We start from the raw sequence: 56,107 nt of genomic DNA on the forward strand, positions 1-56,107 counted from the left end.
CGCCCGCTTCCACGGCGGCCTGCACCTGCTCGGCTTCGACACCGGCCAGATCTCGGCGCGCAAGACGCTGCGCTGACCCGTTCCTCTCCGCGAGACGCCGCTTCAGTACGCGTCACATCGCGGGAGGCGTGCACAGGTGGCGTCTCGCGGCAGGTGTCGGCTCCTCCGACGATGACGACCGACGGGGGGCGTGCGGGATCACCGACGGGTCGGCCGCGTCGAGCGGCTCCCGATCGATCGGATCGCAGGTCTCCGGGGCCCGACCGGTGCCGCAGGAACGGATGACCGCGGCGGCTCCTGCCCGGCCTGCGGCCGACGATGCGCCGCCCGGCCCTCCCCGAGCGAGCACTCGGCCTCCTTCTCCGGCGGAGTGTGCCGCCGCGCGCCGCGGGACGCCTCCCCCGCGCGACGGATCCCCCTCCGTGTTCCGTGGACAGTCACTGGACACCGCATCCGTCCTCCCCCGGAGGCCGAGGGGTCGGAGTAGGCCTGAGGGGCAAGGGAGAACCGCTCTCCAGATCGTGACGACGAATCCGGCCGGACCCGGCCACGAAGAGGTGTACGAGACGATGAGAAATCCCACCACCACATCCCCACGAGGCCGGCTGCTGGTCGCTGGTGCCGCCTGCGGCGCTCTGGCTTTCGGATCGCTCGCAAGCGCTCCGGCCGCCCTCGCCGCTCCCGCCCCGGCCGTCTCGGTCGCGGCCGTCTCGGCCTCGGCCGCCGCCTGGCCCGTCGTGGCTCAGGGCGAGAACAGCGCCAATGTCCGCACCGTCCAGCATCTGCTGAACGCCGCCGGCCGCTCGGTCGACGCGGACGGAGTCTTCGGTGCCGGCACCGCAGCCGCGGTCTCCGCGTTCCAGAGCGACCGGGGCCTCTCGGCCGACGGCATCGTCGGCGAGCAGACCTGGACGGCGCTGATCACGACCGTCTCCTCCGGCGACTCCGGCGAGGCGGTGACCGCTCTCCAGGTGCAGCTGAACAAGACCGGCGCCGGGCTCACCGTCGACGGCGAGTTCGGAGCCGCGACCCGCGCCGCCGTGGAGGGCTTCCAGTCCGCGGCCGGCCTGACCGTCGACGGCGTCGTCGGCCCGCAGACCTGGCAGTCGCTGACCGGCTCCGGCTCCGGCTCGACGCCCGACCCGGGGCAGCCGGGCGAGACGTTCGCCACCCTGAACGACGAGCAGCTCTCCAACGTCCGCACGATCATCGCCGAGGGGAGGACCGCCGGTGTCCCCGAGTACGGCTGGGTGATCGCGATCGCGACGGCGATGCAGGAATCGCGCCTGCGCAACCTCTCCGGCGGAGACCGCGACTCCGTCGGACTCTTCCAGCAGCGCCCGTCCTACGGCTGGGGCACCGCGGCCGAGCTGGTCGACCCCGTCTACGCGTCGCGCGCCTTCTACGGAGCCGCGAACAGTCCCACCAGCAACGCCGGCCTCCTCGACGTCGCCGGCTGGGAGTCGCTGCCGGTGACGGAGGCCGCGCAGGCCGTCCAGCAGTCCGGCGTGCCGGACGCCTACGCGCAGTGGGAGACCCTGGCCCGCGAGGCCGTCGAGAGCGAGGGATGAGGATCATGACCACCATCGACACGACCACCGTCGACACCGACACCACCGTCCGACCGCGGAGCGCCCGCTCCCGCGTCCTCGCGCTGATCACCGCGCTCCTGCTCGCCGTCGGCGTCACCGTCGGCGGGGCGACGAGCGCTCAGGCGGCCGACTGGCCCGTGCTCTCCTCGGGATCCAGCGGCGACGACGTGACCACCGCGCAGTACCTGCTCCGCGGCTCCGGCCAGTCGCTCGCCGTGGACGGTGCCTTCGGCTCCGGCACTGCGAGTGCCGTGAACGCCTTCCAGTCCGCGAAGGGCCTCGCCGCCGACGGCGTGATCGGCGAGGCGACCTGGGGAGCACTCGCGGTGACCGTCCGCAGCGGCTCCACCGGCGACGCGGTCAGTGCGGCGCAGACCCAGCTGAACGCGAACGGCGCCTCCCTCGCCGTCGACGGCGTCTTCGGTGCCGGGACCGAATCCGCAGTGACCGGCTTCCAGAGCGGAGCAGGCCTGACGGCCGACGGCATCGTCGGACCTGCCACCTGGAAGGCCCTCATCGCCGGGACCGGCGGCGGCGGAGGCACGACTCCTCCGCCCAGCGGCGACGCGGCGGCCACCGCCCAGGCCATCCTCGACAACCCGGGGATCGAGCTCTACGAGCTGGGCGCCGACTCAGGCGCGGACCCGGAGTCCACCTCGCTCGTCAACATCCGCGACACGGCGGCAGGGAAGCCCGCACGGACCAGCTCCGGCGGGGACGCGGGAGTCACCGAGGTGGCCCTGGACCCGGCCATGCTGAACGGCCTGCTCCGCCTCAACACGGAGTACGGCTTCGACCTCCGCGTCACCTCCCTCGCCGGTGAGGACCACACGGCGTCGTCGCGCCACTACACCGGCCACGCGGTCGACATCGACCGGATCGACGGCGTGACCGTCCTCAACGGAGCGGACCACCAGGCCGTGCAGGACGCCTGCACCGCCCTGGGCGCGACGCTCACGCTCGGCCCGGGCAAGCCCGGCCACGACAACCACGTGCACTGCGAGTGGTGACCGGAGCGGCACGGTGAGGAGGGCGGGCGTCCACGAGGGTGCCCGCCCTCCCCCCGTCCGCGGACGGGCGTACGCTCGACGGATGAGCGCCTACGTCTCCGTCCTCGACCTGTTCAGCGTGGGGATCGGCCCGTCCAGCTCGCACACCGTCGGACCGATGCGCGCCGCCCTCGCCCTCGCCGAGCGGATCCGCGACGCCGGGCTCCTCGGCCGCGTGAGCCGGGTGGGATGCACCCTCTACGGCTCGCTCGGCTCCACCGGGATCGGCCACGGCACCCCCGACGCGGTGGTCGCCGGTCTCGCCGGCCTGGACCCCGAGACGTGCGACCCGGCGCTGGTGCGCGGGGCATGGCAGCGCCTCGACGCGGAGGGGACGATCCTGCTGGCCGGCGAGCAGCGCCTCGCGATGACGCGCGACGACGTCGTCTTCGAGCCGCGCACGAGGCTGCCGGAGCACCCGAACGCCCTCACCTTCAGCGTCTGGGTCGGCGACGACGCGCTGCCGGTGTGGGAGGAGACCTACTACTCGATCGGCGGCGGCTTCATCCGGCGCGCGGGCGAGCGTGCCGAGCTGGCTGCGCTGGCCCCGCACCCCTACCCCTTCGTCTCCGGGCTCGACCTGCTGGCGACCTGCGATCGGACCCGCTCCGGCATCGCCGAGATCGCCGCCGCGAACGAGCGCGCTCTGCACCCCGGGGTCGACATCGACGCCCGCCTCGACGCGATCTGGGACGCCATGGCCGCCTGCGTCGAGCACGGCCTGGCGACCGACGGCGTGCTGCCGGGCGGCCTGGGCGTCCGCCGCCGCGCCTCGGTGCTCCGCGAGCGGCTCGAGGCCTTCGAGGAGGATCCGCTCGACCGCGCCCGCGCGACCTCGGTGGAGTGGCTCCACGCCTTCGCCCTCGCGGTGAACGAGGAGAACGCCGCAGGCGGGCGCGTCGTGACGGCTCCGACGAACGGAGCGGCGGGCATCATCCCCGCCGTCGGGCACTACTACCTCCGCTTCGTCCCGGGCGCCGACCGCGCTGGGCTGCGCCGCTTCCTCCTCACCGCCACCGCGATCGGCTCGCTCTGCAAGACGAACGCCTCGATCTCCGGTGCGGAGGCGGGCTGCCAGGGCGAGGTCGGCTCGGCCTGCGCGATGGCCGCCGGAGCGCTCTGCGCGGTGCTCGGCGGCAGTCCGCGCCAGGTCGAGAACGCGGCCGAGATCGCGATGGAGCACCACCTCGGACTGACCTGCGACCCGGTCGGCGGGCTCGTGCAGATCCCCTGCATCGAGCGGAACGCGATCGCCTCCTCCACCGCCGTGAGCGCGGCCCGCCTCGCGCTGCACGGCGACGGCGACCACCGCGTCTCGCTCGACGCGGTCATCGAGACGATGCGCCAGACCGGCATCGACATGTCGTCGAAGTACAAGGAGACGAGCGAGGGCGGCCTCGCGGTCAACGTCATCGAGTGCTGAGCGCCCGGCGGCGACCGTGACCGTGCGTGACGCACGGGGGCGCGCCTGTCGGCGGTCGCGCCTACCGTGGGGCGGATGAGCACCTCCTCCGCCCCGTACCTCGCCCGGCCGATCGTCTCGACCCAGTGGCTCGCCGACCAGCTCGGCCGCGAGCACCTCGTCGTCGTCGACGCCAGCGTGCTGCTCGTGCCCGGCTTCGACGGGCGGCCCGGCTACCTCAGCGGCGACGAGCAGTACCTCCTCGAGGGGCATGTCCCCGGCGCCGTGTTCGGCGACCTGCTCGAGCAGCTGTCGGATCCGGCGGCTCCCCTGCCCTTCACCCGGCTCGACCCGGAGCGCTTCGCCGCCGCGACCGCCGCGCTCGGCATCGACGACGACTCGGTGGTCGTCGTGTACGACTCCGCGGTCGGCCAGTGGGCATCGCGCGTGTGGTGGCTGCTGCGCTCGGCCGGGCACGACGCCGTCGCGGTGCTCGACGGCGGGCTCCCGGCCTGGCGGCGGGAGGAGCGCCCGATCGAGACGGGGCATGTCGAGCCCGCCGTGAGCGATGGCATCAGCGTGCGCGAGGAGCGGCCGCTCTGGATCGACAAGGCCGGCGTCGAGAGCGTCGTGCGCGGCGAGGCTCCCGGGGCGCTGGTCTGCGCGGTCCCGCCGAAGGAGTTCACCGGGGAGGAGGGGCGCCGCCCCCGCCTCGGACACCTGCCTGGCTCGCGGAGCGTCCCCGCCGGGCGGCTCGTCGACCGGGCCGACAACACGCTCCTGCCGCCGGAGCGGCTGCGGTCGCTGTTCGGAGACGCTCTCCAGGCCGAGCGGATCGTCCTCTACTGCGGGGGCGGGATCGCCGCGACGGCCGATGCACTCGCACTGGCGGTGCTCGGAGTCCACACGGCGGTCGTCTACGACGGCTCGCTCAACGAGTGGGCCGCCGACCCCGCGGCGCCACTGGTGGTCACGGCCGCGTGAGCAGCTCCTCCGGGAGGCGGGTCGTCGGAAGGGCGCAGACGAAGGCCTCGCAGGAGTAGGCGGTCGGCAGCCCCTCCCGCGAGATCCGCCCCTCGAACAGCTCGAAGCCCGCGTCCGCCCAGTCCCGAGCGCCCTCGTCGGACACGCCGACCAGCACGCCGATCCCGGCGGACCGCGCGCCCTGCACCGCCTCCGCCGCGCCGGGGCCCACGACGACCAGCTGCCGCACCGGGCGAGCCAGCCGCGAAGCGAGCCCGAGCACGGCGCCGAAGCCCATCGGCTGCCGGACCGCGCCCGGAGCGATCGAGGCGACGACCGCCTCGGCCGCCTCCCGGTAGCGCTGCGATCCGGTGAGCAGGTACAGCTCGTGCGCCGCGTCCGCCGTCGCCGACAGGCCGGAGGGGTAGGCGCCCTCGGAGGGATCGGCCGCGAGCAGGAGTCCCCGCGCGGTCAGCGCCGGGTCTCCTCCCCCGGGCAGCGCGAACGGCAGCGGGCCGTCGGCCGCGTCGAGCGCGCCGTCGATCAGGGTGCGCGCGACGACCGCGTAGCGCGGACGGCCCTCCGCCACGGCGAGCTCGAGGAGCCCGCCGGCCAGCATCCCGAGGTCCTCCAGCGCCGGGCGGGCCGCGGAGACGGCACCGTCGAGGGAGGCGCGCACCGCGACGCGGCCGTCGACGAGGTGCCGCTGCAGCACCGCGTCCGCCGCGCGCCGGGCGGCGTCGAGCCACTCCTCCCGTCCGAGCACGCGTCCGGCGCGGGCGAGCGCGCGGATCGCCAGGCCGTTCCAGCCGGTGACGACCTTCTCGTCGAGAGCGGGAGGCGCGAGGCGGGACCGGTCCTCGGCGAGGTAGTAGCCGCCCTCCGAGCGCTGACCGTCGACGATGCTCTCCGAGTCCTGCGCCGACGCGAAGCCGCCGCCCGGCCGCTCGAGAGTGGTCAGGAGGAACGCGGCGACCCCCTCCGCGATTCCGGTCAGCTCCTCCACCCGGGCGCCGTCGTGCCCGAGCAGGACGGCCGCGACGTCGAGCAGCTGCGCGTTGTCGTACAGCATCCGCTCGTAGTGCGGATCGCTCCAGTCGGCCTGCGTCGCGTAGCGGAAGAAGCCCCCGTCGCGGTCGCGGAGAGGGGACGCGGCCAGCGCGAGCAGCGTGCGCTCGGCGAGCGCCGCTCCCGAGGGCCGCGAGGCCAGGAACCCGAGCACGGGGGCGACCGGGAACTTCGGGGCGCCGCCGAAGCCGCCGTGCACCTGGTCCTCCTCGTCCGCGAGTGCGCGGACGGCGCCGTCGAGCTCGGCGTCGCCGGGCAGTGCGGCATCGGCGGGCAGCGCCGCGGTCGCCTCGCGCAGGGCCGCGGCCAGGCCGCCCGCCGTCGCCTGCACCTCGTCGCGCCGCAGCCGCCACGCCTCCGAGACCGCGTCGAGGACGTCGGAGAAGGCGGGCACGCCGCCGACGGCGCGCGGCGGGAAGTAGGTGCCGGCGAAGAAGGTCTCGCCGGCGGGGGTGGCGAAGGCCGTCAGCGGCCAGCCGAGCTGCCGGGTGAACGCGCTCGCGGCCGTCAGGTAGGCCGTGTCGACGTCCGGATGCTCCTCGCGGTCGACCTTCACCGCGACGAAGTCCGCGTTCAGCCGAGCGGCGAGCACCGGATCCGAGAACGACTCCCGCGCCATCACGTGGCACCAGTGGCAGGTGGAGTAGCCGATCGACACCATCACCGGGACGTCGCGGCGCACCGCCTCGGCGAACGCCTCCTCGCCCCAGGGGAACCAGTCGACCGGATTGTCCGCGTGCGAGCGGAGGTAGGGGCTGACACTGGAGCGCAGACGATCGGCCATGCGCCCCACGCTAGACGTGGGCGGAGCCTCCGGTCAGGGGGTTGCCGCGGGACGGAGGGTCAGGAGGTCCGCGGAGCGCCGACGTCCGCGGGTCTCCCCCGCCGCCGGCCCGCCCGGCCGCTCAGCGCTCGAAGAACCAGCCCGACGGCCGCTCCGTGCCGCGCACGACCGTGCCGCCTCCGCCGCTCCCGCCGCGACGGCCCACCGCCAGGTAGGCGAGGCTGCCGATGAACGGCGCGATCACGATGAACGCCACCCAGGAGACCTTCGCGACCTTCGAGAGCCTCGGGTTCGACAGCACGCCCCGGATCGCGAAGAGCAGCAGCACGATGTTCAGCACGACCAGCAGGGACTGCGGATTCATCGGGGTGCTCCACGGGATCGTGCGCCGCGGTCGACCAGCGCCGGAGCGCCCGACCGGGCAGGGTGGCCCGCGATGATTCACGAGACAGGGCATTGTCGCACGCGGCGTAGGATGGAGGGCTCATGTCAGACGTGCTCAGCATCCGCTACCCGCCCGAACTCCCCGTGTCGGCGCGGCGCGACGACATCGCCGCCGCGATCCGCGACCACCAGGTGGTCATCGTCGCCGGCGCGACCGGATCGGGCAAGACGACCCAGCTGCCGAAGATCTGCCTAGAGCTCGGCCGCGAGAGCATCGCGCACACGCAGCCCCGGCGCATCGCCGCGCGCACCATCGCCGAGCGCATCGCGGAGGAGCTCGACGACGAGGTCGGCGGGCTGGTCGGCTACCAGGTCCGGTTCACCGACAAGGCGTCCGCCTCGACGCGGATCAAGCTGATGACCGACGGCATCCTGCTCAACGAGATGAACCACGACCGGATGCTCAGCCGGTACGACACGATCATCATCGACGAGGCTCACGAGCGCAGCCTCAACATCGACTTCCTCCTGGGCTACCTGCACCGCCTGCTGCCGCAGCGCCCCGACCTGAAGGTGATCATCACCTCGGCGACGATCGACCCGCAGAGCTTCGCGGCCCACTTCTCCGACGCCGGCGGGGAGCCCGCGCCGATCATCGAGGTCTCCGGCCGCACCTACCCGGTCGAGATCCGCTACCGCCCGCTGGTCGCCGAGGAGCCGGAGGAGGACGACGACACCGACGTCCCCGACGCGACGAGCGGCAGCCGCGACCTGATGACCGGCATCGCCGACGCCCTGGCCGAGCTGGCGCGCGAGGATCCGGGCGACGTCCTGGTGTTCCTCTCGGGCGAGAACGAGATCCGCGACGCCGAGGACGCCATCCGCGGTCGGAACCTGCCGGGCACCGAGGTGCTCCCCCTCTACGGGCGCCTGTCGGCGGCCGATCAGCACCGCGTCTTCGAGAAGGGGCGCACCCCCGGCGTCCGCCGCCGCGTCGTGCTCGCGACCAACGTGGCGGAGACGAGCCTCACCGTCCCCGGGATCCGCTACGTGATCGACGGCGGCACGGCCCGCATCTCGCGCTACAGCGCGCGCTCGAAGGTGCAGCGGCTGCCGATCGAGGCGGTGTCGCAGGCCTCCGCGAACCAGCGCTCCGGCCGCTCGGGACGCACCAGCGCGGGCATCGCGATCCGCCTCTACTCCGAGGAGGACTACCTCCGCCGCCCCGAGTACACCGATCCCGAGATCCTGCGCACGGGCCTGGCCGCGGTCATCCTGCAGATGATCTCGCTCGGACTGGGCGACATCGCCTCGTTCCCGTTCCTCACTCCGCCCGACTCCCGCGGCATCAAGGACGGCCTCGACCTGCTCACGGAGCTCGGCGCCCTCCGCGTCCCCGGCTCCCCCTCCGCCGCCTCCGCCGCGCCGCGAGACGCCGCTCCGGTGCGCGGCACGCCGCCGAACGCGCACTCGAGCGGCGTCCCGCGCAAGGGGGCGGAGGCCGCGCCGCAGCTCACGCGCATCGGGCGCGACCTCGCGCGGCTCCCCATCGATCCGCGCTTCGGCCGGATGGTGATCGAGTCGCGCCGCCACGGCGTCAGCCGCGAGGTGATGGCGATCGTCGCGGGCCTCACGATCCAGGACGTCCGCGAGCGCCCTCTCGAGCGCCGCGCGCAGGCCGACCAGCAGCACGCGCGCTTCGTCGATCCCACCAGCGACTTCCTCACCCTGCTGAACCTCTGGAACTACGTCGAGGAGAAGCAGGAGGAGCTCTCCTCGAGCGCCTTCCGGCGCCTGTGCAAGGCCGAGTACCTCAACTACCTGCGCGTGCGCGAGTGGCAGGACGTGTTCCGCCAGCTGCGCCAGCTCGCGCGCCCCCTCAAGCTCGAGCTGGGCGAGCCGAAGGTCGACCCCGACGGGATCCACCGGAGCCTCCTGGCCGGCCTGCTCTCGCACCTGGGCATCAAGGACACCACCTCGCAGCAGGCGCAGCGCGCGGCGAAGAGCCGCGAGCGCCAGAACGTGCAGTACATCGGCGCCCGCAACGCGAAGTTCTCGATCTTCCCCGGCAGCGCCCTGGCCAAGAAGCTCCCCGACGCGGTGATGAGCGCCGAGCTGGTCGAGACCAGCCGCCTCTTCGCCCGCTCGAACGCCGCGATCGATCCGGCCTGGGCCGAGGCGATCGCGGGCGACCTCGTCAAGCGGCAGTTCAGCGAGCCGCACTGGGAGAAGTCGCAGGGCGCGGCCGTGGCCTACGAGAAGGTCACGCTCTACGGCGTGCCGATCATCGCCCGCCGCCGCGTCCAGTTCTCGCGGATCGACGCCTCGTACGCCCGCGAGCTGTTCATCCGGCACGCCCTCGTCGAGGGCGAGTGGGAGTCGCGCCACGCCTTCGACCGCAAGAACCGCGCCCTGCGGGCCGAGCTCGAGCGGCTGGAGGAGCGCACGCGCCGCCGCGACCTGCTCGTCGACGACGAGGCCGTGTTCGACTTCTACGACCGCCGACTCCCCCGCGACATCACCTCGGTGCGCTCGTTCGACTCCTGGTGGCGGACGACCCAGCACGACGAGCCCGACCTGCTGACGATGACGCAGGAGACGCTCCTCCCCGAGGACGCGGAGCAGATCGACGAGACCGCGTTCCCCACGCAGTGGCGCCAGGCCGACCAGCGCTTCCGCCTCTCGTACCGGTTCGAGCCGGGGACGGAGGAGGACGGAGTGACGGTGCACGTGCCGCTCGCGCTCCTGCCCCGCGTGACGCCCCTCGGCTTCGACTGGCTGGTGCCGGGACTCCGGGCCGAGCTGGTCACCGCGATGATCAAGGCGCTGCCCAAGCACCTGCGCCGGAACGTGGTGCCCGCGAACGACTGGGCGCGCAAGCTCACCGCGTCCCTGCCGCACGACGTGCCGAACCCGCCGACGGAGTCGTTCGCGGCGACCCTGGCCGGAGCGATCCGCCGCGAGGCCGGCGTGGTGGTGCAGCCCGAGGACTTCGACCTCGAGCGCATCCCCTCGCACCTGCGGGTCACCTTCGCCGTCGCCGACGAGCGGGGGCGCACGGTCGCCGCCGGCAAGGAGCTCGCCCCGCTGGCCGAGCGCCTGCGCGGTCGGGTCCGCGACGAGGTCGCCCGCGTGGTCGAGGCCCGGGTCCCCGACGCGCTCGAGCGCCGGGGCCTGAGGACCTGGGACATGCCGGAGCTGCCCCGCGTCACCGACACCCGGCAGGGCGGGAACACCATCCGCGCCTACCCCGCCCTGATCGACGACGGCGACTCGGTCTCGATCCGCCTGCTCGCCACGGCCGAGGACCAGGCGCGCGAGCACCCGCGAGGCGTCCGCCGCCTCCTCCTGCTCGCGACGCCGAGCCCCGTCGCCTACGTGCAGCAGCACCTCACCTCGAACGAGAAGCTCGTGCTCGCGCAGAGCCCGTACCAGAACACGACCGCGCTCTTCACCGACTGCCTGCTCGCCTGCGTCGACGCGGTCCTCTGGCGGATGAAGCCCGACGGGATGCTCTTCCTCCGCGCCGAGTTCGACGCCGTGCGCGACCGGGTCTCCGCGAGTGTCATGGACGCGATGTTCGAGACCGTGAAGACGGTCACGACGATCCTCACCACCGCCCGGGGCGTCGAGAAGGCGCTCAAGGCCTCGACGAGCATGGCGCTCCTGCCCGCCCTCACGGATGCGCGGGAGCAGCTCTCGGGCCTGGTCTACCCGGGCTTCGTCTCGGCGACCGGAGTGGAGCGGCTGCGGCACCTCCCGCGCTACCTCGGCGGGATCACCGAGCGCTTCGGAAAGATCGCCGAGAACGTCGGGCGCGACCGCGTCTGGCTGAACGAGGTGCAGGCGGCCCAGGAGCTCTACCGCTCGGCAGGCGGCGTCGTGCCGCTGCCCGCGCACGCCCCGGAGCGGATCGCGCGCGCCCGCTGGATGATCGAGGAGCTGCGGGTGAGCTTCTTCGCGCAGTCGCTCGGCACCGCCGAGAGCGTGTCGCTGCAGCGGATCCGCAAGGTGCTGGCCGGCTGACGCGCCCCTCCGCCGAGGGAACCGCGACCCGTCGAGGGACCCTCGGGCAGCGGTCTCCCTCGACGAACCGCAGTCCCCTCCGGAGCGCTAGTGTCGTCCGGTGGGCAGCTACACCGATCTCCTGAAGACCCCCGGGGTGGGGCGCATCATCCTCGCGCAGCTGACCGCGCGCTTCCCGTTCGGGATGCTCTCGCTGGCGTTCCTCCTGCACGTGGAGCGGGTGCACCACTCCTACGCCGCCGCCGGCCTGGTGCTCGGCTCGATGTCGATCGGGCAGGCCATCGCCGGGCCGCTGACCAGCCGCCTGATGGGGCGGCTCGGGATGCGCCGCGTGTTGACGATCACCCTCGTGGTCTGCGCGGGCGCGATCATCGCGATGGCCGTGCTCCCGCTCGAGGTGTGGCAGTTCGTCGTGATCGGGTTCGTCGCCGGCCTGAGCATGCCGCCGGTGCAGCCGGCCGTGCGGACCATCTACCCCAAGATGGTCACCAGCTCGCAGCTGACCCCGCTCTTCTCGCTCGACGCCTCCGCGCAGGAGATCATCTGGGTGCTCGGCCCGGTGCTGGCGACGCTCGTGTCGATCCAGGTGTCGACGGTCGCGGGCATCCTGACCGCCGCCGCGTTCCTGATCGGCGGCGGGATCTGGTTCATCGCCTCGCCCGAGGTGGGCCGCGTCCGCATCCCGCGCTCGAAGCGCCGCCTCGGCGTGGTGCTCACGAAGCCCCCGGTGCTGCTGGCCACGGTCGTCGGCTTCCTCCTGATCGGCGCCTGCTCGGCGGTCGAGGCGGGCGTCGTCGCGGTGTTCGGCGAGGGCGGAGTCGAGTCGGGCGTCGTGCTCGCCGTGTTCGCGGCGGGCTCCCTGGTCGGCGGCCTCGCCCTCGGCCACATCCCGATCAGCCGGTGGGCGACCGCGCGGCGGATGCTGATCGTCACGGTCGGCATGGGTCTGGCGGCGGTCTCGACCGACTTCTGGTGGCTGTGCGTCACGCTGTTCCTCGCCGGCATCGGCATCGCCCCCGCTCTCGCGGCTCTGTTCGCGATCACCGCCTCGAGCGTGCGCTTCTCGGACACGGCGGAGGCCTACGGCTGGGTCGGCACCGGTCAGCTGATCGGCGCGGCGCTGGGCTCCGCGATCGCCGGCGTGCAGATCGACCAGGCCGGGCCGACCGCCGCCATCGTCGTCGCCGCTGCCTTCGCCCTGGTCGGCTTCCTGGTGCCCCTGCTCGGCCGCCGGTACCACCCGGATCTCCGCGGGCGCGACGCCAGCCCGCTGCCCGACACCGAGCCGGTCACGCTGCCCTCCTAGGCCGCCACCCCGGTTGTCCGGCGCCTGTCGGACACCCTAGGGTGAAGGCCCACGACGACGAGGGGACGGCATGGGACTGCGGGAGGACGCGGAGGAGCTGGTGCGCGAGCACCGGCGCGCCGCCGCCCGGACCGACCTCCTCGACCCCTGGTCCGATCCGGAGACCCCGGAGTGGTGCACGGAGCTCGCCGCCGCGCTCTGGCAGGGGTCCTTCCGCCCGAGTCCCGTCTACTTCCGCCGCGAGGAGTCCTCGCACGCCTGGCGCGGCCCGCACTCGACCCGCCTGCACCACCTCGGCTACGGGTGGCAGCTCACCGCGCACCGCGAGCAGCACGGGGTCGTCGCCTCCGAGACGGCGGTGGTCCTCGAGACGGGCTCCCTCTGGCGCGGACTCGGCATCGGCCGGCGCCCCGTGCGCGCGCTCCGCGGCCGGCTCGGCGTCGAGGGCCTGCAGGCGGGCCACGACGTGCACTTCGCCGCGCGCGGCATCGACGAGCGCAGCGACGCGGAGCGCGCCGAGCGGCGCCTCCTCTTCGGGGTGGCCGGTCTCGCGGCGCTGATCGAGGACGACGTGCACGTGGGACCGCACGGCGAGCTCGACTGGAGCGTCTGAGGCGCGTGCCAGCATGGGAGGCATGAGCGTCCCCCTGATCCCCCTCAACGACGGCCGCGCGATCCCCCAGCTCGGGCTCGGCGTCTACAAGATCGGCGACGAGGAGGCGGCCCGCACGGTCGCCGTCGCCCTGGAGGCCGGCTACCGGCACGTCGACACCGCCACCCTCTACGGCAACGAGCGCGGAGTCGGCGAGGGGATCCGCGCGAGCGGCCTCCCCCGCGAGCAGGTCTTCGTGACGACCAAGGTCTGGAACGACGACCACGGCTTCGACGAGACGATCGCCGCCTTCGACCGGAGCCTCGAGCTGCTCGGCACCGACTACGTCGACCTCTACCTCGTGCACTGGCCGATCCCCTCGCGCGACCGCTACGTCGACACCTACCGCGCCCTCGAGCGCCTGCAGAGCGAGGGGCGGGCCCGCTCGATCGGCGTCTCGAACTTCGCCGAGGAGCACGTGCAGCGCCTGCTCGACGAGACGGGAGTGGTGCCGGCGATCAACCAGGTCGAGCTGCACCCGCGGCTGCCCCAGGAGGAGCTGCGCACCTTCGACGCCGCCCACGGGATCGTCACCGAGGCGTGGTCGCCGCTGGCCCGCGGGCGCCTCCTCGACGAGCCGGCCCTGGCCCGCGTCGCCGCGAAGCACGGCGTCTCGCCGGCGCAGGCGGTGCTGCGCTGGCACGTGCAGCTCGGCGTCGTCGTGATCCCGAAGTCGGTGACGCCGGAGCGGATCCGCGAGAACCTGGACGTCTTCGGCTTCGCCCTGGACGACGAGGACCTCGCCGCGATCGCCGGGCTCGCGACCGGTGAGCGCACCGGCCGCGACCCGCGCTTCGACTGAGGCTCCGGCGATGACGGCGGGCAGGGTCCTGCTCCTGCACGGCCTGGGCGGCTCGGGCCGCACCTGGTGGCGGCTGAGCCGCGAGCTGACCGCGGCGGGCTGGAGCGTCTCCGCTCCCGACCTGCGCGGACACGGCGACGGGCCGCGCGGCGGCTCCGCCCGCCACGACGCCTACGCCGACGACGCCCTCGCGCGGGGACCGTTCGACCTCGTCGTCGGGCACTCGCTCGGCGGAGCGGTCGCGGTGCGCGCCGCCGCCCGCGAGTCCGGCTGGGCGGGGCGCCTGGCGCTGCTGGACCCGGTGCTCCGGCTCGCCCCGGAGCAGCGGGCCGCCGTCCGCGCGGGCGAGCTCGCCGGTCTCGCGGTCTCGGCCGAGGAGCTCGCTGTCGCGCAGCCGCTCTGGGACGAGCGGGACCGGGCCGAGAAGCTCGCCGCGGTGCGGGCCGCCGACCCGTCCGCGGTGGCGGCGACGATCGACGACAACGATCCGTGGGACCTGCTGGCGGACCTGCCGGGCCTCCGCCCGCCGGTCCTCGTGCTGGCCGGCGATCCGCAGGTCGAGACGCTGCTCCCTCCCTCCCTCGCCGCCCTGGTGCTGCGTGCGAATCCGCGCATCCGGTACGCGGTCGTGGCGGGCGCAGGTCACAGCCCCCACCGCGACCGTCCGGAGGAGACGCTCGCGATGCTCCGCGAGTGGGCCGAGAGCCCGGCGACGGCCTGACCGACCCGCCGGCCCGGTCCGTGTTTCGTCCGGATGAAATCTGGCAGGGGGGACTGGGCCGCACCGTTTCCTGTGAATACCCTCGCAGAGGACGCGATCCCCTCCCAGTCTTCGGGAGGTGCGCGTCGGGGCCGCCGACGCGGCGGCCCGTTCTCGAGGAGAGGGAGCCCCAGTGGCGCGAACCACCACGAACACCTCGAGCGGCCGCCGACGCCGCTCGCTGATCGGCTCGAGCGCGATGATCGGAGCGGGCGCCCTCGTCGCCGGCTTCGCCTTCGCGCCGACGGCGAGCGCCGTCGAGCCGGTCGACTTCGCCGACACCGTCACGGTCGACGGCATCATGACCCACCTGGAGGCGCTTCAGGCGATCGCGGACGCCAACGGCGGCACCCGCGCGATCGGCACTCCGGGCTACGAGCTGAGCGGCGCGTACGTCGAGAAGGTCCTCGCGGACGCCGGCTACACGACGCAGCGCCAGGACTTCACCACCGCGACGCAGACGATCGACGCGTTCACGCTGACCACCGGCACCGGCGCCGTCGGCACGCCGATGGAGTTCACTCCGTCGACGCCCGAGGGCGGCGTGACCGGCGAGCTCATCGCCCCCGTCGATCCGCTCGGCTGCACCACGGACGCCTGGGCCGGCCTCGACGCCACCGGGAAGGTCGCGCTCGTCAGCCGCGGCTCCTGCAGCTTCCTCGAGAAGTCGGTCGGCGCCGGTGCCGCCGGCGCCGCCGCGATCATCATCTACGACAACGCGCCGAGCGACGCCCTCAACGGGACGTTCGGCGGACAGGACGCGGCCGCCGTCCCCGGCGTCGGCGTCACGCAGGCCGAGGGGCAGGCGCTGCTGGCGTCGCTCCCCGCGAGCGTCTCGGTCCTCATCGACCAGACGACGACCGAGGTGGAGACCTTCAACATCGTCACGGAGACCCCGGGCGGCGACCACGACAACGTGGTCATGCTCGGCGCGCACCTCGACAGCGTGCCCGCCGGCCCCGGCATCAACGACAACGGCTCCGGATCCGCGACGCTGCTCGAGACGGCCGTGCAGCTGGCCGCCGCGGGCGACACGACCAACGCGGTCCGCTTCGCCTGGTGGGGCGCCGAGGAGGTGGGCCTGGTCGGCTCCTACACCTACGTCGACTCCCTGACGGAGGAGGACGCCTCGAAGATCGCGACCTACATGAACTTCGACATGGTCGCCTCGCCGAACTACGTGATCTCCGTCTACGACGCGGACCAGTCCACCTACGAGGCCCCCGTGGACGTGCCCGCCGGCTCGATCGCGACCGAGAAGGCGTTCACCGACTACTTCGACTCGATCGACCAGCCCTGGATCGACACCGCGTTCGACGGACGCAGCGACTACGACGGCTTCATCTCGGTCGGCATCCCGTCCTCGGGCGTCTTCACCGGCGCCGACGACGTCAAGACGGAGGAGGAGGTCGCGCTGTTCGGCGGCACCGCCGGCATCACGCACGACCCGAACTACCACTCCGCCGCCGACGACATCGACAACATCAACCAGGAGGCGCTCGGCATCACGTCGAAGGCCATCGCCTTCGTGACCGCCTCGTTCGCCGCGGACACCTCCGCGATCGACGCCGAGAAGGACCCGACCACGCCGACCCCGACGCCGGAGCCCACCGTGGCCCCGACCGCCGAGCCGACCGTCGCTCCGACCGCGCAGCCGACCGTCGCCCCGACGACCGCGCCCACCACCGCACCGACGGCCGCTCCCACTCCGAGCAGCACGCCGACCGCCGTGGCGCCGCACCCCGGCGGCCGCCCGCCCCTGGCCTCGACGGGCGCCGACATCGGCCTGCCGCTGGGCCTCGGCGGACTGCTGATCGCCGGCGGCGTCGGCGGGCTCCTGCTCGCCGCGCTGCGCCGCCGGAGCGCCGAGCGCGGCTAGCCACCACCGCCCCGGAGCCGTCCGGCCGTCGCTCCGCGACGACCGGACGGCTCCGTCGTTCCGCCCTGAGGGGACCCCGGACCGTCGAGCTGCGGGGGGTCCCTTCGACGGTCGGGGGCTCCCTCACGTCCGACAGGGCTTCCGGCGGCCGGGGGACACGGTGTTCACTGGGCGCATGCGAGCCATCTGGAAGGGCGCGATCACCTTCGGCCTGGTCAACGTGCCGGTGAAGATCTACAGCGCGACCGAGGACCACGACATCCCGCTGCACCAGGTCCACGACAAGGACGGCGGGCGGATCCGGTATCAGCGCAAGTGCGAGATCTGCGGCGAGGTTGTCACCTTCGACCACATCGACAAGGCCTACGACGACGGCGAGCGCACCGTGGTCCTGTCCAAGGACGAGCTCAAGGCGCTGCCGGAGGAGCGCGACCGCGAGATCGACGTCGTGCAGTTCGTGCCCAGCGAGCAGGTCGACCCGATCATGTTCGACCGCGCCTACATCCTGGAGCCCGACTCCTCCTCCCCCAAGGCCTACGTCCTGCTGCGCCGCACCCTCGAGCAGACGGACCGCACCGCGATCGTCGAGTTCGCGCTGCGGCAGAAGACCCGCCTCGCCGCGCTGCGCGTGCGCGGCAAGCTCCTGATGCTGCAGACCCTGCTCTGGGCGGACGAGGTGCGGGAGGTCGAGTTCCCGTCGCTGGAGGGCAGCACCCGGATCGCGGCGCGCGAGCTCGAGATGTCGGCGCACCTGGTCGACTCCTACTCCGAGGACTTCGACGCCGCGAAGTTCCACGACGCGTACCAGGAGGAGCTGCGCACGCTGATCGACGCCAAGATCGAGCAGGGCGACGCCCTCGACACCGCCGCGACCTTCGGCGAGGCGCCGGAGGAGGAGGGCGGCGGCGAGGTGCTCGACCTGATGGAGGCGCTCAAGCGCTCGGTCGAGCGCAGCCGCGGGGCGAAAGGTGCGCCGGCGGAGGAGGCTCCCGCCGAGAAGAAGGCGGCGACGACGCCTGCCCCGAAGAAGGCGGCGAAGGCTCCGGCGACGACCGCCGCGAAGAAGAAGCCCGCGGCGAAGAGAGCCGACCCGGAGAAGGGCGCCGACGCGCCTGCGAAGAAGCGGACCCCGAAGAAGACCGCGGCGGCGGAGAAGGCGGCGTCCTAGCCCCGCCGGATGCGGAGGGTCGGGGTCGGACGGAGCCTCAGGCCCGCTCGGCCGCCCGGTCGGGCTCGTCGGCCGCGTCCAGCTCGTCCACGTCGTCGAGGTCGACCGCGACCGAGCTGACCAGCGCGAGCAGCGCCTCCGCGTAGGCGTTCTCGGCCGCCGCGTCCTCGAAGGTCCGCGCCCGGCCGCCGAGCTCGACCTCGACGGCGAACCGCGTCTCCGGCTCGGCGAGGCGACGAAGGGAGCGGAAGGTCCCGCGGAGGAGCTCGCGCAGCTGGTCCTCCCGCGGCAGCCAGAGCGAGTCCTCCAGGGAGACGGAGTCGAGCGCCCATTCCGTGGTGCCGTTGAAGCCGAGGACGGTCCCGCTCGGGTACTCGTGCGCCTCGATGGTCATGTCGCTGACGGTGAAGACGTCGCCGTCGAAGCCCTCCCGCTCGATGCGGAAGCGGTCACCGGTGCGGGGCGTCCAGCGCACGCCCGCCGTGCGCAGGGCACGGGCCAGCTCGAAGGAGATCATCCGACGAGTGTGGCCCGCGAAGCCGCGAACGCGCCGCGAGCGGCACCCGCGCGCCCCGATGTCGGTGGATGAGTTTACGTTCATGAAACGTCCGGTTCACAGGCCGGGCACCCGCACTGCATAGCGTGACCATGCGTGCCCCTTCCGGGGGTGCGCCGGCCGCGCCGCGCGGCGACGACGCTGCGACCGCTCTTCCGAGCGGCGATCGAGAGGACCACCATGCCCGACTCTCCCACCCCGCCCGACCGCCGCCGGAGGCGCGGGCTCGGCCTGGCGGCCCTGACCGGACTGGCCCTGGCGGCCGCTCCGCTGGTCGCGACCTCCGCCGCGGCCGCGCCCTCGGGCGACGAGCTCGTCATCAGCGAGGTCTTCGCCCGCGGAGGCTCCGCCGGTGCCGCGTTCAGCAACCGCTACGTGGAGCTCTACAACCCCACCGCCGCCGAGATCGCCCTCGGCGGCCTCTCGATCCAGTACCGCTCGGCGACCGGCACCGCGAACCCCACCACGACCGTGCCGCTCACCGGCTCGGTGCCCGCCGGCGGCCACTTCCTGCTCGCCGGCGCCAGCAACGGCACCAACGGCGCGGCCCTGCCGACGCCCGACCAGAGCGCGAACGGCCTCAACATGGCCGCCGCGGGCGGCACCCTCTTCCTCGTCGACGGGACCTCGGCGCTCGTGGCGCCGCCCACCGGCGCCGCCGCCCAGCCGGACGCGGTGATCGACCTCGTCGGCTACGGCACCTCGAACACCTTCGAGTCGTCCGTCGCCACGGTGCCCTCCCTCACCCAGACGATCGCCCGCGCGGACACCGCCACCGGCGACACCGACGTCAACTCGGCCGACTTCGCGCTCGGCGCACCGACCCCGCAGGCCGCGGGCGGAGGATCCGAGCCCGAGCCCACGACGCCGCCGACGACGACCCCGCCGACCACTCCCCCGACGACCCCTCCGGCCGAGATCCCGGCCGTCTCCATCGCGGAGATCCAGGGCACCGGCTACGCGTCGCCGCTCGTCGGCAGCACCGTCACCACCTCCGGCGTCGTCACCGCGCGCTACCCGTCCGGCGGCTACAACGGCTACGTCATCCAGACCCCCGGCACCGGCGGCGAGAGCTCGCGCACGGCCTCCGACGCCGTCTTCGTCTTCTCCTCCGCCTCCGTCGGGTCGGTCACGATCGGCGACCACCTGCGCATCACCGGCGAGGTGAGCGAGTACAACGGCCTGACCGAGCTCACCCCGACCTCGGCCGCGACCGTCGTGAAGCTCGACGGCGCCGCCGCAGCGCCGGTCCCGGCCGCTGTCGCGCTCCCCGGCACCGCCGCCGAGCGCGAGGTGCTCGAGAGCATGCTGATCGCTCCGCAGGGCGCCTACACGGTCACCGACACCTTCGACCTGAACAGCTTCGGCTCGGTCGGCCTCGCCGCCGGCACGTCCCCGCTGCTCACGCCGACCGAGGTCGCCCGCCCCGGCTCGCCGGAGCTCGCGGCCGTCGTCGCCGACAACGCCGCCCGCGCGATCACCCTCGACGACGGCGCCTCGATCAACTTCCTCGGCGCCGCCGCGAACAAGGCGATCCCGCTGCCCTACCTCACCACCACCGCGCCGATCCGCGTGGGTGCTCCGGCGACCTTCACCCGCCCCGTCGTCCTCGACTACCGCAACGGCGGCTGGGCCTTCCAGCCCACCACGCAGCTGACCGTCGAGAACGCCGGCGACGTGCAGCCCGCGACCTTCGCGAACACCCGGACCGCGAAGCCCGAGGCCGTCGGCGGCGACCTCTCGATCGCGTCCTTCAACGTGCTCAACTACTTCTCCACCACCGGCGACTCGATCACCGGCTGCACCTTCTACACCGACCGCGACGGCGACCCCGTCACGGTCAACAGCGGCTGCGACGCCCGCGGAGCGGCGAACGCCGACGACCTCGAGCGCCAGCAGGCCAAGATCGTGACCGCGATCAACACCCTCGGCGCGGGCGTCGTCTCGCTCGAGGAGATCGAGAACTCGGCCAAGTTCGGCAAGCCGCGCGACGAGGCCCTCGCCACCCTGACCGCCGCGCTGAACACGGCGGCCGGCTCCGAGGTCTGGGCCTACGTCCCCTCCCCCGCAGCGCTCCCCGCGCTCGCGGACGAGGACGTCATCCGCACCGCCTTCATCTACAAGAAGGCCGTCATCGAGCCGGTCGGCGAGTCCGTCGTGCTCAACGACACGGTGAACTTCTCTAACGCCCGCAAGCCCCTCGCCCAGGAGTTCCGCCTCCTCGGCGACAGCGCCAGCGAGTTCGTCGCGATCGTGAACCACTTCAAGTCGAAGGGCTCCGGATCCGGCGCCGACGCCGACCAGGGCGACGGCCAGGGCGCCTCGAACGCCTCGCGCGTGAAGCAGGCGACCGCCCTCGTCGCCTTCGCCGACCGCCTCCGCACCGAGAAGGCCACCGAGCTCGTCTACCTGCTGGGCGACTTCAACGCCTACTCGAAGGAGGACCCGGTGAAGGTGATCACCGACGCCGGCTACATCGACCAGGGTGCGAAGGACGGCAAGTACTCGTACTCGTTCGACGGCGCGGTCGGCTCGCTGGACCACGTCTTCGCCTCGCCCGCGGCCGACAGGACTGTCACCGGGGTCGACACCTGGAACATCAACAGCGGCGAGTCCGTGGCACTGGAGTACAGCCGCTACGACTACAACGCGACGATCTTCTACGACACCTCGGCGTACCGCTCCAGCGACCACGACCCGGTCGTCGTCGGCCTCGACCTGCCCGAGACCCGGACGGACCCGGAGCCCGAGCCCGTCACGGTCATCGACGTCGCGACCACCGCCTCCACCAAGCGCCTCGCCGTCGTGCGGACGCTGACGGTGTCGGCGGTGAACAACGGCGACGAGACGGTCTCGATCGAGATCACGACGGCGTACGGCAGCAAGACGAAGAAGACGGTCAAGCCCGGCCAGTCGTTCACGGTCAAGACCGTGACCGTCTTCAAGCCCATCAAGGCCGGCACGGCGACCATCGAGGTCACCGCGCCCGACGGCACCGAGCGCGTCTACAAGCAGGCGTACCGCGGCGCCTGATCCCGCGCGACCCCTGACCTCGACGAGCTCCGGCTCCTAGAGTTCGGGGATGCCCGAGGGAGACAGTGTGCACCGTCTCGCCGCCCGCCTCAGGCGGGCGGCGGACGGTCGCACCGTCCTCGAGGGCGAGCTGCGCTCCGGGGACGCGGCCGGCACCTCCCTCGCCGGGCTGAGGATCCTCGAGCACGACACCCACGGCAAGCACCTCCTCACCCGCTTCTCCGGCGGAACGACCCTGCACACCCACCTGCGGATGCAGGGCTCCTGGACCGTGACCGCTCCCGGCCGAGCGGTCCCCCGCTCGGTGCAGAAGGACGTCCGCATCCGCCTCCGCCTCGACGACGACTCGACCGTGTGGGGCATCGACCTCCCGCTCGTCGAGCTCCTCGCCACCCGCGACGAGCCGCGCGCCGTCGGGCACCTCGGGCCCGACCCGCTCCGCGCGGACTGGGACGCCGACGAGGCCGTCCGGCGCCTCTCCCGCCTCCCGGACCGGCCCGTCGTCGCCGCACTCCTCGACCAGCGCTGCCTCGCGGGCCTCGGCAACCTCTGGGCCAACGAGGTCTGCTTCCTCCGCGGGGTCTGGCCCTGGCGGCCGATCGGCTCCCTCGACGTCCGCGCCCTCGTGGCGACCGCGGCGAGAGGCCTCCGCGCCTCCGTCACGATCCCGGGGATGTTCCAGACCACCACCGGTGACACCCGCCGCGGCGAGCGGCACTGGGTCGCGGGGCGCGCCGGGCGCCCGTGCCTGCGCTGCGGCACGACGGTGCTCGTCCGCGACGAGGTCCGCGACGACCCCGAGCAGCGCCGCACCTGGTGGTGCCCGCACTGCCAGCCGGAGCAGGCGGCCGCCCCCTGAGCCCGCGTACCGCCGCCTGAAGCCCGCGTACCGCTGCCGACGGCCCGTGCGTAGGCTGGCCGCATGACGAACGAGTGGGGAACTCCGGACCCGTCCGCCCGGCGAGACCGGTCCGCGGAGGTCGTCCCGGCGGCCGCCTCCGGCGAGGAGGTGGAGACCGCCCGCGTCGAGGACGCCGAGCGCGCGCTCGCCGTGCGCGAGGTCAAGCGGCGCCGCGACTTCCTGGGATCGGTCGGCGGATGGGCGAGCGTCTCGGCGATCACGACCGCCGTCTGGGTCGGCACAGGGGCCGACGGCTACTTCTGGCCGATCTGGCCGATGATCGGGATCGGGATCGGCGTCGTCGGCCAGGCCGCGTCGATCTGGGGTCCCGCCCGCAAGGAGATCACCGAGGCGGACATCGCCGCCGAGATGCAGCGCCGGGAGAAGCGCCGCCGCTGATCAGTCCAGGCGGCCGACCGAGGTGACGCGGACGACGGCCGCACCCTGCTCGTCCGACTCGGCGAGGTCGACGGTCGCCGAGATCCCCCAGTCGTGGTCGCCGGCCGGATCGTCGAGGATCTGCCGCACGAGCCACTGCGTCGGCTCCTCCGTGACGAGCAGCATCTTCGGCCCCCGGGCGTCGGGCCCGATGCCGATGCTGTCGTGCTCGTCGTAGTAGTCGTCCAGCGCGGCGCCCCACGCGTCGGCGTCGAAGCCGGCGGCGGCGTCGAGCTCGCCGAGCGCCTCGTGGTCGTCGAGGGCGGCGAGGGTCACCCGGCGGAACATCTCGTTGCGCACCAGCACGCGGAAGGCGCGGTGGTTCGCGGTGAGGCGGCGCGGAGCGGGCGGCACGATCGCCTGGTCCGCCGCGTGGAGCGCCGGATTGACCAGCTCCTCCCACTCGTCGACCAGCGAGGAGTCGACCTGGCGCACGAGCTCGCCCAGCCACTCGATCAGGTCGTGCAGCTCCTCGTTCTTCAGCTCGTCGGGGATGGTCTGCCGGGCCGCGCGGAACGCGTCGGACAGGTAGCGCAGCACCAGTCCCTCCGAGCGGGAGAGCTTGTAGAACGCGGTGTACTCGCCGAAGGACATCGCCCGCTCGTACATGTCGCGCACGACCGACTTCGGCGAGAGCTCGAAGTCCTTCACCCACGGCTGCGCGGCGGTGTAGGTCTCGAAGGTCGCCTCGAGGAGCTCCTCGAGCGGCTTGGGGTGCGTGACGGACTCGAGCAGCTCCATCCGCTCCTCGTACTCGATCCCCTCGGCCTTCATCGCGGCGACGGCCTCGCCGCGGGCCTGGAACTGCTGGGCCCCCAGGATCGGGCGCGGGTCGTCGAGGGTCGCCTCGAGCACCGAGATCACGTCGAGCGCGAAGCTCGGCGACTCCGGGTCGAGAACGTCGAACACGGCAAGCGCGAACGGCGAGAGCGGCTGGTTGAGCGCGAAGTTCGGCTGCAGGTCGACGGTCAGGCGGATGCGGGTCACGCCGTCGGCTCCGACGCTCTGCTCGACCACGCCCGCCTCCCGCAGCGTCCGGTAGATGCCGAGCGCCCGGCGGGCGAGCTGCAGCTGCCGCTTCCACGGCTCGTGGTTGTCGAAGATCAGGGCGTGCACGTTCGCGTAAGCGTCGCCGCCGCGGGCGATCACGTTCAGCAGCATCGCCGACGTGATCGTCATGTGCGAGGTCAGCGTCTCGGGCTCGGCGTCGACGAGCTTGCGGAAGCTCGGCTCGCCCCAGCTGACGAAGCCCTGCGGCGCGCGCTTGGCGACCCACTTCCTCCGCTTCTTCGGGTCGTCGCCCATCTTGTCGAGAGCCTTCCGGTTCTCGGACTCGTGCTCGGGGGCCTGCACGACCACGGTCCCGGCGGTGTCGTACCCCGCGCGACCGGCGCGGCCGGCGATCTGGTGGAACTCGCGGGCCGAGAGCTGGCGGGTCCGGGTGCCGTCGTACTTGGTCAGCGCGGTGAGCAGCACGGTGCGGATCGGGACGTTGATGCCGACGCCGAGGGTGTCCGTGCCGCAGATCACGCGCAGCATGCCCTGCTGGGCGAGCTGCTCGACCAGGCGGCGGTACTTCGGCAGCATGCCCGCGTGGTGCGCGCCGATCCCCAGCCGGAGCAGCCGGGAGAGGGTCTTGCCGAACGCGGTGGTGAAGCGGAAGCCGCCGATCACCTCGGCGATGCGGTCGCGGTGCTCGCGGGTGGCGATGTTCGCGCTGGTGAGCGCCTGCGCACGCTCGAGAGCGGCCGCCTGCGAGAAGTGCACGACGTAGACCGGCGACTGGTTCGTCGAGAGCAGCTCCTCGATGGAGTCGTGGATCGGCGCGATCTCGTAGAAGTAGTGCAGCGGCACCGGGCGCTCCACGCCGGTGACCCGGGCGGTCTCCCGGCCCGTACGGCGGCTGAGGTCGGCGGCGAGCGCCGTCACGTCGCCGAGGGTGGCCGACATCAGCACGAACTGCACGTGCGGGAGGGTGAGCAGCGGCACCTGCCACGCCCAGCCGCGCGCCGGGTCCGCGTAGAAGTGGAACTCGTCCATCACGACCTGGTCGACCGGGGTGTCCTCGCCGTGCCGGAGCGCGAGGTTCGCGAGGATCTCGGCCGTGCAGCAGATGATCGGCGCGTCGGCGTTCACCGAGGAGTCGCCGGTGACCATCCCGACGTTGGAGGCGCCGAAGACGTCGACCAGCGCGAAGAACTTCTCGGAGACGAGCGCCTTGATCGGCGCCGTGTAGAAGCTGCGGCGCCCGGAGGCGAGCGCCGCGGCGTGCGCGCCGATCGCGACGAGCGACTTGCCGGTGCCGGTGGGCGTCGAGAGGATCAGGTTGGAGCCGGAGGCGATCTCGAGCATGGACTCGTCCTGCGCCGGGTAGAGCGGGAGGCCGCGCGACTCCGCCCACTCGGTGAAGGCCAGGTAGACCGCGTCGTCGTCGACGCGCCCGTCCGCGTCGGGCGTCGGCATGCGGTCGAGCAGCGTCGAGGTCATCCCCCCATCCTCCCAGCCCGCGGCCCGTCGCTCGGGTGCGATCCGTCACGGACGGCCCGTGCGCCCCCGGCCTCACGGGCCGCGGGTGACGGATCGTTCGGCGAGTGCTCGTCGCAGGCGCTCGACGGAGCGCTCAGGGTGCGGGACGAACTCGGCGCCGACGATGCGGACGACGCGGACCCCGATCGAGGCGAGGTCGTCGTAGCGGCCGAGGTCGCGCGCGAAGCGCCGGTTGCTGGTGCGGTGATCGTCGCCCTCGTACTCCCACGCGACCCGCTCCGCGGGGTACCAGCCGTCCGGCCGCCCGACGAAGACCCCGTCGGAGTCGAACAGCGGCTCCTGCAGCACCGGCTCCGGAAGGCCCGCCCGCACCGAGGCGAGCCGGAACCGCGACTCCTGCCGCGAGTCCGCCCCGTCGCGGACGAGGGCCGCGGCCGCGCGCACGCGCGGCGCCCCCCGACCGCCGAAGCCTGCTGCCCGCTCCCGCAACCGCGCGAGCCGCACCCACGGTCGAGGGTCCGCAGGATCCGGACCGATCGGCGAGCGGATCAGCGCGTCGCCCACCGCGACCAGGTCGTCCAGCTCGAGGTGCGCCCCGAGGTGGCAGAACAGCGAGGCGCCGTCCGTGAGCGGCAGACCGAAGCGGAGGATCCGGTGCACGTCGGGATCGCTGAGCGAGTGGCCGTGCACTCCCGGACGGCGCGGGGCGCGAGCAGGAGCTCGGACGGCGACGTGCACCGGCTCGTCCGAATCGGCGGCCGGGAGCTCGAGCGGCCAGAGGCGCGCAGCGGTGAGATGGCTGAGCACGGCGGACGGGCCGAGGGCCGCGAGAAGCGCCTCGGCCCGTGGGAGCAGGCCGGTGTCGGCGGCCGGGACGCGGACGCCACGGAACGGCGCGGCGAGGTCGCTGCGGCGGAGGCGGCTCCGGGCCACGCCCAGCCGGCGGGCCTCGGCCACGGTGAAGGCGCGCGCCTGGAGACGGTCGGGGAGCGGGAGTCGCTGAGCCATCCGACCAGAGTGCGTCACTGCAGCCGCTTGGAGCCGTTGTCCACAGGTCCGGCTGCCCGCCGCTCATTGATCCGTCACGGACGGCCCGTGCGCCCTCGCCTCACGGGCCGCGGGTGACGGATCGGTCCGCTGGAGCGAGGGCCCCGTCGACGAGTCCGACGACGCGGTCCGCGTCGGCCAGCACGGCGGGGTCGTGCGAGACGCAGACCACGGTCGCGCCGCGGTCCGCCTCCGCGCGCAGGACCGACCGGATCCGCTCCGCACTCGCTGAATCGAGACCGGTGGTGGGCTCGTCCAGGAGCAGCAGGCCGGCCCCGCGGGCGAGCCCCTGGGCGAGGAGCGCCCGCTGCCGCTGACCGCCGGAGAGCACCGCGAAGGGCTCCCGGGCGAGCGCGGCGATCTCCATCCGCTCGAGCGCGGTGGCGATCGCGTCCGCCGCGCGCGCGTCGCTGCGGCGGAGGCGGCCGAGCCGACCCCAGGTGCCCACGGCGACCACGTCGCGCACCGTCACCGGGAGGCGGTCCGGGATCGACGCCCGCTGCGGCACGAAGGCGATCGCTCCGGTGACGTCCCGCGTGCCGGACGTCAGTGGACGCACTCCCGCGATCACCTCCAGAAGCGTCGACTTGCCGGCGCCGTTCGGCCCGGCGATCACGGTCAGCGAGCGCGCGGCGACGTCGAGATCGACCCCCGCGAGAGCGCGGCGGGAGCCGAAGTCGACGTGAGCGCCTCGGAGGCGGACCGGGGGCTCGGGCAGGGGTGAGACGTCCATCCCGACGAGCGTACAGGAGTGATAACTGTTCTCATTATCGTGTACGGTCGGGCACCATGCCCAGCCTCCTCGCCGGAATCCTCGAGCCGTTCGCTCTCGACTTCCTCCAGCGCGCCCTCCTCGGCGGCGTCCTCGTCGCGGTCCTCTGCGGCGTCGTCGGCACCTGGGTGGTCCTCCGCGGGATGGCCTTCCTCGGCGAGGCGCTCGCCCACGGGATGCTCCCCGGCGTCGCCCTCGCGACGGTGCTCGGCGCGCCCGTCCTCGTGGGCGGCGCAGCCAGCGCGGTGCTGATGAGCCTCGGCATCGCGGCCCTGCAGCGGCGCGGACGACTGTCCTACGACACCAGCATCGGCCTGCTCTTCGTCGCCATGCTGGCGCTGGGGGTCATCGTGATCTCGCACTCGGGCAGCTTCGCCACGGACGCGACCTCGATCCTCTTCGGCGACATCCTCGCGATCACTCCCGTCGACATCGGGCTGCTCGCCGCCGCCGCCGGAGCCGGCCTCCTCGTCGCAGCGGCCTTCCACCGCCCGCTCGTCGCCCTGGCGCTGGATCCGCGCATCGCCGCGGTGCTCGGGCTCGGTCCGCGCTCGGCTCAGGCCGCGCTGGTCGGCCTGGTGACCCTCGCCGTCGTCGCCTCCTACCAGGCGGTCGGCTCGCTCCTCGTCGTCGGGCTCCTTCTGGCTCCCGCGGTGGCCGCCGGGCACTGGACCACCCGCATCCCGACCCGGATGCTGCTCGCGTCGATCCTCGGCGCGGCCTCCGTGCTCGTCGGCCTGCTCGTCTCCTGGCACGCGGCCACGGCCGCGGGCGCCTCGGTCGCCGGCACGGCCATCGCGGTCGCCGCGGTGTCCTGGGCGGTCCGCTCGGCCGCGTCGGCCCTCGCGTCCCGGTCGGGCCCTCAGCCGGTCGCCGCATGAGGCCCTGCCGGCACCGCTCCTCCCCCGCTCACCCTCGAAAGGACTCCGTGCACTCCCGAACCACCGCCTCCACCGTCCTCCTGGGCGCTCTCGCGCTGGGCCTGGCCGCCTGCTCGACCGATGCCTCCGCGCCGGCCGCGGACGACACGGGCTCCGGCCACGGCGCCGTCGCGAACGCCGCCGAGCTCGCCGAGCCGCGCCTGGGGCTGACGACGATCGACCCGTCGGGCGCCGTGTCGCACCTCGACCTCCTCGACGAGACGGTCACCGGCCTCGGCACCATCGGCGCACCGAGCGCGATGACGACCGACGGCCGCTACCTCTTCGCCCAGACCGATGCGGGCGTCGAGATCGTCGACAGCGGCGTGTGGACCTGGGACCACGTGGACCACTTCCACTACTACCGCGCGGACCCCCGCCTGATCGGCACGGTCGAGGGCTCCGGGACGGCCGTCGTCGCCACGACGAACCTCTCGACCACCGGCGGAACCGGACTCTTCTTCCCCGACACCGGCGAGGCGGTCCTCCTCGACACCGAGGCGCTGTCGAAGGGCGCGATCGTCGAGCGGTTCCGGAAGGACGTCGAGCCCGGACCCGGGATGGTCGTGCCCGTCGGCTCGTCCGCACTGGTGACCGAGGGGTCCGGATCCGGAGCGGCCGTCGCCGGCTACGACTCGGACGGCGAGCCGACGGGCCTCCGCGAGGCCTGCCCCGACCCCGCCGGGACGATCACCACCCGCGTCGGCGCCGTCATCGGCTGCTCCGACGGCGCACTCCTGGCGTCGATCGAGGACGAGGAGCTCATCGTCGAGCGGATCCCCTACCCCGCCGGCACCACCGCGCCACCCGCCGCCTCCTTCGACAACCGTGAGGGCCGCCCCACGGTCGCCGGCCTCGCCGGGGACGCGGGCATCTGGCTCCTCGACACCCGGGAGCGCTCCTGGAGCCTCCTCCCCTCTCCCGCCCCGCTGGCGCAGGTCACCGCGGTGGACGACGCGGACGAGACCGTCCTCGCCCTCGCCGCCGACGGCCGCGTGCTGGTGCTCGACGGCTCCGACGGTGCGGTCCTCGCCGAGACCGCGCCCCTCGTCGCGGACACGACCGCGGACGGCTCGCGGCCCGTCCTGATCGCCGACCAGCAGCGGGCCTACCTCAGCGCGCCCGCCGAGCGGAAGCTGCACGAGATCGACTACGCGGACGGCGCGCGCCTCGCCCGCACCTTCGAGACCGCCACCGAGCCGGCCTTCACAGCGGAGACGGGCCGATGAGGCGCCGCTGGGCCCTCGCGTCCGCCGCGGCGGTCCTGCTCCTGTCGGGCTGCACGTCCGCGGAGGAGGACGAGAGGCCCCTCGTCATCGTCTCCACCAACATCCTCGGCGACGTCGTGGGCGAGCTCGTCGGCGACGAGGCGCAGGTCGTCACGCTGATGAAGCCCGACGCCGACCCGCACTCGTTCGAGATCTCGGCGCAGGAAGCGGCGCGCCTGCGCTCCGCCGACCTCGTCGTCTCGAACGGGCTCGGACTCGAGGAGGGCCTGCAGCAGCACCTCGACGAGGCCTCCGGTGAGGACGTCCCCGCGTTCGTCGCCGGCGACGCCGTCGACGTCCTCGACTACAGCGAGGGCGACGCGGAGGGGAGCCCGGACTCGCACTTCTGGACGGACCCCGGCCGGATGATCGACGTCGTCGACTCCCTCGGGCCCGTGCTCGCCGCGCTCGACGGCGTCGATCCGACCGCGGTCCGGGACCGGACGGACGGCTACCGCGCCGAGCTCGAGCGGCTCGACTCCGAGATGGCCGCGGCGTTCGCCGCGATCCCGGCCGAGCGCCGCGCCCTCGTCACCAACCACCACGTCTTCGGGTACCTCGCCGACCGCTTCGACTTCGACGTCGTCGGCGCCGTCATCCCGGGAGGCACGACCCTCGCGGCGCCGTCCGCCTCCGACCTCGCCGATCTCGTCGACGCGGTCGAGCAGACCGGCGTCCCCACGATCTTCGCGGAGTCCTCGTCTCCCGACCGCCTGGTCCAGGCGCTCGCGAGCGAGGCCGACATCCGCGTGGAGGTGGTCGAGCTGTTCACGGAGTCCCTGACTGGGCCCGAGGGCGGCGCTCCCGACTACCTCGCCATGATGCGCGTCAACACGCAGCGCATCGCCACCGGGCTCTCCCCGTGAGCCCTCCGATCCACCACCAGGAAGAAGAAGCACCCATGCAGAATCCCCACGTCCGGCGGGCGGGCCTCGGCCTGATCGCCGCCTGCTCGATCACGGTCCTCGCGGCCTGCTCGTCGAGCTCGACCCCGGCCGCCGAGTCCTCCGCGTCCACCGCGCCGGCCACCGAGGCCGCGGCGGCCGCCGGCGCCCGCGTCGCCGTCGCCTACGAGGGAGGCATCCTCGTCCTCGACGGCGAGACCCTCGAGACCGTCGCGGACCTGGACTCCGAGGAGTTCACCCGCCTCAACCCCGCCGGCGACGACCGCCACGTCATGGTCACCATGAGCGAGGGGTTCCAGCTCCTCGACACCGCCGCCGGCACCAGCGGCGAGCCGGAGCTGACGGACATCGTCTTCCCCGCGGACACCCCGGGCCACGTCGTCCGGCACGCCGGGAAGACCGTCCTCTACGCCGACGGCACGAGCGACACGACCGTCCTCGAGACCGCCGACCTGGCGTCCTCGGACGGGATGCCCGAGACCGAGACCATCCCGGGAGTCGAGGCGCACCACGGCGTCTCTATCGTCCTCGAGGACGGCACCTTCCTCACCACGGTCGGTGACGCCGACGGGCGCACCGGCATCGAGGTGCGCGACGCCTCCGGCGCCGTGACGGCCACGAACGACCAGTGCCCCGGTGTCCACGGAGAGGGCACGGCCGAGAACGAGGTCGTCGTCTTCGGCTGCGAGAACGGCGCCCTGGTCTACGACGGCGGCGAGATCACGAAGCTCGAGGCGCCGGACCAGCCGTACGGCCGCATGGGCAACGCCTGGGTCAGCGAGACCAGCCCGATCATCGTCGGCGACTACAAGGACGACCGCGACGCCGAGGGCTACCTCCTGCACCGCGTGGCGCTGATCGACACCGAGGCGAAGACCCTCGACGTCGTCGACCTGCCCGAGGGCGTCGAGTACACCTTCCGCGGCGTCGCCCGCGGCCCCGACGACCTGGCGTACATGATCGCCTCGGACGGCGCGATCCACGTCCTCGACCCCCAGACCGGCGAGCTGACCGCCTCCTACCCCGTCGTCGACGCCTGGGAGAGCCCCGTCGAGTGGCAGGACCCGCACCCCGCGATCACGGTCGCCGGGGACATCGCCTACGTGACCGACCCGGCCGCCGACAGCATCCACGCCGTCGACCTCACCACGGGAGAGGTCGTCGCCACGGGCGAGCTCGACGTCACGCCGAACGAGATCGCCGTCGCCGCGAGCTGACCATCGGCACGGAGGAGGGGCCAGGATCACCGCATGACGACCGACTTCGATCTCGACCAGGTGGTGCGCGACGTGACCGCGAACGTGCGCAAGAAGTTCCCCGACCACTCCGAGGAGCAGGTCGCGCCGCTCGTGCGCGAGGAGCTCGCGGACCTGCAGGACCGGCCCGTGCAGGACTACCTGACGGTGCTCACGGAGCGAGCGGTCAAGCGCCGCCTCAAGCGTGAGGCGCGCGGGGAGTAGACCGGGTCAGGCGAGCGCCCGCTCGATCGACGCCCGCAGCGCCGGAGCCGGCCGGAACGCGCCCGCCTCCTCCGCCTCGAGGAGCGCCTGCGCGTCCGCCGGGCTGTGCTCGCGGTACCAGCGGTCGACCGGGACGCCGTGCCCGGGCCGGCTCAGGACCTCGACGGCGTCGCCCGCCTCCACCGATCCGCGGTGCAGCACCCGCAGGTACGCGCCGGTGCGCCCCTCGTCGGCGAAGCGCTTCACCCACTGCGGCTCTCCGAGGGCCCGCTGGAACGTCGCGCACGGCGTCCGCGGCATCGTCACCTCGACCTCGACCGCCTCGCCGATCCGCCAGCGCTCGCCGATCACGGCTCCGCTCACGTCGAGGCCCGCGATCCGCAGGTTCTCGCCGAACATCCCCGCGGCGACCGGCCGCCCCAGGCGCTCCGCCCACCAGAGCGCGTCCTCGTCGGAGTAGGCGTAGAGCGCCTTGTCGAGGCCGCCGTGGTGCGCGCGATCGGCCTGCACGTCGCCGTAGAGGCCCAGGTCGCGCACTCCGACGGGACCCTCGACCGGCCGCTTGTCGATCGCGGTCACGCCGACCGTGCCGGAGTCGGGCAGGAGGCGGGCGACGCGGCACACGGCGAGCAGGCGGGGCATGCCGCCATGGTGCCAGCACTAGGCTCGCCGCGTGCGCGACGCGACCGCTCCTCCCCGGCTCGACCCCCTCCTCCTCGACGGCCTCGCCGAGGGGTACGCCGGGGACACGGGCGCCCGGGAGCACGCCGAAGGACTGCGCTTCGCCGGCACCGACCTCACCGGCGCCGATCTCACCGCGGCCTCCTTCAGCGAGTGCGCGCTGGAGGGAGTGGTCCTGGACAGCGCCCAGCTGCGGGCCGCGTCGATCGCGGAGTCGCGGCTCGAGCGGCTGGACGTCCCCGGGCTCTCGGCGCCGCGGAGCCGGCTCCGATCCGTCGAGCTGCTCGCCTCGCGGCTGGGCTCGGCCGAGCTCTACGAGAGCACCTGGGAGCAGGTGCGCGTGGCCGACTGCAAGCTCGGCTACCTGAACCTCCGCGGCGCCGCGGTGCGCGACGTGCTGCTCGAGCGCTGCACGATCGACGAGCTCGACCTGGCGGGTGCGACCGGCACGCGGCTGCGCCTGGTCGACTGCGACGTCCGCTCCCTCGATCTCTCCCGGGCCCGGATCGAGCACCTCGATCTGCGCGGCGCCGAGCTGCACGTGCTCACCGGGCTGGACGGCCTCCGCGGCGCCACCCTCTCCGAGCTGCAGCTCAGCCTCCTGCTGCCGCTGTTCGCGGAGCACTTCGGGGTGCGGGTGGGCTGAGCCGCCGGTCCGCCTAGCGCCGGCGGGCGATCAGCCGCGTCAGAGCGCGGCGGCCGAGGAGGAACACGGCCAGCACGACGGCCGTCACGATCACGAAGCTCCACTGCACGCCCTGCCCGGAGGCGATCCGCAGGAGCATCCCGCCCGCGACGGTCACCGCCCAGACGACGAGCCCGGCGGGCACGATCCGGTCCGGGGAGCGCCACGAGCGCGTGACGACCCAGCCGAGCAGGAGCGCCGCCAGGAACGGCCAGAGCGTGGTGAGCAGGCCGATCAGCGCCGACCCCTCGTCGTGGCTCCCGCGGCCGATCAGCACGAAGACCAGGACGAGCACGGCGTCGAGGGCGAGGCCGAGCCCCGCGTGCCGGGTCATGCGGGCTCCGTCACGAAGTCGATGAGCTGCTCGACCCGGCCCAGCAGCGCCGGCTCCAGGTCCTGGAAGGTCCGCACCCGGCCGAGGATGCGCTGCCAGGCGCGCGCGATGTCGGCCTGCTCCTCGTGCGGCCAGCCGAGCGCCTCGCAGATCCCGTGCTTCCACTCGGTGCCGCGCGGGATCTCGGGCCAGCGCTCCAGGCCGATCCGGCCGGGCGTCACGGCCTGCCAGACGTCGATGTAGGGGTGGCCGACGACGAGGACGTGGGCGCCGTGCGGACCGGCGGCGACCTGGTCGGCGATCCGCGACTCCTTCGAGCCGCGCACCAGGTGGTCGACGAGCACGCCGATACGGCGCCCCGGACCGGGCCGGAACCCGCGCACCAGCTCGTCGAGGTTGTCGACGCCCTCGATGTACTCGACGACGACGCCCTCGACCCGCAGGTCGTGGCCCCAGACCTTCTCGACCAGCTCGGCGTCGTGCCGGCCCTCGACGTAGATGCGGCTGGGCAGGGCGACCCGCGCCTTCGCGTCGGCGACGTGGAAGGAGCCGGAGGCGGAGCGCGCGCGACCGAGGCCGGCGTCGCGCTTCAGCCCGGGCGCCTTGAGCGACACGGGCTTCCCCTCGAGGAGGAACCCGGGCCCCAGCGGGAACACGCGGACCTTGCCGAACCGGTCCTCCAGCCGCACCATCCGCAGCTCCACTCCGAGCACGGCACCCACGAAGCCGGAGGCGACCTCCTCGACCACCAGATCGCGCTCGGCCTCGACCACCGCCACCTCGACCCTGCCGCGGGCGCGCCAGTCGCCGGCGAGCACGTCCTGCCCGTACCTGTCCTCGTCCATCGCACCGAGGGTAGCCGGAGGCGCGCGGGGCGCCGCGCGGACACGGCGCATGCACCTCTGCTTACATGAGCAGATGACCGAGGACCTCGAACCCGCCGCCGAGCTCTTCAAGGTGCTGTCCTCCTCCTCCCGGCTGCGCCTGCTCCGGGCCCTCGCCGAGGAGACGTCGACGGTCGGGCGGCTGGCGGAGGTGACCGGGCTCTCGCAGCCGCTGGTCTCGCAGCACCTGCGGATGCTCCGCACCGCCGGGCTGGTCGCGGTCGAGCGCGTGGGCCGCGAGGCGCACTACTCCGTCGCCGACACCCACGTCACGCACATCGTCGACGACGCTGTCCGGCACGCCCTGGAGGGGTGACCTCCGTCCTTGTCGGGAACGATGATCGCTCTCGATTAGGCGCATCCATTGCAATGCGTTTATGGATCTGGTCGACTGGAGCCCGTCGCGTCCGCGGCCCCCGCATCCGGAAAGGCAGCACCATGAGCACCACCGATCTCCACGCCGAGCACCCCGTCACCGAGCACGAGCACGGCGAGGGCTGCGGTCACTCGGCCGTGCAGCACGAGGACCACGTCGACTACGTCCACGGCACGCACCACCACGCCCTGCACGGCGACCACTACGACGAGCACGAGTCGGAGGCCGAGCACTCGACCGCCGACCACGAGCACGGCGACGCCTGCGGGCACGAGACCGTGCAGCACGGCGACCACGTCGACTTCGTCCACGACGGCCACAAGCACGCCGCTCACGCCGGCCACTACGACGAGCACTGAGGCCGTGCGCGACGGGAGGGCTCGCACCCTCCCGTCGGCGCTCAGCCCTGACGGGCCTTGAAGCGCGGGTTCAGCTTGTTGATCACGAAGACGCGGCCGCGTCGGCGGACCACCTGCGACCCGGGCTGCGCCTTCATCGACCTGAGGGAGTTGCGGACCTTCACGGATGCTCCTGTCGTTAATGAGAACTGTTATCGATAGAGTAGCGGTCCATGGAGCCCCACCACCCCGCACCCCCCGTCCTCGCCGTCACCCTCGTCAGCGCGACCGACCCCCGCGACGCCGGGCGGACCGCCGCATTCCTCGCCGGCAGGCCCGAGTCCCGGATCGACCTCGAGGTCGATCCGCCCGGCGCCGACGGTCCCGCTCTCGCCGAGGAGCTCCACCGGCGCCTCGCGGCCGACGCCGACGACGGCCACCGCGGTCACACGGTCGTCGCCCTCGATGGCCAGGCCGACCCGCTCGAGATCGGACTCGTGCTCGAGCACCTCTGCGCGCAGCGGCATCCCGCCGACACCCGCATCGCGATCCTCGACGTGGTCGCCGTGACGTCGACGGAGGAGATCCTGCGCGTGCTCTGCGGCGGCGCGGGCCCCTCCTTCGACTCGGCGGAGCGCCTCGCCGCCCGCCTGGAGTTCTCGAGCCTCATCGCCCTCGCCGAGCCCCTCTCCGACAGCGACCCCGAGCGGACCGCACTCGTCCGCGACCTCCTGCGAGCACTCGCCCCCACCGCCGATCTCCTCCCCGCCGGTGAGCTCCCGGCGGCGCCACGGAGGCTCCACCCCCGGCGCGCGCACGCGATCGCCTCCTCGATGGGCTGGCAGTGCGCCCTCAACGGGACCTCGCGGCGCCGCGCCTCGGGCACGACCGTCGAGGAGTTCGTGTTCCGCGATCCGCTGCCCTTCCACCCCGGCCGCCTGAGCACGGCGGTCCACGGGGAGCTGGTGGCGGAGAAGGTGGGCCGCATCCTCCGCTCCCGCGGCCTGGTGCGCCTGGCGACGCGCGCCGACCGGGTCGGCTCGTGGTCGGTCGCCGGCGACGTGCTGACGCTGGACCCGACCAGCCTGCTCAGCTGGGACGAGGACGCGCCTCTCGGCCAGGAGCTCGCCTTCTTCGGGACGGGCCTGGACACCGGGAGGCTGACCGCCGTCCTGCAGAGCTGCCTGCTCACCCCCGAGGAGCTGCTGGCCGGCCCCGCCGCCTGGGCGGAGTACGCGGACCCCTTCCCGCGCTGGGTGGACGAGCACCGGCACTGAGCCGGGCGTCCTCCGCCGCGCGGGACTCGACGAGCGCGACCCGGCCCCTGCGTCCGAGCGCCGCCCGCCCCGCGCCAGCCGACCGTGCGCCGGGAGTGTGACGCGCGGAGGCTCCCGCCGGGCGGCGGGTGGGTAGGCTGACCGGACAGCACGTGCTCCGGGGTCGGTGGGAATTCCGAACCGGCGGTCACAGTCCGCGAGCCGCAGCCCCTCGAGAGGGGCGGCGGTTGACCTGGTGGAACTCCAGGACCGACGGTGAAAGTCCGGAGGAGAGGCAGCACGAGCGTCGCGCACCACCGCGCGATGCTGAGCGACGGTGCCCGCGCACCGTCGATCGAGACCCCGGAGTTCGGCGACGAACGGAAGAACCGGGAATGACGATCGACTACGAGCACGCGATGCGCCGGGCGCTGGCGCTCGCCGAGCGCGGGCCCGCCCGCGGACCCAACCCGCGCGTGGGCTGCGTGATCCTCGCGCCCGACGGCACCGTCCTCGGCGAGGGCTGGCACCACGGAGCCGGCACCGCGCACGCCGAGGTCGACGCCCTGTCGCACGTCACGGCGGGCGCCGCCGAGGGCGCGACGGCCGTCGTCTCGCTCGAGCCGTGCGACCACACCGGGCGCACGGGTCCCTGCAGCCGCGCCCTGATCGAGGCGGGCGTCTCCCGCGTCGTCTACGCCGTGCCGGACCCGGGCGAGCGCTCGGCCGGCGGCGGTCGCACCCTCCGCGAGGCCGGCGTCGAGGTGATCGAGGGCGTGCTCGCCGAGGAGGGAGAGCAGTTCCTCCACCCGTGGCTCACCGCGACCCGCCTGCACCGCCCCTTCGTCACGCTCAAGTGGGCCTCGACCCTCGACGGCCGCACCGCGGCGGCGGACGGCAGCAGCCGCTGGATCACCGGAGCGGCGGCCCGGCAGCGCGTGCACGAGCAGCGTGCCGCGCACGACGCGATCCTCGTCGGCACCGGGACCGTCCTCGCCGACGATCCCGCGCTCACCGCCCGCGGCGACGGAGGCGAGCTCCTCGCCCACCAGCCGGTGCCCGTCGTCGTCGGCACGCGCCCCGTGCCGCCGGGCGCCCGCCTGCACGAGCACCCCCGCGCCGTCGTGGTCGAGCGCACCCGCGACCTCGCCGCGGTCCTCGCGCACCTCTACTCCGCCGAGATCCGCAGCGTCTACGTCGAGGCCGGACCGACCCTCGCCTCCGCGCTCGTCGCCGCCGGACTGGTCGACGAGTACCTCGTGTTCCTCGCGCCCGCGCTCCTCGGCGGCCCCCGCCTCGCGCTCGGCGACCTCGGCGTGGAGAGCATCGGCGGGGCCCGGCGCCTCTCCCTCCACTCGGTCGAGATCCTCGGCGACGACCTCCTCGTGACCGCGCGCCCCGACGTCCTCCCCGCGGGCGGTGCCGGCACCCCGGCCCGCCTCCCCCACGCCCTGCAGATGGAGACCCACTGATGTTCACCGGAATCATCGAGGAGAAGGGCGTCGTGACCGCCGTCGAGGCGGGCGCCGACGCGATCCGCCTCAGCATCCGCGGGCCCCTCGCCGTCGAGGGCGTGCGGCACGGCGACTCGATCGCGGTCTCGGGCGTCTGCCTCACCGTCGTCGAGCACACGGACGAGGGCTTCACCGCCGACGTCATGGCGCAGACCCTGCGGATGTCGACCCTCGACACCGTGGGCGTCGGCGACCCCGTGAATCTCGAGCGCGCCGCGCTGGTCGGCGACCGGCTCGGCGGCCACATCGTCCAGGGCCACATCGACGGCACGGCGACGCTGCTCGCCATCGCACCGGGCGAGGCCTGGCGGGTGCTGCGGTTCTCGCTGCCGACCGGCATCGCTCCGCTCGTCGTCGACAAGGGCTCGATCGCGGTGGACGGCGTCTCGCTGACCGTCTCGGCGATCAGCCCCGCCGCCGAGCCGGAGCAGTGGTTCGAGGTCTCGCTGATCCCCGAGACGCTCGCCGTCACCACGCTGGGCGCGCGCGCGATCGGCGATCAGGTCAACATCGAGACCGACGTCCTGGCCCGCCACGTCGAGCGGATGCTCGCGCTGCGCTCGATCGCGGAGGCCCGCTCATGAGCCTCGCCACCATCCCCGAGGCCGTCGAGGCGCTGCGCGCCGGGCGCCCGATCATCGTCGCGGACGACGAGGGCCGCGAGAACGAGGGCGACGTCATCGTCTCGGCCCAGCTCGCCAGCCAGGAGACGATCGCCTGGATGGTCCGCCACTCCTCCGGGTTCATCTGCGCGCCGATGACCAACGAGATCGCCGACCGCCTCGCCCTGCCGCTGATGGTGGTCGAGAACGAGGACCCGCGCGGCACCGCCTACACGCTGTCCGTCGACGCGGCCGACCGGCTCTCCACCGGCATCAGCGCCTCCGACCGCGCGCACACCCTCCGCGTGCTGGCCGACCCCGAGGCGACCCCGTCCCGCCTGAACCGCCCCGGCCACATCCTGCCGCTGCGCGCCGTCGACGGCGGCGTGCGCGAGCGCGACGGGCACACGGAGGCGGCGGTCGACCTGATGAAGCTCGCCGGCCTGTACCCCGTGGGCGCGATCTCCGAGATCGTCGCCGAGGACGGCGAGATGATGCGGCTGCCCGGGCTGATCGCTCTCGGCGAGCGCGAGGGCGTGCCGGTGACCACGGTCGCGGCCCTCATCGCGTACCTGCAGGAGTTCCACTGCGACGCGGAGGTGCCCGTCACGGTCGCGGTCCCGGAGAGCGCGCGGGTGAGCTTCGAGGTCGAGACCACGGTGCCGACCACCCACGGCCCGTTCCGCATCCGCGCCTACCGCGACCGGCAGACCGGAGCGGATCACGTCGCGATCCTCGCGGGAGAGGTCGCCGCGGGGCGGCCCGCACTGGTGCGCGTGCACTCCGAGTGCCTGACCGGCGAGGCGTTCGGCTCGCTGAAGTGCGAGTGCGGACCCCAGCTCGACGCCGCCCTCGACACGATCCAGCGGGACGGCGGCGTCGTCGTCTACCTCCGCGGGCACGAGGGCCGGGGCATCGGCCTGATCAACAAGCTGCGCGCTTACCGCCTGCAGGAGGACGGACTCGACACCCTCGACGCGAACCTCGCCCTCGGGCTCCCCGCCGACGCGCGGGACTACGGAGCGGCGGTCGGGATCCTCGAGGACCTCGGCCTCACCGAGGTGCGCCTGCTCACCAACAACCCCGAGAAGGTCCGCCAGCTCACCGACCGCGGCATCGTCGTCGCCGAGCGCGTGCCGCTCGTCGTCGGGGTCGGCGCCTTCAACGAGGGCTACCTCGAGACCAAGCGCGACCGCATGGGCCACACCCTCGACAGCGTCCTCGACCACGACCCCCTCGACGCCGGGATCTCCGGCCTCGCCCTCGACGCCGGGATCGCCGGCGCCACCACGAAGGAGTAGCAATGGCCGGTAGCGGCGCCCCCACCACCTCCCCTCTCGACGGCGCGGGACTGCGCGTCGTCGTCATCGCGGGGACCTGGCACGAGCAGATCAGCGACGGTCTGATCGCCGGAGCGGGCCGAGCCCTCGACGAGGCCGGAGCGTCCTGGTCGCTCGTGCGCGTGCCCGGCTCGTTCGAGCTGCCCGTCGCCTCGAAGGCGGCCCTGGAGGCGGGGGCCGACGCGGTCGTCGCCCTCGGCGTGATCATCCGCGGCGGCACCCCGCACTTCGAGTACGTCTCGGACGCCGCCACCTCCGGGCTCACCACCGTCTCGATCCTGACGGGCAAGCCGGTCGGCTTCGGCGTGCTCACCCTCGACACCGAGCAGCAGGGCATCGATCGCGCGGGCCTTCCCGGCTCGAAGGAGGACAAGGGGCGCGAGGCGGCCGAGGCGGCGGTCTCGACCGCTCTGCTCCTCCGCTCGCTGCGCAGCTGAACCACTGCGGGCGGCCCCCGTCCTGGGGCCGCCCGCACACGAACCTGGGAGAACACGGAGTAAAGTGGTCGGGTCGTCACGAGCGACCCCTCTCTCCTCCCCCTCGCCCCAGCGGTCCGCGACGCCCGATCGACGCCCCGCCCCGCCGGCTCAGGGGGAGTCGCCGTCCACACGGAGCCCCTCCCTCATGTCCTCTCCCGCCGTCTCCGACGCGCCAGCAGCCGCCCCGCAGAACTCCCGCGGCCGCGTCATCCTCGCCAGCCTCATCGGCACCTCGATCGAGTTCTACGACTTCTACGCCTACGCGACCGCCGCCGTCCTGGTCTTCCCGTCGCTCTTCTTCGTCAACGAGGACCCGGCCACGGCCCTCCTCGCCTCCTTCGCCGTCTTCGGCGTCGCGTTCATCGCGCGCCCGATCGGGTCGATCATCTTCGGCCACTTCGGCGACCGCGTCGGCCGCAAGGGCACCCTCGTCGCCTCGCTGCTCACCATGGGCGTCGCGACCTTCCTGATCGGCTGCCTGCCCACCGCGCTCACGCCCGGCTGGGAGTTCCTCGCTCCGTTCCTGCTCGTCGTGATGCGCTTCTGCCAGGGCCTCGGCCTCGGCGGCGAGTGGTCCGGAGCCGCGCTGCTCGCGACCGAGAACGCACCGGCCGGCAAGCGCGCCATCTACGGCACCTTCCCGCAGCTGGGCGCACCGATCGGCTTCATCGTCGCCAACGTCCTGTTCCTGGTGCTCGCGAGCACGATGAGCGACGAGACGTTCGCGGCCTGGGGCTGGCGCGTGCCGTTCCTGGCGAGCGCCGTGCTCGTGATCATCGGGCTCTACGTGCGGTTCAAGCTCGTCGAGACGCCCGCGTTCCAGAAGGTCGTCGAGAAGGGCGAGGTCGCCAAGCTGCCCCTCGCCCGCGTCTTCGTCACCAGCTGGCGCCCGCTCATCCTGGGCACCTTCATCATGCTGGCGACCTACGTGCTCTTCTACCTCATGACCACGTTCACGCTGACCTACGGCACCTCGCCCGTCGACGGCGCGGTTCCGGGCCTCGGCTACACGCGCAACGACTTCCTCGTCATGCTGATCGTCGGCGTCGTGTTCTTCGGGATCTTCACGCTCGTCTCCGGCCCGCTCGCGGAGCGCTTCGGCCGCCGGCGCACGCTGCTCGTGGTGACCGCGGCGATCCTCGTCTTCGGCCTGCTCTTCGTGCCCCTGTTCAGCGCCGGCTTCGCGGGCGTCATGGCGGTCCTGATCCTCGGCTTCACGCTGATGGGCCTGACCTTCGGCCCGATGGGCGCCGTCCTCCCCGAGCTGTTCCCGACCAACGTCCGCTACACCGGCTCGGCGATGGCGTACAACCTCGCATCGATCCTCGGAGCGGCCCTCGCGCCGATCATCGCGGTCGCGCTGTGGAGGGCGGCGGGCGGCAGCACCGTGCTGGTCGGCCTCTACCTCAGCGCCGCGGCCGTGCTGACGCTGATCGCGCTCCTGCTCTCCAAGGAGACGAAGAACGCGTCGTACCACGACAACGTCTCGTAGGACTCCCTGCAGAGGACGGCCCGACGGGATCCCCCGGCGGGCCGTCCGCGTCTCCGCTCCCTCCCTGAGCACCGGGCCCGCCCTCTGGCGGCCTGCTCGCAGCGACGACGGGGCAGAATGGACGGCGATGAGCACCACCACCTCCCGGCGCGGCGGACGACGACCCTCCCGCGACGACGGACCCCGCGCCTCCTTCTCGCAGCTCGTGCCCTACCTGCTCGAGCACCGCGGCATCCTCTCGGTCGTCGTGGTCCTCAGCCTGTTCGGAGCGGCGGCGAGCCTCGGCCAGCCCCTGCTCGTCGGCCAGGTCATCACCCGGGTCCAGTCCGGTCTCGATCTCGGCCCGCTGGTGTGGGCCCTCGTCGGCCTGGTCGTGGCCTCCGGGCTGATCTCGGGCTTCGCGCACTACCTGCTCCAGCGCACCGGCGAGGGGATCGTGCTCTCGAGCCGCCGCCGCCTCGTCGCGCGGCTGCTGCGCCTCCCCATCCGGGAGTTCGACGCGCGCCGCACCGGCGACCTCGTCTCGCGCGTCGGCTCCGACTCCACGCTCCTGCGCGCGGTGCTGACCCAAGGGCTCGTCGACTCGATCGCGGGCTCCCTCGTCTTCGTCGGCGCGATCATCGCGATGGCCGTCATCGACTGGGTGCTGCTGCTGATCATCGTGGCGGTGGTGGCGGTGGCCCTCGGGCTCGCGCTGACCCTCGGCCGCGGCATCCGCACCGCCAGCCGCAAGGCCCAGGAGAAGGTCGGCGATCTGGCCGCGGCCGTCGAGCGCGCCATCAGCGCCGTCCGGACGATCCGTGCCGCCGGAGCCACCGATCGCGAGATCGCGGTCGTCGACCAGCACGCGACGGAGGCGTACCGCCTCGGGATCCGCGTCGCGCACGTCTCGGCCCTCGTGGTGCCGGTGGCCGGGATCGCCATGCAGGTCGCCTTCCTCGCCGTCCTCGGCGTCGGCGGCTACCGCGTCGCGTCCGGCGCGATCGACATCGCCCAGCTGGTCTCGTTCATCCTCTTCCTCTTCATGATGGTGATGCCGCTCGGCAACTTCATCGGCGCCATCACCTCGGTGAACTCGGCGCTGGGCGCCCTCGGCCGCATCCAGGAGATCATCGATCTGCCGATCGAGGGCGACGGCGACGCCTCCGCGGGCGGCCTCGGCGCCGGCGTGGCGGAGGAGGCCATCTCCTTCGAGGACGTGGTGTTCTCCTACGAGGAGGGCGCCGTTCCCGACGCGGCGGCCGTAGCGGACGAGCGCGACCGCACCGTCCTGCGCGGCGTCTCCTTCACCGTGCCGCGCGGCAAGCGCACCGCCCTGGTCGGGCCGTCGGGAGCGGGCAAGAGCACGATCCTCGCCCTCATCGAGCGGTTCTACGACCCGGAGGCCGGCGTCGTCCGACTCGGCGGTGTCGACATCACGGCCATCGACCGCGACGCGCTCCGCGCGCAGATCGGCTACGTCGAGCAGGACGCCCCGGTCCTGGCCGGCACCATCCGCGAGAACCTCGTCCTCGGCCGCCCCGACGCCGACGACGCCGACTGCCTCCGGGTGCTCGAGGCGGTGAACCTGACCGACGTGCTCGAGCGCAACCCGCTCGGCCTGCACGCGCCGGTGGGCGAGAGCGGAGTGATGCTCTCGGGCGGTGAGCGTCAGCGCCTCGCGATCGGCCGCGCGCTCCTGGCGGCCCCGCCGATCCTGCTGCTGGACGAGTCCACGTCGAGCCTCGACGGACTCAACGAGCAGCGCCTGCGCCTGGCGATCGACGCGGTCGCCGAGAACCGGACCCTGCTGGTGATCGCGCACCGCCTGTCGACGGTGGTCGATTCCGACCGCATCGTCGTGCTGCAGAAGGGCGAGGTCGTGGGAGTCGGCACCCACTCCGAGCTCGTCGAGTCGACGCCGCTCTACCGGGACCTCGCCAAGCACCAGCTGCTCGTCTGACGGACGCCGCAGCGGCGTCTCGCGACCGCCGCCGCCTCATGCCGGTCGACCAGCCGCGCAGCGGCGTGTCGAGACGCCCGCACGTCTCGACCGGCAGCCTGCGCCCGCTCGTCCCTCAGCGCGGCGGCAGCCGCAGAGCCCCGTCGAGCCGGATGGTCTCGCCGTTGATCATGGGGTTCTCGACGATGTGCCGCACCAGGGCCGCGAACTCCTCGGGGCGTCCGAGGCGAGCCGGATGCGGCGTCGCCGAGCCGAGCGCCTCGCGGGCCCTGTCCGGCAGCCCGGCGAGCAGGGGCGTGTCGAACGTGCCCGGTGCGATCGACACCACGCGCACGAGCCGGGCCGCGAGCTCGCGCGCGAGCGGCAGGGTCATCGCCGCCACGGCTCCCTTCGACGCGGCGTAGGCCGCCTGTCCGATCTGCCCCTCGAAGGCGGCGACGGAGGCGGTCGTGACCAGGACTCCCCGCTCCCCATCGATCGGCTCCCGCTCGGCGATCGACGCCGCGGCGAGGCGCAGCACGTTGAGCGTCCCGGTCGTGTTGATCCGCAGCACCTGGTCGAACTGCTCGTTCGGCAGCGGCCCGTCGCGTCCGAGCAGCCGCCCGGGTGTGGCCACGCCCGCACAGCTCACGGCGACGCGCAGCTCCCCCGCCGCCGCCACGGCGCGCGAGACGGCGTCCGGATCGAGGACGTCCCCGGCGATCAGCTGCACGGAGGCGGGCAGACGCGCGGCCTCCACCGCGTGCGGCAGGTCGAGCACGACCACGTGCGCTCCTGCGGCGTCGAGCGCCGTCGCCGTCGCGGCTCCCAGTCCGGATGCTCCCCCCGCGATCAGCGCGGACGTCCCCTCGAGTCGCACGGTCAGCCCGCCGGAGCGGGGGTGGAGTCGGCGTCGGGCTCGTCGGTCGGCTCGCTGCCGGGCTCCCCCGTCGGATCACTGCTCGGCTCTCCGGACGCGAGCGCCTGCGCCGAGCAGTCGGTCAGGGTGGCGTCGTAGGCGTCACGGGCGCGCTGCGCCGCCAGGCGGACCTCCTCCTCCGCGAGCGGGCCCGCGAGCGGCGGCCGGTCGCTCAGGCCGTAGCGGGCGAGGCAGTCGCTGATCAGGCGGGTCATGCGCGCGCCGCTCTCGGGATCGGCTGTGCCGGTGGGCGCCGGGGCGGCGGTCGCGACGGAGCCCGAGTCGCGCACGGACCCGTCCGGCACCTCCGCGGCGGGACCGGAGCAGGCGGTGAGGCTCAGTGTGAGCGCGACTCCGACGAGCAGCGCGACGGGCGGGCGGAGCGTCGTGCGCAGGAGCATGGACGACCTCGTTCGTGACGGCTGCGGGCAGGAGTGCGGCCACGGTAGCGCAGTCGATGCTTCCGGCGAGCGCTGGGCGCGCTCTCACGTCTCAGTGGCACCCCCAACGGGGCACAGGCGCGCCTCTCAGGAGGGCTCGGCGAGCGCCCACATCGCGACCGCCGACGCCGCAGCGACGTTGAGCGAGTCGATCCCGTGCCGCATCGGGATCTGGACGGCGACATCGGCGGCGGCGAGCGCTTCGGCGGTGAGACCCTGCCCCTCGGTGCCGAGCACGAGGGCGACGCGCTCCGGAGCGCGGGCGGCGAAGTCCCGCAGGGGCACCGCCTCCGGGGTCAGAGCCATCGCCGCGATCGTGAAACCAGCTCCGTGCAGGAGCCGCTGCGTCGACGGCCAGTCGCCGACGCGCGTCCAGGGCACCTGGAGGACCGTTCCCATGCTCACGCGGATGGCGCGGCGGTAGTACGGATCGGAGCAGCGCTGCGTCACCAGCACCGCATCGGCTCCGATGGCCCCGACGGAGCGGAAGATCGCGCCGACGTTGGTCGGGTCGACCACGTCCTCGAGCACGACGACGCGGCGCGCTCCCGCGAGCAGGCCGGCCGGGTCGGGCAGCACGGGCCGGTCCAGCGCCGCGATCAGGCCGCGGTGCAGGGTGTACCCGGTGAGCTCGGCCAGGAGCTCACCCGGGCCCGTGAAGACGGGGACGTCGAAGCGACCGACCAGGCGCTCGGCCTCACCGGCCGACCCGCCGAGGGCGAGCACCGAGCGCGGCCGGTGCCCGGCGGCGATCGCGCGCTCGAGCACGAGCGCCGACTCCGCGATGTACAGGCCGTGCGGGCCGCGGGCGTTCTTCAGCGCGACGTCGGTCGCGTGCGCGTAGTCGCGCAGCCGCGGGTCGTCGAGCGCGGTGACCTCGATCCGCTCCACCGGATCAGGCGAAGGGGTCGGGGGTGAGCGTGTACTTGGTGCTGAGGTACTCGTGGATCCCCTCGAGTCCGCCCTCGCGGCCGAGGCCCGACTGCTTCACCCCGCCGAAGGGCGCCGCCGCGTTCGACACCACGCCGACGTTGAGGCCCATCATCCCGGTGGCGAGCCGCTCGATCATCCGCTGACCGCGGGCGAGGTCGCGCGTGAAGACGTAGGACACCAGTCCGTACTCGGTGTCGTTGGCGAGCGCGACGGCGTCGTCCTCGTCGGTGAACGGCACGATCGCGAGGACCGGGCCGAAGATCTCGGTGCGCAGGATCTCGCTCTCCCGGTCGACCCCCGCGAGCACGGTCGGCCGGTAGAAGTGGCCCGCCCCCTCGATCCGATCGCCGCCGGTGAGCAGGCGCGCGCCGCGGGAGACGGCGTCCTCCACCAGCGCGGACGCCTTCTCGACCGCGCGCTCGTCGATCAGCGGGCCGATGGTCACTCCGTCCTCCGTGCCGCGGCCGACGCGCAGAGCGCGCACGCGCCCCACGATCCGCGCCGCGAACTCCTCGGCGATCGACTCGTGCACGAAGAAGCGGTTGGCGGCCGTGCAGGCCTGGCCGATGTTGCGGAACTTCGCGAGCATCGCGCCCTCGACCGCCCGGTCGAGGTCGGCGTCCTCGAACACGACGAAGGGCGCGTTGCCGCCCAGCTCCATCGAGGTCCGCAGCACGTTCTCGGAGGCCTGCTTCAGCAGCGTGCGCCCGACGGGCGTGGAGCCGGTGAAGGACACCTTCCGCAGGCGGGGATCCGACAGGATCGGAGCCGACACGGCTCCCGCCGAGGACGTGGTGACCACGTTGAGCACGCCGTCGGGGAGCCCCGCCTCGGCGAGCAGCGCCGCGAAGGCGAGCGTGGTGAGCGGAGTGAGCTCGGCCGGCTTCACGACGACGGTGCAGCCCGCCGCCAGCGCCGGAGCGATCTTCCGCGTCGCCATCGCGAGCGGGAAGTTCCAGGGCGTGATGAGGTAGCAGGTGCCCACCGGGTGCTGCGAGACGATCATCCGGCCGCTGCCCTCGGGCGAGACTCCGTAGCGTCCGCTGATGCGCACCGCCTCCTCGCTGAACCAGCGGAGGAATTCGCCGCCGTACACGACCTCGCCCCTCGCCTCCGCGACCGGCTTGCCCATCTCGAGCGCCATCAGGAGCGCGAACTCCTCGGTGCGCTCCTGCAGGAGGTCGAACGCCCGCCGGAGGATCTCGCCCCGCTTCCGCGGCGCCGTCGCGGCCCACGACGGACCGGCGGCGACGGCGGCGTCGAGCGCCCGGACCCCGTCCTCCGGAGTCGCGTCGGCGATCGAGACCAGGACCGCTCCGGTGGCCGGGTCCTCGACGTCGATCGAGCCGCCGCCTGAGGCGTCCACCCACTCACCGCCGATCAGCAGCTGCGTGGGGATGCGGGCGAGCAGAGCGGTCTCGGCGGCGCGGGACGCGACGGAATCAGTCACAGGAGGGAACCACTTCTTCGGATCGGAGCGCGCAGACCGCGCCAGGAGGAGCTTCTCGTCCTCCCAGTGTAGGACGGGCAATCGCTCCGGGGGCGGTGTCGCCGGGAGCCGCGAGGACCTGCGCCTCCCTGAGCCCTGTGGAGGGACGAGCCCTCAGACGGACCGCTCGACGCGGATTCCCGCCTCCGTGAGCTCGCGCAGCGCCGCGGCACTCGCCTCCTCGGAGACGCCCGCGACCAGGTCCTCGAGCACGCGGACCTCGAGCCCCGCCCGTCGCGCGTCGAGTGCCGAGGCGCGCACGCAGTGGTCGGTCGCGAGTCCCACGACGTCGAGCGCGGTGACGCCCCGCTCCGCGAGCACGGCGCCGAGCTCCTCGCCCGCCTCCGTCGTGCCCTCGAAGGCCGAGTAGGAGGGACGGCCCTGTCCCTTGAGGATCTGCACGTCGATCCGAGCGGTGTCCAGGGCCGGGTGGAACCGCGCGCCGTCCGTGCCGGCGACGCAGTGGACGGGCCAGCTGTCGACGAAGTCCGGCTCCACCGCGAAGTGGCCGCCGTTGTCGGAGTCGCCCTCGTGCCAGTCGCGGGAGGCCAGCACCGCGGAGTACCGGTCGGCGTGCGCCGCCAGATGCGCGGTGATGCCCTGGGCGACGGCCGCGCCGCCTGTGACGGCGAGCGCGCCGCCCTCGGTGAAGTCGTTCTGCACGTCGACGATCAGGAGTGCGGTGGTCATCGTGGGCCTTCCGGGAGGAGGTGGAGAGGAGGAGGTGGAGAGGAGGAGCGGGCGGCCGACCCGTCCGGGTCAGGAGTCGGAGAGCGAGGATCCGCAGCGGTAGACGCCCGTCACGAGAGTGTCGATCGCGGTCTTCGCCGAGTCGGAGACGTCGCCGAGAGCGTAGACCGCGAAGGTCAGCTCGGTGCCGTCCGCCGCGGTGATCACGCCGGCCAGGGTGTAGCCGGTGTCGATCCAGCCCGTCTTCGCCCGCACCGCGCCGTCGGCCGCGGCGTTGTCGCCGGCGAAGCGGTCGGAGTAGGAGAGCGAGCCCGTCCGGCCCGACACCGGCAGGCCGTCCAGGAGGATCCCCAGCTGCCCCTCGCGGGCCTGCACCTTCCGGAGCAGCTCGGTGAAGTACGCCGGCGCGACCGCGTTGTCGTCGCTCAGGCCGGAGCCGTCGACGATCGCGATCCCGGACGTGTCGACGCCGTAACCGGCGAGCCCCTGCAGCACACCGGCCTGCTCGGCAGCGAAGTCGCTGCCCGCGCCGGTGCGGATCGCGACGAGTCGCGCGAGCATCTCGGCGATCGCATTGTCGGAGACGAGCAGCATCTGCTGCACGAGCGTGCCGACCGGGGCCGACTCCACCGTGCCGAGAACCGCCGCGCCCGCGGGAGCCGTCCCGGTGGAGACCACGGGCGAGCCGTCCAGCTCGTCGGCGAACGCCTCTCCGGCCCGGCCGACCGGATCCGTGCCGCGCTCGGAGGTCGAGGCCGTGGGGTCCTCGCGATCGCCGTCCACCTGGAGCGCCGTGATCTCGGGCATGTAGCCGTCGACCTGCTCCTTGCGGTTCCAGCTCGGCTGCCAGGTCTCGCCCGAGTAGAGGGAGGAGTCGAGCACCAGCGACGTGATCGGCGTCCCGGCGGTGGAGGGGTCGGCCTCCCAGGCGCTCTCGACCTGCGCCGCGAGATCGTCGAGGTGGGCCGCTCCGGCGTAGGTCGACTCCCGGCCGGTCGGGAGCCGGGTCAGGGTGAGGTCTCCCCCGCCGACGAGGACGACGCTTCCGGGCTCGCTCCCGCGGACCACGGTGGTGGCGATGCGCGTGTCCGGGCCGAGGACCGCGAGCGCCGACGCGGCCGTGAGGATCTTGAGGGCGGAGGCGGTGCGGGACGCGGTCCCGCCCCCGCGGTCGAACAGGACCTCGCCCGTCGCGGCGTCGACCACACGCGCCTGCATCGAGCCCAGGCGCGGGTCGGCGGCGAGCCCCGCCACCGAGCAGGTGCGGAGCGCCTCGGCCGCCGCTTCGGCGGTGGGCCGCGCCGTGGCCGTCGGCGTCGGTGTGGGAGTCGCGGTGGCGGTCGGGGTCGAGGCGACGGGCAGCGCCCCGGGCTCCGCGGCGCTGCCGAGGGCCGTCCCCACGCCGAAGGCGCCGCCACCGAGCACGGCGGCCACGAGCACCGCAGCGACCACGAGAGTGCGGCGACGGCGGGGAGGAGGCGTGTCGGTCATCCGCAACAGGGTAGCGACGCGAGTTCGACGCGACCTGGACGCCGCGGATGAGGCCGGGAACTCGCGGATCCGGCCGGGACGTCGCGGATGACGGGAGAGGGAGCCGCCTGTGGGAATCGAACCCACGACCTTCTCATTACGAGTGAGACGCTCTGCCGACTGAGCTAAGGCGGCGTGCACGCGGGGCCTGAGCCCCGGACACGATTACACAGCATAGCCTGCTCGCGCCCCCGGGCGTGAATCAGGACGGCGCGGTCGAGCAGAGGCTCCGCGACGGCGGCGGCGACCGCCGCGCTCGGCTCAGGCGAGCGCGACGCGGAGCTCCTCGAAGGAGCGGGCGATGCGTCCGGGCAGGGCCTCCCGGCCGTCGTGATCGACCCAGGCCGCCCAGGCGTGGCGGACGGCGGCGAGCCCGAGGAGCGTCAGCATCCGCGCCCGGCTGCGCACCCGCTCCGCGTCGTCGTCCTCCTGGCCGAGACGCTCGGCGACGAGCCCCTCGACCGCGAGCTCGAACTCGCGCATGCCCGCGATCTTCAGACCGACCAGATGCGGGTGCTCGCGGAAGAGCGCGCGGCGGAGGACGTGCAGCTCCCGGTCCTCCTCGAGCGGCTCCTCCATCGCGGCGACGAAGACCCGCTGCAGGTCCTCGAGCACGGCGCCCCGGCCCGCGACGAACGACGCCGCCGTCTCGTCGGCGATGACCGGGAGCCCGCCGACCAGCGCGTCCTCCTTCGAGGCGAAGTAGTTGAAGAAGGTGCGCGTGGAGACGTCGGCGGCGCGCGAGACGTCGTCGATGGTCACGCGCTCCGGCCCGCGCTCGCTAGCGAGGCGGAGGACGGCGATCTCGATCGCCCGCCGCGTGGCCAGGCGCTTGCGCTCGCGGAGCCCGGGCTGCTGCTCGCGGGACCGCTCCTGCTCGGTCAGCACTTCGGGTCCACCTCCGGGACCGTCCCCTCGAGCAGGTACGCGTCGACCGCGTCGTTCACGCAGGACGTCGACTTGTTGTAGGCCGTGTGGCCCTCGCCGTCGTAGGTGACCAGGTGTCCGGCGGAGAGCTCGCCCGCGAGTGCCTGCGCCCACACGTAGGGCGTCGCGGGATCGTTCGTGGTGCCCACGACCAGGATGGGCGCCGAGCCCTCCGCGGTGATCGGCTCGCGGGAGCCCTCGAACGCCGCCGGCCACTCGCTGCAGAGGATGTCGCCGTAGGCCATGTAGCGGCCGATGGTCGGCGCGGCCTGCTCGAGAGCGGCCTCGTCGGCGCGCATCGAGGCGGTGTCGGCGTCGTAGGAGTAGTCGACGCAGTTGATCGCGAGGAACGCCTCGGTGGTGTTGTCCGCGTACCGGCCGTCCGCGTCGCGCCCGTTGTAGGCGTCCGCGTACTGGAACGCGACCGCGGGGTCGCCCCGGCGCACGCCGGCCAGCATCTCGCTCAGCGCTCCCCACGCCGTGGCGTCGTAGAGCGGGTAGACGATCGCGGTGAACAGCGTGCTCGCGCCGAGCTCACGGCCGTCGGCGGCCCGGATCGGCGAGGCGTCCACGTCCTCGAGCATGCGCTTCAGCTGGGCCATCCCCGCGTCGACAGTGCCGGTGAACGGGCAGTCGTCCGAGCGGAGGCAGTCGGAGAGGTAGGCGCGCAGTGCGCTCTCGAACCCCTTCGCCTGCTCGCGCACCACGTCGAACGAGGTGGCCGCCGGGTCGATCGCGCCGTCGAGGACGAGGCGGCCGACCCGGTCCGGGAACAGCCCGGCGTAGGTCGCTCCGAGGAACGTGCCGTAGGAGTAGCCGAGGTAGTGCAGCGTCTCGTCGCCGAGCGCCGCGCGCAGCACGTCGAGATCACGGGCGGCGCTCGGGGTGCCGACCTCGGGCAGCAGCGGCCCGCTACGCTCCTCGCAAGCGGCGGCGAACGCGGCAGCGGTCGTGCGCTGCGCCTGGATCCACTCGTCGCTGCCCCGCTCCCCCGGCGTGATGTCGTAGAGGTAGGAGTCGAGCCCCGCGGCGTCGAGGCAGGAGACCGCGGTGGAGGCGCCCACCCCGCGCGGATCGAAGCCGACGACGTCGTACCGGGCGGCGAGCGCGGAGTCGACCGCGTAGTCGGCGCTGTCGCGGACGAAGTCGACGCCCGACGCTCCCGGTCCGCCCGGATTCACGAGCAGGGACCCGATCGCCGGGCCCTTCGTCGCGGGTCGGCGCACCAGAGCGATCGACGCGATCTCCCCCGAGGGGTCGTCCCAGTCGAGCGGGACGGTCGCGTCGGTGCAGAGAGCGCCGTCGCCGCAGTCGTCCCAGACCAGCACCTGCGAGTAGTAGCGCTCCAGGGAGTCGTCGACGGTCTGCGGATAGGGGGTGGAGGTCCGGTCGACGCTCGGGCCGGGCGCGAAGCAGCCGGTCAGGAGGGACGCGGCCGCGACGAGCGCGACGACGACGGCCGAACGGCGCCCCCGCCTCACGCGGCCACCGGACGGCGCGCCGCGACGACGAGCAGCGCCTCGAGAGCGAGGACCGGGGAGACGTTCGCGTCGATCCGCTGCCGGGCGGTCGCGATCGCGTCGAGGACGGCGAGCGTGCGGTCGGGCGGAGTCGCGTCGGCGAGCGCGGTCATCTCGGTCCGGACCTCCTCGTTGATGACGCCTCCGGGCGCTCCGAGCTGGAGGCGCACCACGTCGCGGTAGAGGGAGAGCAGGTCGACGAGGATCCGGTCGAGGCCGTCGCGGAGGCTCCGCGTCGCGCGTCGCTTCTGGTCCTCCTCGAGCGCCCGCAGCTGCGAGCGGAGCTGCGCGGGCACGGTGCCCCCGGGCTCGACGCCGAGCGAGCGCAGCGCCTGCTGCCGCTCGGCCTCGTCGCGCTCGAGGGTGATCGCCTTGGCGTCCTCGGTCGCGACCTCGATCATCCGCGCCGCGCCGAGCACCGCGTCCGAGACGCCGCGGAGGCGCAGGGCGATGCGGAGCGTCTCCTCGCGCCGCTCGCGCGCGTTCGCGTCGGTCGCCAGGCGGTGCGCCATCCCGATGTGGCTCTGAGCCTGGCGGGCGGCGCGCTCGGCGGTCTCGGGGTCGACCCCGTCGCGGCGCTCGAGGAGACCGGCGACGTCCTCGACGCTCGGCACGCGGAGCCGCACGGAGCGGACGCGGGAGCGGATGGTGGGGAGCAGATCGGCCTCGCTCGGGGCGCACAGGATCCAGACCGTGCGCTCCGGCGGCTCTTCGAGCGCCTTCAGCAGCACGTTGGACGTGCGCTCGCTCATCCGGTCGGCGTCCTCGATGACCATGACGCGGTAGCGCGACACCGAGGGCGAGTACTGCGAGCTGCTGACCAGCCGCCGCACCTCGTCGATCGAGATGATCACGCGCTCGGTGGTCAGCACGGCGAGGTCGGGATGGGAGCGGGCGGCGACCTGGCGGCAGTCGGGGCACTCCCCGCAGCCGCCGTGGCGGCAGAGCAGTGCGGAGGCGAACGCGTAGGCGAGGTTCGAGCGGCCGGACCCGGGAGGGCCGGTGATGAGCCAGGAGTGCGTCATCGACGACGACTCCCGGCCACGGTCGTCCCGGGGCGTCGAGGCGTCCTGCAGGGCGCCGATGGCGTGCTCCTGCCCGACGAGCTGGCTCCAGACGGTCATGCAACCAGGCTAACCGCGAGCACCGACAGCCGACGCGCCGTCGAGGAGGACGGCGACCCGCTCCCGCACCGCGGCCGCGATCTCCTCGACGGGGAGAGCGGCGTCCACGACGAGGAAGCGCTCGGCGTCCGTCTCGGCGATCGCCAGGAACGCCTCGCGCACGCGCCCGTGGAACTCCGCCTTCTCGGCCTCCAGCCGGTCGAAGCGGGTGCGGGCCGCGTCGAGCCGGCCCCGCGCGACGGCGGGGTCGAGGTCGAGCAGGACGGTGAGGTCTGGCCTCAGGTCGTGGGTGGCCCACTCCGAGAGCCGCCGGACCTCGACGGCGTCGAGGACCCGCCCGGCTCCCTGGTAGGCGACGGAGGAGTCGATGTAGCGGTCCTGCACGACGACCTCTCCGCGCTCGAGCGCCGGTCGCACGAGCGTGCCGATGTGCTGGGCGCGGTCCGCCGCGTAGAGCAGGGCCTCGGCCCGCGGGTCGATCTCGCCGCGGTGGTGCAGAACGATCTCGCGGATCTGCAGGCCCACCTCGGTGCCTCCGGGCTCGCGGGTGCGGACGACGGTCTCGCCCCGCGTGCCCAGCCACTCCTCGAGCAGCCGGGCCTGCGTGGTCTTGCCCGCGCCGTCCCCGCCCTCGAGGGTGACGAACAGCCCGGTCACGACTCCGTCGCGTCCGACGTCTCGGCGGCGGCCGCCGCGGCCGCGCGGCTCGCGGCGGTGGCGCGGGGCGCGGCGGGCTTCTTCGCTGCGGTCGTCTTCTTGGCGGCCGCCGTCGTCTTCGCCGCGGTCGTCTTGGCCGCGGTCGTCTTGGCCGCCGTCGTCTTGGCCGCCGTGGTCTTGGCCGCCGTGGTCTTGGCCGCCGTGGTCTTGGCCGCGGGCTTCCTGGCAGGCGCGCGCTTGGCCGGAGCCTTCTTGGCCGGGCCCTTCGCGCGCTTGTCGGCGAGCATCTGGACCGCCTGCTCGAAGTCGATCTCCTCGATCGTGAGGCCCTTGGAGATCGTGACGTTGGTCTCGCCGTCGGTCACGTAGGCGCCGAAGCGTCCGTCGCGGATCCGGATCGGCTTGCCGCTGACGGGGTCCGCCTCGAACTCCTTCAGCGCGCTCGACGCGCGTCGCGCCCCGTACTTCGGCTGGGCGAAGATCTCGAGCGCCGTCGGCAGGTCGACCTCGAAGATCTGGTCCTCGCTGGTGAGCGACCGGCTGTCGGTGCCCTTCTTGATGTACGGGCCGTACCGGCCGTTCTGAGCCGTGATCGGCTCGCCGCTCTCGGGGTCGTCGCCGACCGTGCGCGGCAGGTCGAGCAGGCGCAGCGCCGTCGCCAGGTCGATCGACGCGACGTCCATCGACTTGAAGAGGGAGGAGGTGCGCGGCTTCACGACAGCGGGCTTCTTCGCGCCGCGCTTCGCGGGCGCGGGCTCGACGACCTCCCCGGTGGCGGGATCCGCCGTGGTCTCCGGCTCCGGATCGACCTCGGTCACGTAGGGGCCGAAGCGCCCGTCCTTGACGACGACGGTCTTGCCCGAGTCGGGGTTGCTTCCCAGCACGCGGTCGGTCTGCACCGGGGCGTCGACGAGCTCCTGCGCCTTGGCGGGCGTGAGCTCGTCGGGAGCCAGCTCGAGCGGCAGGTTGACGCGACGCGGCGTCTCCTGCCCCTCCTCCTGGGCCACCTCGAGGTAGGGGCCGTACTTGCCGATGCGCAGGGTGATGTCGTCGGTGATCCGGACGGAGTTGATGCTCTTCGCATCGATCTCGCCGAGGTTGTCCACGACGTGTCGGAGCCCGGGGTGCGTGCCTCCGCCGAAGTAGAAGCGGTTGAGCCAGGCGACGCGGTCCTCCTCGCCGCCGGCGATGCGGTCGAGGTCGCCCTCCATCTCGGCGGTGAAGTCGTACTCCACCAGGTCGGAGAAGAAGTCCTCGAGCAGCCGGACCACCGAGAAGGCGATCCAGTTGGGCACGAGGGCGGTGCCGCGCGGAGTGACGTAGCCGCGGTCGACGATGGTGGAGATGATCGACGCATAGGTGGAGGGCCGGCCGATGCCGAGCTCCTCGAGCGCCTTGACCAGGCTCGCCTCCGTGTAGCGCGGGGGCGGCGAGGTCTCGTGGCCCTTGGCCTCGACCTCGGCGACGACCAGGCTCTGGCCGACCTCGAGCACCGGCAGCTTGGCGTCCTTCTCGTCGCGGGCGCCGTGACGCTCCTCGTCGCGCCCCTCCTCGTAGGCGAGGAGGAATCCGCGGAAGGTGATGACGGTTCCGGAGGCGGTGAACTCGGCGGTCTTCGCGACGTCGCCGGCCGGCTCGGCGAGCAGCGTCACGGTGGCGGTCGAGCCCTTGGCGTCGGCCATCTGCGAGGCGACGGTGCGCTTCCAGATGAGCTCGTAGAGGCGGAGGTCGTTGCCGCGGAGGGTGCCCGAGAGCTGGTCCGGGGTGCGGAAGGTCTCGCCCGCGGGCCGGATGGCCTCGTGCGCCTCCTGCGCGTTCTTGTTCTTGCCGGAGTACAGGCGGGGCTTGTCCGGGACGGTCTCGGCTCCGTAGAGGGACGCGGCCTGAGTGCGTGCGGCGTTCAGCGCCTGCTGCGAGAGCCCGGGCGAGTCGGTCCTCATGTAGGTGATGAAGCCGTTCTCGTAGAGCGACTGCGCGACGCTCATCGTCTGGCGCGCCGAGAAGCGGAGCTTGCGCGCCGCCTCCTGCTGGAGCGTGGACGTGGTGAACGGGGCGGCGGGGCGGCGCGAGTACGGCTTGGACTCGAGGTTCGAGACCCGGACCGTGGTGGCGGGGTCCCGCAGGGCCTCGGCGAGGGCACCGGCGGTGGACTCGTCGAGGACGGTGACGTCGCCCTTCAGCTGACCGCGGTCGTCGAAGTCGCGGCCGCTTCCGATCCGCTTGCCGTCGAGCCGGGCCAGGCGGGCGTCGAAGCCCGCCGCGGCGTCCGACTCGGGCGCCAGCACGGTGGCGAGGTCCCAGTAGCTCGCCGACACGAACGCCAGGCGCTCCCGCTCGCGGTCGACCACCAGGCG

50 protein-coding genes, 1 tRNA gene and 1 riboswitch (1 of these 52 cut by a window edge) are annotated in these 56,107 nt (G+C 73.4%); of the genes, 29 read left to right on the top strand and 22 right to left on the bottom strand.

The features are described 5' to 3' along the window. Positions 1-569 precede the first annotated feature (569 nt). The 4 genes from C5C74_RS07200 to C5C74_RS07215 all read left to right on the top strand — a co-directional run bounded on the left by C5C74_RS07200 (position 570) and on the right by C5C74_RS07215 (position 5,027). Positions 570-1,571: a peptidoglycan-binding protein gene (locus C5C74_RS07200; protein WP_104351252.1), complete on the top strand. Its 1,002-nt coding sequence runs from the start codon at positions 570-572 to the stop codon at positions 1,569-1,571. 5 nt (positions 1,572-1,576) lie between these two features. Then, on the top strand, positions 1,577-2,602 hold the full coding sequence (locus tag C5C74_RS07205) for a peptidoglycan-binding protein (protein WP_104233697.1): 1,026 nt from the start codon (positions 1,577-1,579) through the stop codon (positions 2,600-2,602). A gap of 82 nt (positions 2,603-2,684) precedes the next feature. Further along, complete coding sequence (locus tag C5C74_RS07210; protein WP_104247354.1) at positions 2,685-4,064, top strand: L-serine ammonia-lyase; 1,380 nt, start codon at positions 2,685-2,687, stop codon at positions 4,062-4,064. Positions 4,065-4,139: 75 nt separating this feature from the next. Next, complete coding sequence (locus C5C74_RS07215; RefSeq protein ID WP_104351235.1) at positions 4,140-5,027, top strand: sulfurtransferase; 888 nt, start codon at positions 4,140-4,142, stop codon at positions 5,025-5,027. Here the strand turns inward: C5C74_RS07215 and C5C74_RS07220 are convergent. Both C5C74_RS07220 and C5C74_RS07225 read right to left on the bottom strand, forming a co-directional pair. Beyond that, positions 5,014-6,858 carry a thioredoxin domain-containing protein gene (locus C5C74_RS07220; protein ID WP_104339842.1) on the bottom strand — a complete coding sequence of 615 codons (1,845 nt, stop codon included), beginning with the start codon at positions 6,856-6,858 and terminating at the stop codon, positions 5,014-5,016. The genes C5C74_RS07215 and C5C74_RS07220 overlap by 14 nt on opposite strands. A 121-nt stretch (positions 6,859-6,979) precedes the next feature. Then, the gene (locus C5C74_RS07225) at positions 6,980-7,222 is read right to left on the bottom strand and encodes a PLDc N-terminal domain-containing protein (RefSeq protein WP_160033960.1); all 243 of its coding nucleotides are present in this window, start codon (positions 7,220-7,222) and stop codon (positions 6,980-6,982) included. Positions 7,223-7,344: 122 nt separating this feature from the next. Between C5C74_RS07225 and hrpA the strand changes: the two genes are divergently transcribed. The 7 genes from hrpA to C5C74_RS07260 all read left to right on the top strand — a co-directional run bounded on the left by hrpA (position 7,345) and on the right by C5C74_RS07260 (position 17,835). Beyond that, the gene (hrpA, locus tag C5C74_RS07230; RefSeq protein WP_104351236.1) at positions 7,345-11,268 is read left to right on the top strand and encodes an ATP-dependent RNA helicase HrpA; all 3,924 of its coding nucleotides are present in this window, start codon (positions 7,345-7,347) and stop codon (positions 11,266-11,268) included. A 100-nt stretch (positions 11,269-11,368) separates the two neighbouring features. Then, positions 11,369-12,574, top strand: coding sequence for an MFS transporter (locus tag C5C74_RS07235; RefSeq protein ID WP_104222308.1), 1,206 nt, complete (start codon positions 11,369-11,371; stop codon positions 12,572-12,574). Between the two features lie 70 nt (positions 12,575-12,644). Beyond that, positions 12,645-13,187 (top strand): hypothetical protein, encoded by a 543-nt coding sequence (locus tag C5C74_RS07240; RefSeq protein WP_104233702.1) that lies wholly within the window; start codon positions 12,645-12,647, stop codon positions 13,185-13,187. Positions 13,188-13,209: 22 nt separating this feature from the next. Continuing rightward, entirely contained in the window at positions 13,210-14,028 is an 819-nt protein-coding gene (locus tag C5C74_RS07245) for an aldo/keto reductase (RefSeq protein WP_104351237.1), read from the top strand. 10 nt (positions 14,029-14,038) lie between these two features. Then, complete coding sequence (locus tag C5C74_RS07250) at positions 14,039-14,749, top strand: alpha/beta fold hydrolase (protein ID WP_146083020.1); 711 nt, start codon at positions 14,039-14,041, stop codon at positions 14,747-14,749. A gap of 172 nt (positions 14,750-14,921) precedes the next feature. Continuing rightward, a complete protein-coding gene (locus C5C74_RS07255) occupies positions 14,922-16,667 on the top strand; it encodes a M28 family peptidase (RefSeq protein ID WP_104351239.1) in 1,746 nt (581 codons plus the stop codon). A 175-nt stretch (positions 16,668-16,842) separates the two neighbouring features. Beyond that, positions 16,843-17,835: a Ku protein gene (locus C5C74_RS07260; protein WP_104335791.1), complete on the top strand. Its 993-nt coding sequence runs from the start codon at positions 16,843-16,845 to the stop codon at positions 17,833-17,835. A 37-nt stretch (positions 17,836-17,872) separates the two neighbouring features. On the opposite strand, the gene C5C74_RS07265 is transcribed toward C5C74_RS07260, so the two are convergent. Continuing rightward, positions 17,873-18,352 carry a pilus assembly protein CpaE gene (locus C5C74_RS07265; RefSeq protein WP_244229602.1) on the bottom strand — a complete coding sequence of 160 codons (480 nt, stop codon included), beginning with the start codon at positions 18,350-18,352 and terminating at the stop codon, positions 17,873-17,875. A 219-nt stretch (positions 18,353-18,571) separates the two neighbouring features. Between C5C74_RS07265 and C5C74_RS07270 the strand changes: the two genes are divergently transcribed. The 3 genes from C5C74_RS07270 (at position 18,572) to C5C74_RS07280 (ending at position 22,724) form a co-directional block, all read left to right on the top strand. Further along, the gene (locus C5C74_RS07270) at positions 18,572-21,424 is read left to right on the top strand and encodes an ExeM/NucH family extracellular endonuclease (RefSeq protein WP_104335792.1); all 2,853 of its coding nucleotides are present in this window, start codon (positions 18,572-18,574) and stop codon (positions 21,422-21,424) included. Positions 21,425-21,473: 49 nt separating this feature from the next. Next, positions 21,474-22,283: a DNA-formamidopyrimidine glycosylase family protein gene (locus C5C74_RS07275; protein WP_104351240.1), complete on the top strand. Its 810-nt coding sequence runs from the start codon at positions 21,474-21,476 to the stop codon at positions 22,281-22,283. 63 nt (positions 22,284-22,346) lie between these two features. Further along, entirely contained in the window at positions 22,347-22,724 is a 378-nt protein-coding gene (locus C5C74_RS07280) for a 2TM domain-containing protein (protein WP_104338301.1), read from the top strand. Here the strand turns inward: C5C74_RS07280 and C5C74_RS07285 are convergent, their stop codons facing one another. From C5C74_RS07285 to aztA, 3 genes are all read right to left on the bottom strand, one after another. Next, positions 22,725-25,250 (bottom strand): RNA helicase, encoded by a 2,526-nt coding sequence (locus C5C74_RS07285; protein WP_104351241.1) that lies wholly within the window; start codon positions 25,248-25,250, stop codon positions 22,725-22,727. 72 nt (positions 25,251-25,322) lie between these two features. Then, positions 25,323-26,258 carry a hypothetical protein gene (locus tag C5C74_RS07290; RefSeq protein ID WP_104324219.1) on the bottom strand — a complete coding sequence of 312 codons (936 nt, stop codon included), beginning with the start codon at positions 26,256-26,258 and terminating at the stop codon, positions 25,323-25,325. A 100-nt stretch (positions 26,259-26,358) separates the two neighbouring features. Continuing rightward, entirely contained in the window at positions 26,359-27,030 is a 672-nt protein-coding gene (aztA, locus tag C5C74_RS07295) for a zinc ABC transporter ATP-binding protein AztA (protein ID WP_104262877.1), read from the bottom strand. Between the two features lie 56 nt (positions 27,031-27,086). Here aztA and aztB point away from each other — a divergent pair, with 56 nt between their 5' ends. From aztB to C5C74_RS07320, 5 genes are read left to right on the top strand one after another with little or no spacing between them, the layout of a single operon-like run. Further along, the gene (aztB, locus tag C5C74_RS07300) at positions 27,087-27,950 is read left to right on the top strand and encodes a zinc ABC transporter permease AztB (protein ID WP_104288198.1); all 864 of its coding nucleotides are present in this window, start codon (positions 27,087-27,089) and stop codon (positions 27,948-27,950) included. 47 nt (positions 27,951-27,997) lie between these two features. Continuing rightward, positions 27,998-29,218 (top strand): ABC transporter, encoded by a 1,221-nt coding sequence (locus tag C5C74_RS07305; RefSeq protein WP_104327805.1) that lies wholly within the window; start codon positions 27,998-28,000, stop codon positions 29,216-29,218. Continuing rightward, entirely contained in the window at positions 29,215-30,123 is a 909-nt protein-coding gene (gene aztC / locus C5C74_RS07310; RefSeq protein ID WP_104351242.1) for a zinc ABC transporter substrate-binding protein AztC, read from the top strand. The genes C5C74_RS07305 and aztC overlap by 4 nt, the downstream gene beginning before the upstream one ends. 35 nt (positions 30,124-30,158) lie before the next feature. Then, positions 30,159-31,379 carry a zinc metallochaperone AztD gene (aztD, locus tag C5C74_RS07315; protein ID WP_104351243.1) on the top strand — a complete coding sequence of 407 codons (1,221 nt, stop codon included), beginning with the start codon at positions 30,159-30,161 and terminating at the stop codon, positions 31,377-31,379. 33 nt (positions 31,380-31,412) lie between these two features. Next, positions 31,413-31,622, top strand: a complete 210-nt coding sequence (locus C5C74_RS07320) for a three-helix bundle dimerization domain-containing protein (protein WP_104262881.1) — start codon at positions 31,413-31,415, stop codon at positions 31,620-31,622. A 6-nt stretch (positions 31,623-31,628) separates the two neighbouring features. Here C5C74_RS07320 and C5C74_RS07325 read toward each other — a convergent pair whose 3' ends face one another. Then, positions 31,629-32,264, bottom strand: a complete 636-nt coding sequence (locus tag C5C74_RS07325) for an MOSC domain-containing protein (protein WP_104351244.1) — start codon at positions 32,262-32,264, stop codon at positions 31,629-31,631. Between the two features lie 31 nt (positions 32,265-32,295). Here C5C74_RS07325 and C5C74_RS07330 point away from each other — a divergent pair, with 31 nt between their 5' ends. Next, positions 32,296-32,949 (top strand): pentapeptide repeat-containing protein, encoded by a 654-nt coding sequence (locus C5C74_RS07330; protein WP_104351245.1) that lies wholly within the window; start codon positions 32,296-32,298, stop codon positions 32,947-32,949. A gap of 13 nt (positions 32,950-32,962) precedes the next feature. On the opposite strand, the gene C5C74_RS07335 is transcribed toward C5C74_RS07330, so the two are convergent. Next, on the bottom strand, positions 32,963-33,322 hold the full coding sequence (locus C5C74_RS07335; RefSeq protein WP_104233715.1) for a DUF3054 domain-containing protein: 360 nt from the start codon (positions 33,320-33,322) through the stop codon (positions 32,963-32,965). Next, on the bottom strand, positions 33,319-34,167 hold the full coding sequence (locus C5C74_RS07340; protein ID WP_104351246.1) for a DUF3097 domain-containing protein: 849 nt from the start codon (positions 34,165-34,167) through the stop codon (positions 33,319-33,321). The genes C5C74_RS07335 and C5C74_RS07340 overlap by 4 nt, the downstream gene beginning before the upstream one ends. Positions 34,168-34,240: 73 nt before the next feature. Here C5C74_RS07340 and C5C74_RS07345 point away from each other — a divergent pair, with 73 nt between their 5' ends. Both C5C74_RS07345 and C5C74_RS17695 read left to right on the top strand, forming a co-directional pair. After that, positions 34,241-34,522 carry a helix-turn-helix transcriptional regulator gene (locus C5C74_RS07345; protein ID WP_104222235.1) on the top strand — a complete coding sequence of 94 codons (282 nt, stop codon included), beginning with the start codon at positions 34,241-34,243 and terminating at the stop codon, positions 34,520-34,522. A gap of 122 nt (positions 34,523-34,644) precedes the next feature. Continuing rightward, positions 34,645-34,941 carry a hypothetical protein gene (locus tag C5C74_RS17695; RefSeq protein ID WP_104351247.1) on the top strand — a complete coding sequence of 99 codons (297 nt, stop codon included), beginning with the start codon at positions 34,645-34,647 and terminating at the stop codon, positions 34,939-34,941. Positions 34,942-34,982: 41 nt separating this feature from the next. On the opposite strand, the gene ykgO is transcribed toward C5C74_RS17695, so the two are convergent. Next, on the bottom strand, positions 34,983-35,105 hold the full coding sequence (gene ykgO / locus C5C74_RS07355; protein WP_104226896.1) for a type B 50S ribosomal protein L36: 123 nt from the start codon (positions 35,103-35,105) through the stop codon (positions 34,983-34,985). Positions 35,106-35,153: 48 nt separating this feature from the next. On the opposite strand from ykgO, the gene C5C74_RS07360 reads away from it, so the two are divergent. From C5C74_RS07360 to C5C74_RS07390, 7 genes are all read left to right on the top strand, one after another. Beyond that, positions 35,154-36,197, top strand: coding sequence for a GTP-binding protein (locus C5C74_RS07360; RefSeq protein WP_104351248.1), 1,044 nt, complete (start codon positions 35,154-35,156; stop codon positions 36,195-36,197). Positions 36,198-36,347: 150 nt separating this feature from the next. Beyond that, positions 36,348-36,480, top strand: a riboswitch (FMN riboswitch). Positions 36,481-36,571: 91 nt separating this feature from the next. Beyond that, positions 36,572-37,648, top strand: coding sequence for a bifunctional diaminohydroxyphosphoribosylaminopyrimidine deaminase/5-amino-6-(5-phosphoribosylamino)uracil reductase RibD (gene ribD, locus C5C74_RS07365; RefSeq protein ID WP_258064117.1), 1,077 nt, complete (start codon positions 36,572-36,574; stop codon positions 37,646-37,648). Next, positions 37,648-38,274 carry a riboflavin synthase gene (locus C5C74_RS07370; RefSeq protein ID WP_104283886.1) on the top strand — a complete coding sequence of 209 codons (627 nt, stop codon included), beginning with the start codon at positions 37,648-37,650 and terminating at the stop codon, positions 38,272-38,274. The genes ribD and C5C74_RS07370 overlap by 1 nt, the downstream gene beginning before the upstream one ends. Then, a complete protein-coding gene (gene ribA / locus C5C74_RS07375; RefSeq protein WP_104222225.1) occupies positions 38,271-39,593 on the top strand; it encodes a GTP cyclohydrolase II in 1,323 nt (440 codons plus the stop codon). Before C5C74_RS07370 ends, ribA begins: the two co-directional genes overlap by 4 nt. Positions 39,594-39,595: 2 nt before the next feature. Next, the gene (gene ribH, locus C5C74_RS07380) at positions 39,596-40,069 is read left to right on the top strand and encodes a 6,7-dimethyl-8-ribityllumazine synthase (protein WP_104222223.1); all 474 of its coding nucleotides are present in this window, start codon (positions 39,596-39,598) and stop codon (positions 40,067-40,069) included. Between the two features lie 187 nt (positions 40,070-40,256). Further along, positions 40,257-41,603, top strand: coding sequence for an MFS transporter (locus C5C74_RS07385; protein ID WP_104222221.1), 1,347 nt, complete (start codon positions 40,257-40,259; stop codon positions 41,601-41,603). A 127-nt stretch (positions 41,604-41,730) separates the two neighbouring features. Beyond that, positions 41,731-43,545, top strand: a complete 1,815-nt coding sequence (locus C5C74_RS07390) for an ABC transporter ATP-binding protein (RefSeq protein WP_104233721.1) — start codon at positions 41,731-41,733, stop codon at positions 43,543-43,545. Between the two features lie 115 nt (positions 43,546-43,660). Here C5C74_RS07390 and C5C74_RS07395 read toward each other — a convergent pair whose 3' ends face one another. From C5C74_RS07395 to topA, 12 genes are all read right to left on the bottom strand, one after another. Then, positions 43,661-44,404 carry an SDR family NAD(P)-dependent oxidoreductase gene (locus C5C74_RS07395; RefSeq protein WP_104351249.1) on the bottom strand — a complete coding sequence of 248 codons (744 nt, stop codon included), beginning with the start codon at positions 44,402-44,404 and terminating at the stop codon, positions 43,661-43,663. A gap of 2 nt (positions 44,405-44,406) precedes the next feature. After that, positions 44,407-44,844 carry a hypothetical protein gene (locus tag C5C74_RS07400; RefSeq protein ID WP_104324228.1) on the bottom strand — a complete coding sequence of 146 codons (438 nt, stop codon included), beginning with the start codon at positions 44,842-44,844 and terminating at the stop codon, positions 44,407-44,409. A 126-nt stretch (positions 44,845-44,970) separates the two neighbouring features. Beyond that, positions 44,971-45,774 (bottom strand): RNA methyltransferase, encoded by an 804-nt coding sequence (locus C5C74_RS07405; RefSeq protein ID WP_104324229.1) that lies wholly within the window; start codon positions 45,772-45,774, stop codon positions 44,971-44,973. Positions 45,775-45,778: 4 nt separating this feature from the next. Next, entirely contained in the window at positions 45,779-47,266 is a 1,488-nt protein-coding gene (locus C5C74_RS07410) for an NAD-dependent succinate-semialdehyde dehydrogenase (RefSeq protein WP_104222211.1), read from the bottom strand. Positions 47,267-47,419: 153 nt separating this feature from the next. Continuing rightward, complete coding sequence (locus C5C74_RS07415) at positions 47,420-47,995, bottom strand: nicotinamidase (protein WP_104233726.1); 576 nt, start codon at positions 47,993-47,995, stop codon at positions 47,420-47,422. Positions 47,996-48,064: 69 nt separating this feature from the next. Further along, complete coding sequence (gene dacB, locus C5C74_RS07420; RefSeq protein ID WP_146083021.1) at positions 48,065-49,486, bottom strand: D-alanyl-D-alanine carboxypeptidase/D-alanyl-D-alanine-endopeptidase; 1,422 nt, start codon at positions 49,484-49,486, stop codon at positions 48,065-48,067. 101 nt (positions 49,487-49,587) lie between these two features. After that, a tRNA-Thr gene (locus tag C5C74_RS07425) sits at positions 49,588-49,660 on the bottom strand. Positions 49,661-49,786: 126 nt separating this feature from the next. Then, positions 49,787-50,413 carry a TetR/AcrR family transcriptional regulator gene (locus tag C5C74_RS17340; RefSeq protein ID WP_181074884.1) on the bottom strand — a complete coding sequence of 209 codons (627 nt, stop codon included), beginning with the start codon at positions 50,411-50,413 and terminating at the stop codon, positions 49,787-49,789. Next, entirely contained in the window at positions 50,407-51,933 is a 1,527-nt protein-coding gene (locus C5C74_RS07435; protein WP_104222205.1) for an alpha/beta hydrolase, read from the bottom strand. The genes C5C74_RS17340 and C5C74_RS07435 overlap by 7 nt, the downstream gene beginning before the upstream one ends. Further along, on the bottom strand, positions 51,930-53,096 hold the full coding sequence (locus C5C74_RS07440; RefSeq protein ID WP_104222203.1) for a DNA polymerase III subunit delta': 1,167 nt from the start codon (positions 53,094-53,096) through the stop codon (positions 51,930-51,932). Before C5C74_RS07440 ends, C5C74_RS07435 begins: the two co-directional genes overlap by 4 nt. A 9-nt stretch (positions 53,097-53,105) precedes the next feature. After that, positions 53,106-53,753: a dTMP kinase gene (gene tmk / locus C5C74_RS07445; RefSeq protein ID WP_104267511.1), complete on the bottom strand. Its 648-nt coding sequence runs from the start codon at positions 53,751-53,753 to the stop codon at positions 53,106-53,108. Then, positions 53,750-56,107 carry the 3' portion of a type I DNA topoisomerase gene (topA, locus tag C5C74_RS07450; RefSeq protein WP_104250600.1) on the bottom strand. 558 nt of this gene lie beyond the right edge of the window, so 2,358 of the gene's 2,916 nt are visible here — the last part of the coding sequence; its start codon lies off the right edge, out of view; its stop codon occupies positions 53,750-53,752. The genes tmk and topA overlap by 4 nt, the downstream gene beginning before the upstream one ends.

Source organism: Rathayibacter sp. AY1E8 (genome assembly GCF_002931415.1).
In the GTDB taxonomy this organism is placed as follows: Bacteria; Actinomycetota; Actinomycetes; order Actinomycetales; family Microbacteriaceae; genus Rathayibacter.

Bases quoted from the DNA above. Each gene is read 5' to 3' on its own strand.
- C5C74_RS07200 (WP_104351252.1), top strand. From the start codon at position 570: ATGAGAAATCCCACCACCACATCCCCACGAGGCCGGCTGCTGGTCGCT.
- C5C74_RS07205 (WP_104233697.1), top strand. From the start codon at position 1,577: ATGACCACCATCGACACGACCACCGTCGACACCGACACCACCGTCCGA.
- C5C74_RS07210 (WP_104247354.1), top strand. From the start codon at position 2,685: ATGAGCGCCTACGTCTCCGTCCTCGACCTGTTCAGCGTGGGGATCGGC.
- C5C74_RS07215 (WP_104351235.1), top strand. From the start codon at position 4,140: ATGAGCACCTCCTCCGCCCCGTACCTCGCCCGGCCGATCGTCTCGACC.
- C5C74_RS07220 (WP_104339842.1), bottom strand. From the start codon at position 6,858: ATGGCCGATCGTCTGCGCTCCAGTGTCAGCCCCTACCTCCGCTCGCAC.
- C5C74_RS07225 (WP_160033960.1), bottom strand. From the start codon at position 7,222: ATGAATCCGCAGTCCCTGCTGGTCGTGCTGAACATCGTGCTGCTGCTC.
- hrpA (WP_104351236.1), top strand. From the start codon at position 7,345: ATGTCAGACGTGCTCAGCATCCGCTACCCGCCCGAACTCCCCGTGTCG.
- C5C74_RS07240 (WP_104233702.1), top strand. From the start codon at position 12,645: ATGGGACTGCGGGAGGACGCGGAGGAGCTGGTGCGCGAGCACCGGCGC.
- C5C74_RS07245 (WP_104351237.1), top strand. From the start codon at position 13,210: ATGAGCGTCCCCCTGATCCCCCTCAACGACGGCCGCGCGATCCCCCAG.
- C5C74_RS07250 (WP_146083020.1), top strand. From the start codon at position 14,039: ATGACGGCGGGCAGGGTCCTGCTCCTGCACGGCCTGGGCGGCTCGGGC.
- C5C74_RS07260 (WP_104335791.1), top strand. From the start codon at position 16,843: ATGCGAGCCATCTGGAAGGGCGCGATCACCTTCGGCCTGGTCAACGTG.
- C5C74_RS07265 (WP_244229602.1), bottom strand. From the start codon at position 18,352: ATGATCTCCTTCGAGCTGGCCCGTGCCCTGCGCACGGCGGGCGTGCGC.
- C5C74_RS07270 (WP_104335792.1), top strand. From the start codon at position 18,572: ATGCCCGACTCTCCCACCCCGCCCGACCGCCGCCGGAGGCGCGGGCTC.
- C5C74_RS07275 (WP_104351240.1), top strand. From the start codon at position 21,474: ATGCCCGAGGGAGACAGTGTGCACCGTCTCGCCGCCCGCCTCAGGCGG.
- C5C74_RS07280 (WP_104338301.1), top strand. From the start codon at position 22,347: ATGACGAACGAGTGGGGAACTCCGGACCCGTCCGCCCGGCGAGACCGG.
- C5C74_RS07285 (WP_104351241.1), bottom strand. From the start codon at position 25,250: ATGACCTCGACGCTGCTCGACCGCATGCCGACGCCCGACGCGGACGGG.
- C5C74_RS07290 (WP_104324219.1), bottom strand. From the start codon at position 26,258: ATGGCTCAGCGACTCCCGCTCCCCGACCGTCTCCAGGCGCGCGCCTTC.
- aztA (WP_104262877.1), bottom strand. From the start codon at position 27,030: ATGGACGTCTCACCCCTGCCCGAGCCCCCGGTCCGCCTCCGAGGCGCT.
- aztB (WP_104288198.1), top strand. From the start codon at position 27,087: ATGCCCAGCCTCCTCGCCGGAATCCTCGAGCCGTTCGCTCTCGACTTC.
- aztC (WP_104351242.1), top strand. From the start codon at position 29,215: ATGAGGCGCCGCTGGGCCCTCGCGTCCGCCGCGGCGGTCCTGCTCCTG.
- aztD (WP_104351243.1), top strand. From the start codon at position 30,159: ATGCAGAATCCCCACGTCCGGCGGGCGGGCCTCGGCCTGATCGCCGCC.
- C5C74_RS07320 (WP_104262881.1), top strand. From the start codon at position 31,413: ATGACGACCGACTTCGATCTCGACCAGGTGGTGCGCGACGTGACCGCG.
- C5C74_RS07325 (WP_104351244.1), bottom strand. From the start codon at position 32,264: ATGCCCCGCCTGCTCGCCGTGTGCCGCGTCGCCCGCCTCCTGCCCGAC.
- C5C74_RS07335 (WP_104233715.1), bottom strand. From the start codon at position 33,322: ATGACCCGGCACGCGGGGCTCGGCCTCGCCCTCGACGCCGTGCTCGTC.
- C5C74_RS07340 (WP_104351246.1), bottom strand. From the start codon at position 34,167: ATGGACGAGGACAGGTACGGGCAGGACGTGCTCGCCGGCGACTGGCGC.
- C5C74_RS07345 (WP_104222235.1), top strand. From the start codon at position 34,241: ATGACCGAGGACCTCGAACCCGCCGCCGAGCTCTTCAAGGTGCTGTCC.
- C5C74_RS17695 (WP_104351247.1), top strand. From the start codon at position 34,645: ATGAGCACCACCGATCTCCACGCCGAGCACCCCGTCACCGAGCACGAG.
- C5C74_RS07360 (WP_104351248.1), top strand. From the start codon at position 35,154: ATGGAGCCCCACCACCCCGCACCCCCCGTCCTCGCCGTCACCCTCGTC.
- ribD (WP_258064117.1), top strand. From the start codon at position 36,572: ATGACGATCGACTACGAGCACGCGATGCGCCGGGCGCTGGCGCTCGCC.
- C5C74_RS07370 (WP_104283886.1), top strand. From the start codon at position 37,648: ATGTTCACCGGAATCATCGAGGAGAAGGGCGTCGTGACCGCCGTCGAG.
- ribA (WP_104222225.1), top strand. From the start codon at position 38,271: ATGAGCCTCGCCACCATCCCCGAGGCCGTCGAGGCGCTGCGCGCCGGG.
- ribH (WP_104222223.1), top strand. From the start codon at position 39,596: ATGGCCGGTAGCGGCGCCCCCACCACCTCCCCTCTCGACGGCGCGGGA.
- C5C74_RS07385 (WP_104222221.1), top strand. From the start codon at position 40,257: ATGTCCTCTCCCGCCGTCTCCGACGCGCCAGCAGCCGCCCCGCAGAAC.
- C5C74_RS07390 (WP_104233721.1), top strand. From the start codon at position 41,731: ATGAGCACCACCACCTCCCGGCGCGGCGGACGACGACCCTCCCGCGAC.
- C5C74_RS07400 (WP_104324228.1), bottom strand. From the start codon at position 44,844: ATGCTCCTGCGCACGACGCTCCGCCCGCCCGTCGCGCTGCTCGTCGGA.
- C5C74_RS07415 (WP_104233726.1), bottom strand. From the start codon at position 47,995: ATGACCACCGCACTCCTGATCGTCGACGTGCAGAACGACTTCACCGAG.
- dacB (WP_146083021.1), bottom strand. From the start codon at position 49,486: ATGACCGACACGCCTCCTCCCCGCCGTCGCCGCACTCTCGTGGTCGCT.
- C5C74_RS07440 (WP_104222203.1), bottom strand. From the start codon at position 53,096: ATGACCGTCTGGAGCCAGCTCGTCGGGCAGGAGCACGCCATCGGCGCC.